This window comes from Asanoa iriomotensis (assembly GCF_016862515.1).
GTDB classification, from domain to species: Bacteria; Actinomycetota; Actinomycetes; order Mycobacteriales; family Micromonosporaceae; genus Asanoa; species Asanoa iriomotensis.
In genome coordinates, this window is record NZ_BONC01000018.1 from 57,365 (window position 1) to 113,519 (window position 56,155).

Genomic DNA, 56,155 nt, shown 5'->3' on the forward strand with positions numbered 1-56,155 from the left:
TTCCGCGGTCGCCGGCTTGCTGTTGATCGTGAAGGCCAGCGGGAAGAGGGCCAGGCCGATCACGGTGATCGCCAGGAAGATGCGGGTGACGCGGCGCTTGAACAGCCGGCGCACCTCGGCCTTGGGCAGGCTCACACGCCCCACCCGCCCTGGCTCGACGCGACCACGGCGGAGTCGTCGACCTGGCGGGCCTGCCCGGCGACCGGAGCGGTCTGGGTCAGCTCCAGGAAGACGCTCTCGAGGTCGACCTTCACCGGCGCCAGCTCGCTGACGTAGTAGCCACGTTCGGCCAGCGTGCGGGTCACCCAGGCCGGCTTCTCCACGTTGGTCACCACCAGTCGGTCGTCGTCGGGTGTGACGCGCGCGCCGGCCGCGATCAGGATCTCGGCCGCGACCGACAGGTCGTCGGCGGACTCCAGCCGGACCGTCACGCCGCCGCCCGCGTGCTGCGCGAGCACGTCGGCGACCGGACCGTAGGCGACCCGGCGGCCGCGCGAGATGATCGTGACCGAGTCGCAGATGAGCTGCACCTCGGCGAGGATGTGGCTGGACAGCACGACGGTCATCCCAGACTCGGCCAGCCCGCGCATCAGCGAGCGCATCTCCCGGATGCCGCCGGGGTCGAGGCCGTTCGCCGGCTCGTCGAGTATCAGCAGGTCGGGCTTCTTGAGCAGGGCCGACGCGACGGCCAGGCGCTGCTTCATGCCCAGCGAGTAGGTGCGGACCCGGTCCTTGGCCCGGTCGCGCAGGCCGACCAGCTCCAGCACCTCGACCACCCGCTGCTTGGTCACCCCGCCGGCGTCGGCGAGCAGCGACAGCGTGTCGTGGGCGGAGAAGTTCGGGAAGAACTGCGGGCTCTCGACGATCGCGCCGACCCGGCCGGCGACCCGCGGCAGGGCGGCCGGGACCGGCTGGCCGAGCAGCGTCATGCGGCCGCCGTTGGGTGTGATCAGGCCGAGCAGCGTGCGCAGCGTGGTGGTCTTTCCGGAGCCGTTGGGCCCGAGGAAGCCGTGCACCTGGCCCGACTCGACGACCATGTCGAAACCGTCGAGCGCCTTGCGCGCCCCGCGGCGTCTGCTGCGGTAGGTCTTCTCCAGACCCGATATCTCCAGTACGGCCGGCACGTGCGCTCCCCGTTCGTCGCAGCTGAGATCGCGCACACAGTACTGGGTATGCAGGTATTCGGATAGACCGCTATGCGGTGATGACGCGTACCCCCGCGACGCGGAACGGCGCGATCGATTCCGCCGTCGCGCCCGAGTCCGTGACCAGCGTCTCGACCCGGTCGATCGGGCAGATCCGGGCGAACGCGTGACCGCCCAGCTTGGACGAGTCCGCGATGATCACCACCCGGCGGGCGCGGGCGACCATCAGCGCGTTCATCGCCGCCTCACCCTCGTGGTGCGCGGCGGCGCCGAGGGTCGCGTCGATCGCGTTGACGCCGAGCAGTGCCACGTCGAGCGTGACCTCGCGGAGCAGCGCGCCGCCTAGCGGACCGACCAGCTCGAACGACTGCGGCCGGACCACACCGCCGGCCACCACGATCTTCATCCGCGACCGGACGAGCAGCTCGTTGGCGATGTTGAGGGCGTTGGTGACGATCGTGAGCTGCGCGCCGTCGGCGCTGGAGTTGAGGTCCGGGCGCACCGCCAGGGCGCGGGCGACCTCGGTGGTCGTGGTGCCGCCGTTGAGCCCGACCACCATGCCCGGCTCCACCAGGGCGGCGGCGGCCGCGCCGATGCGCTGCTTCTCGGCGGAGTGCTTGGCGGTCTTGTAGCGCAGGGGCAGGTCGTAGGAGACGCCGTTGGCGACCGCGCCGCCCCGCGTCCGGGTGATCATCTGCTGCTGGCCGAGCTGGTCGAAGTCGCGCCGGATGGTCGCCTGCGAGACGTTGAGCCGCTGCGCCGCGTCTTCGACGCTCACCCGGCCGCTGTCGGTGAGCAGCTCGAGCAGCGCGTTCCAACGCGCGTACCGGTCCACATCGACCCCCTGGCACGGTCCCTGTAATTGCGTGCACACTAGTGCGCGAAACGACCGGCAAGCAACGCTTTGCCTGCGCACTCGCGCGCGATCCGCGCACGCTTGCCGCACGGTAGCTTCTCCTGCACAATAACGCGCGGAAACAGCGATTATCGAGCTGATTCGCGCAGGCTTCCCTGGGGGTGGATCGGTGACGCACGTCGAGACTGAGATTGCCACCCAGCCGGCGAGCTGGGAGCGCGCCGGCGCTCTCGACCTTTCCCAACTGCCGCGCCGCGGTCAGCGCGTGGCCGTCGTCGGTTGCGGCACGAGCTGGTTCATGGCGATGGCGTACGCCGCCCGGCGCGAGAGCCTCGGGCACGGCGAGACCGATGCGTTCCAGGCGTCGGAGTTCCCGCGCGGCCGCGCGTACGACCTGGTCGTGGCGATCACCCGGTCCGGCACCACCACCGAGGTCGTCGACCTGCTCGGTGAGCTGTCCGGCCCGTCGCTGGCCATCGTCGGCGACCCGGACTCCCCGGCCGTCTCGGTTGCCCGGTCGGCGATCGCGATGCCGTTCGCCGACGAGCGGTCGGTCGTGCAGACCCGCTTCGCGACCAGCGCTCTGGCCCTGCTCCGGGCCGGGTTGGGCGAGGACGTGGCCGCGCTGGCCGGCGACGCGCGGCGCGCGCTCGAAGCGCCGCTGCCACTCGACCCGGCCGCGACCGAACAGGTCACCTTCGTCGGGCAGGGCTGGACCGTGGGGCTGGCGCACGAGGCGGCCCTGAAATGCCGTGAGGCGGCGACGTACTGGGCCGAGGCGCACCAGGCGATGGACTACCGGCACGGGCCGATCGCGATCGCCGCGCCCGGCCGGGCGGTCTGGTCCCTCGGCGCACCGCCGCCCGGTTTGGCCGGCGAGGTCACCGCGACCGGCGCGCGATTCGTCGGCGCCGGTGACAGGCTTGACCCGATGGCCGAGCTGATCCTGGCGCAGCGGTTCGCGGTCGCCCTGGCGGTGCACCGCGGGCTCGATCCGGACGCGCCGCGCAACCTGACCCGCTCCGTCGTGCTGGACCCGCGATGAGCGAGGTGGTCGTCGCCCTCGACGTGGGCGGCACGGGGATGAAGTGCGGCCTGGTCTCGGCGGCCGGGGAGTTGCTGCACGCGGAGCGACACCCGACCAACGCGGCGGCCGGCGGCGAGGCGGTGGTCGAGACCATCCTCGAGGTGGCGACCGCCCTGGCCGGCAAGGCGCGCGCCGACGGGCACACCCCGGTGGCGGCGGGCATCGCGGTGCCGGGCGTGGTCGACGAGGAGCGCGGCATCGCGGTCTGGGCGGCCAACGTGGACTTCCGCGACGTACCCCTGCGTGACCTGGTGTCCGATCGCCTCGGCCTGCCGGCGGCGCTCGGCCACGACGTGCGGGCCGGCGGTGTCGCCGAGGCCCGGATCGGTGCCGGCGCCGGCCACCGACACGTGCTGTTCGTCGCGATCGGCACCGGCATCGCGGCCGCGCACGTGGTCGACGGGCGGGCGTTCGCCGGAGCGCACGGCGCGGCCGGAGAGCTCGGGCACATCGTGGTCCGCCCCGGCGGCCCGGTGTGCGGCTGCGGCGCACACGGCTGTCTGGAAGCCGTGGGCTCGGCGTCCGCGCTGGCCCGCCGCTATTCGGCACTGGCCGGCTCGCCCCGCTCCGCGGCGGAGGCGGCGGCCGCGGCGGCGTCGGGAGACCCGGTCGCCCTCCGCGCCTGGGACGAGGTCGTCGACGCGCTCGCCGACGGCCTGGCCATCGCGCAGTCGCTGTTCGACCCGGCGGTGGTCGTGGTCGGCGGCGGCCTGGCCGAGGCGGGCGAGCAGCTGCTGGCGCCGCTCGCGGCGGGCTTGCGGGCACGGTTGACCTTCCAGCGCGAACCGGCGCTGGTCCGGGCGGCACTCGGCGACGCGGCGGGCTGCCTCGGCGCCGGCCTGCTCGGCAGGGACGCGGTGGAGGCGGCGTGAGGATCGACGGTCGTGTGGTGACGCCGACGGGCGTGGTGACGGGTTCGGTCGAGGTGACCGGCACCCAGATCGGCGCGATCACGCCACGGGACGTCGCCGATCCACAGTGGATCCTGCCGGGCTTCGTCGACATCCACGACCACGGTGGTGGCGGCGACACGTTCACCACGGGCGACCCGGACGCGGCGCTGCGCGCGGCCGCGTTCCACCTGCGGCACGGCACGACGACGCTGTTCGCGAGCCTGGTCAGCTCGCCGTTCGCACTGATGCGCGCGGCGACGGCGGCCTTCACGCCACTGGTCGACGCGGGCGTGCTGGCCGGCATCCACTTCGAGGGCCCTTATCTCTCGGCGGTCCGCTGCGGAGCGCAGAACCCGGAGTTCCTGCGGGACCCGTCGACGTCGGAGCTGTCGGCCCTCATCGAGCTGGGCGGCGGCGCGGTGCGCATGGTCACGCTGGCGCCCGAGCGCCCGGGCGCGCTCGACGCGATCGAGCTGCTGGTGTCGCACGGCGTGATCGCCGCGATCGGCCACACGGACGCGTCTTATGCGGAAACCCAGGCCGCGATCGCGGCGGGCGCGAGCGTCGGCACCCACGTGTTCAACGGCATGCGCCCACCGCACCACCGCGAACCGGGCCCGGTCTTCGCGCTGCTCGGCGCGCCGAGCGTGGTCTGCGAGCTGGTCGCCGACGGTGTCCACCTGCACGACGGCACGCTGTCGTTCGCGGCCGGCGTCACGGGCCCGGACCGGGCGGCGCTGGTCACCGACGCGATGGCGGCGGCGGGCATGCCGGACGGCGCGTACGAGTTGGGTGGTCAGGAGGTCGAGGTCCGCGACCGGGTGGCCCGCCTGACTCGCGACGGCGCGATCGCGGGCAGCACGCTGACGATGGACGCCGCCCTGCGCCAGGCGGTCGGCGCTGGCATCCCGATCGTCGACGCCTGCCGGATGGCCGCGACGACCCCCGCCCGCGCGATCGGCCTGGGCGAGACGGTGGGCGCGCTGCAGCCGGGCTGGCGTGCGGACCTGGCGATCCTGGACAGCGACCTACGCGTGGTCCGGGTGATGCGCGCGGGTTCCTGGGTGAGCTGACCGAAACTCCCGCACACGGGTTGCGCGGTTCCGGGATGATGCCCATGTGACCGCAAGGCGGCGTTTGGTGACCTTCATGGTCAGCAGCGGGCTGGCCGGCGCGCTGCTGGTGACGGCCGCCGTCCTGGGCCTGGGCCACCACCCGGCCGCCGGCTGGCTCACCGGCGCGGCCAGCCTCCTCATCTGGTCCATCGGCCTGCTCATCGTCTGGCCGGTCCTCCGCGCGATCCGCGCAGGCTCAGACCCGACCGGCCCCGACCTCGAAGGCCCCAACCGCCCCGGTAGCACCTAGACCCTCAGCTGCGGTGGGTGAGGAGGTGGCGCGTCGCGTACCAGAGGGTGCCGGCCACCAGGATCGCGGCGCCGGCGAGGAGGCCTCGGGTCGGGACCGTGGCGGCCAGCAGTAGGCAACCCACCAGGCCCAGGGCCGCGACCACGCGGACCGGGACATAGCGGCCGGGCTCTCGCGGCAGGGTGAGCGCTGACGCGTTGGCGACCGCGTAATAGACCAGGACCAGGCAGCTCGAGGCCGCGATCGCCGTTGTCAGGCCGCCGAGCAGGACCAGGACGATGACCGCTGCCGCTACCACCAACTCGGCCACGTGGGGCACCTGGGTCTTCGGGTGCACCGATGCCAGCGGCGACGGCAGGTCGCGGCGGCGGCCCATGGCCAGGGTCGTGCGGCCCACGCCGGCCAGCAGGGCGACCAGCACGCCCAGGACCGCTACCACCGCGCCCGCGCGGACCGCGGTGGCCAAGCCCGGCGAACCCGCGACCGAGGCCACCGACGCCAGCGGCGCCGTCGACGCCGCCAGGCCCGCCGGGCCCAGGACCGCCAGGGCGATCACGGCCAGCACCGCATAGATAGCCAGCACGATGCCCAGCGCCAGTGGGATCGCGCGCGGGATCGTGCGGGCCGGGTCGCGGACCTCCTCGCCCAGCGTCGCGATGCGGGCGTAACCCGCGAAGGCGAAGAACAACAGGCTTGCGGCGGTCAGCACGCCGCGGGCCGACGGCGCCGCGCCCAGCGACAGCGTCGGCGTGCTCACCACCCCGGCCACCGCGACCGCCGCCAGCACGAGCAGGGTCACCGTGACCAGGACGAGGGTGACCCGGGCGGTCTTGGCGATGCCGCGCAGGTTCACGGCGGTCACCGCGACCACCGCCAGCACCGCGACCACCCGCGGGTGCGACGGCCACGCGTACGCGCCGATCGCCAAGGCCATCGCCGCGCAGCTCGCCGTCTTGCCGCAGACGAACGCCCAGCCGGCGACAAAGCCGGGAAAGGCGCCCAGGCGTTCCCGGCCGTAGACATAGGCCCCGCCGGACTCCGGATAGCGGGCCGCCAGCCGGGCCGAGCTGGTCGCGTTGCAGAACGCCACGAAGCCGGCCACGCCCAGGGCCACCAGCAGGCCGACGCCGCCGGCCGCGGCGGCGGCCGGTGCGAAGACCACGAAGACGCCGGCGCCCAGCATCGAGCCGAGGCCGACGACGATCGCGTCGCGCAGGCCGAGGCGGCGGGCTAGGACTGGCGCGTCGGGAGTTGCCACGGCACACGGTCTATCAGCCGGCCGATGAACACACCAAGCAGGAGGCCGGCTACAGAGTCGGTCAGCCAGTGGAAGTTCAGGTAAATCGTGGTCACGAAGACGATCGCCGGTGGGGCGATGCGCAGCCACAGCCGGGCCGTGCGGTTCAGCCAGGGTGCGAGCAGCAGCGCGATCACCCCGTACCAGACCACCGTGTTGACCAGGTGGCCCGACGGGTAGCCGGTGTCGTACGTACCCGGTGGCAACGCGCTGTTGAAGATGTCGACCGCGTTCGGCCCGGTGTATCCCGGTGCCGCCCGCTCGGTCCAGATCTTCAGCGGCATGATCACGATGCCGGTCAGGAAGAACGCGGCCACGACCGGCAGGATCGCCCACAGGTTGCGCCGGCGGACCGACAGGAACACGGCGATGACCAGGCTGATCAGGGTCAGCGGGCCGCCGTTGCCGAGGTAGTTGAAGACCCGGGCCAGCCAATAAGTCGCCTGCGTCGTGTGGCTCACGCACCAGTCGCGCACCGCGGTGTCGAGGCCGAGCAGGCCGCCGGCCGCCAGCACGCCGGTGATGAGCGCGAACAGCCCGATCAGGAGGCCGTCGAACCACCAGCCGGCGGGCCGCACCGGCCGCAGCCGGAACCTGGTCGCCCGGTCGGTGATCGCGTTGTGCACGTGAACACGGTATCCGCGCGGCGCATCACCGGTCCGGCCCGCCTACCGGACCTTCACAGAAGCTTCTTGATCCGGTTGTAAATCAGGTCGATCCGGACACCGCTGTTCGGGCACCCGCCGAAGTGGTGCAGGGCGATGACCCGGTCGGTGGCGCGGGAGATCACCGGCGAACCCGACGAACCGCCCGCGGTGTCGCAGTAGTACGAGACGTCGGTGTCCTCGCCGTACCCGTCGTAGGCCGGGTCGTCGACCGCGCAGATGCCCTTGCCGTCCCGGTCGCTGGCCATGGCGATCTGGCCCGGGTCGCCACCGGGGTGCTGCGGGATGTAGACCTCGCTGCCGCTCCTGGGGCGGGAGGTCTCGATGGTCAGGTAGCCGTACTTCTGCACCTGCGCGAAGTTCTCCACCGTGAACAGCGTGTAGTCGAGGTCCCCGTTGGTGCTCAGCACCTTGTCACCCCACACCTTGGTGGGCTTGAACACGGAGTGCCCGCCGCACTTCGCGCACTGGTAGTCGAACCACACCTCGGTGTCGTATGCGTCACTCGACGTCACCATGCAGTGATTGTTGGTGAGCATCCGGTTGGTCGAGCCGATCCGCCAACCGGTGCACAGCTCGGTGCCGTTGATCAGCAGCCGGGCGACCGCCTTCGACTTCTTGTAGGCGGCCGGGTCGGCCGACTTGTAGCAGACCGCGTCCCGGGCCTCGTTGCTGCCGCAGACGCTCTCCTCGCGCCCGCTGCGGCTCAGCGTCCGCTCGCGCGCGTTCTCGGCGTCCTGCTCGGTGTCGCTGAACCCCCGCGCGACCTTGTCGACCCGCACACCGAGGCCGGCCGCCTCCTGCACGCCCAGCGGGTCCGGGATCGCCCGGTGCAGCGTGACGACCGCGGTGTCGCCGGTCACCGACATCGCCCACCGGCCGTCGCCGGACTCCGCGGGCCGGCTGCCGAGCAGCCCGTCGACCACCTCGAGCGGGTCGCCGTCGATCCGGTGCACCTCGGTGCCGGCCGGGTCGGAGACGGTGACGTAGTCGCCCGGCAGCATCGACAGCTTGTCGAAGTGGACCTTCACGTATTCGGCGCCCGGGTAGCTGAACGTCTGCGCGTCGCTCTCCGCGTGGTAGCCCACCATCCGGTCGACCGACTCCAGCGCCCCGCCCTGCTGGCGGCCCACGGCGTCGATGATGGCGCCGACGCTCTTCGGAAGCGGCGCGACCGGCTGCGCGGCCTCGGCACCGCGCCGAGCCTCCGGGGCGGCGTCGGCCCGCGCGGGCGCCGCCGCCCGGCCGAGCTGCGCGGTGCCCGCCGGCTCCGGCGTCGTCCGGTCGCCGGTCATCGCGTACGCCGTCGCGCCGGCCAGAACCACTGCCGTGCACGCACCGGCGACCAGCGCCAGAGTCCGCCGCATACCTGATCTCCCTCGGCTCCTACGTGGACCGCCATTGCCGGAGAAAAACCCCAGACCAGACAATCCGATCATCTTGCCACTGTGTAACGAGCCACGGTCAGACGCGTAGCGGCGGTGTCACCGTGCAGACTTGAACCCGTGCGGATCACTTCGGCCCTCATCGACCCGGCGTTGCTCGACCTTCCATGGTCGACACCGCTCGAGGAGTGGCCGCCGGACCACCTGGTCGCGCTCCCGCAGGGCATCTCCCGGCACGTCGTGCGGTTCGTCCGGCTGGCCGGCACCGTCTACGCGGTGAAGGAGACGGCCGAGCGGGTCGCGGAGCGGGAGTACGACCTGCTCCGCCAGCTCGAGCGCATCGACTTCCCGGCGGTCGAGGCAGTCGCGATCGTGGCCGACCGGACGGACGCCGACGGCGAGCCGCTCGACCCGGTGCTGGTCACCCGGCATCTGCAGTTCTCGCTGCCGTACCGCGCGGTGTTCTCGCACACGCTGCGGCCCGAGACGATGAACCGGTTGCTCGACGCGCTCGCCGCGCTGCTCGTCCGGATGCACCTGACCGGCTTCTTCTGGGGCGACTGCTCGCTGTCCAACACGCTGTTCCGGCGCGACGCCGGCGCGTTCGCGGCGTACCTGGTCGACGCCGAGACCGGCGCGCTGCGGCCGTCGCTGTCCAACGGGCAGCGCAGCGAGGACGTCGAGATCGCCCGCCTCAACATCTTCGGCGAGGCGCTCGACCTGCAGGCCGCCGAGCTGCTCGACGAGGCGATCGACCCCGAGTGGGTGGCCGACGAGGTGATCGCCCGCTACGAGCGGCTCTGGCACGAGGTGACCTTCGAGCAGGAGGTCGCCCGCGACTCGCGGCACGAGATCGAGAAGCGGATCCGCAAGCTCAACGAGCTCGGGTTCGACATCGCCGAGGTGTCGATGTCGGTGGGCGAGGGCGGCCGGGCCTACGTGCGGCCGAAGGTGGTCGACGCCGGCCACCACACCCGCCGGCTGCTGCGGCTGACCGGGCTGGACGCCGAGGAGAACCAGGCGCGCGCGTTGCTCAACGACCTCGACGCCTATCGGGCCGACAGCGATCTCACCGACGAGCAGCAGGCGGCGCACCGCTGGCTGATCGAGGTGTTCGAGCCGGTCATCAGGGCCGTGCCGGCGCACCTGCGGCGCAAGCTGGAGCCCGCCGAGCTTTACACGCAGGTGTTGGAGCACCGTTGGTTCCGCTCGGAGCAGGCCGGGCGCGACGTGGGTCTGGCCGCCGCGGTGCAGTCCTACCTGAGCGACGTGCTGGTGCACCGCCCCGACGAGCAGGCCGTCCTGGGCGTGGACGTGCCGACGCTGGCCGGGGAATCAATCTGAGCCGGCGACGCTGCCGTCGCCGATCGTCGGATCCTCCGGGCCGGGTTGGGTCGGCACCGCGGGCGGCGGCGTCGCCTGCTTGATCAGCCAGCTCAGCCCCGCCCGCCGGGCCACCACGGTCAGCTCGTCGCCGGGCCCGAGCACGGTCTCGGCCGGCGGCGACCAGCGCGGTCGCAGACCGGACTTGAGCAGAGCGATCACGCGTACGCCGCGGGTCAGGTCGGCGGCACCCACCGGCTGGCCGTCCAAGGCCGAGCCCTTGGCCACGACCACGACCGTGACCAGCAGCGCGTGCCGGCCGATCGGGATCGTCGCGACCACCTGCCGCTTGCGCAGCACGGCCGCGAACTCGGGCGCCGCCAGGTAAGAGACGCTGTGCGAGCGGAAGATGCCGAACGTCGTGCGGATCCGCTGCGCCAGGTCGCCGTCGAACAGCCGCAGCACCACCCGCAGGTCGGGCTGCAGCGCCCGGCCGTTGAGCGCGGCCTGCAGGTTGGTGACGTCGTCGGTGGAGACCACGACCAGCGCGCGGCAGTCGCCCACCGACGCCTCGACCAGCGTCTCCTCCAGCGCGGCGTCGCCGACGATGACCGGGATGCCGAGCTGCTTGGCGACCACGGCACCGCGCGCGTTGGGCACCTTGTCGATCGCCACCACCTCGACGCCGAGGTTGTGCAGCTGGCGGATCACCCGGGTGCCGACGTTGCCGAGCCCGACCACCACGACGTGGCCCGAGCGCGGCACCGCGAGCCGCCCGGCGGACAGCGCCAGCCGCGCCTTGACCATCGCGTCGACGACGGCGGCCGTGATCAGCGGGACAAGGGCGAGCCCGGCCACGGTGAGCACGATCTGCATGAGCTGCACGGCGACGCCCTTGTCGACCTCGACCTCGGCGCCGTTGAGCGCGGTCAGCAGCGTCGTGTAGACGGCCTGCCACGGGTCGAGGTGGGTGCTGCCGCCGGAGCGATAGAGCAGGAAACCGAAGACCAGCGCCACCAGGAGTACGGCGGCCGTCGCGATGCCGATCTTGCGGCTCAGGAACGACCGCAGCGCCTTGCCGGTGCCGTAGAGCGGGCGGCGGAAGCGGCGGGCGCGGGCGATCCGGTTGGCGGCGATCTCGGTGGCCGGCTGCGTGCCGGTGGCCTCCGCGAGCACGAGATCGGCCCGCTCCGGGTCGGGCAGCATCACCATCCGGGCCTGGTCGGTGGTGTCGGCGATGCCACAGACCACCTGCTCCGGTCGTACGTCGGCCCGGCGGGCCACCACCAGGGTGCGGCCGTAGTGGTGGAAGTTGGTCGGCGCCACCTCCCCCAGGGCCGCGGCGACGAACGTGGGCGCGGCCATCGCCGCGTCGGAGAGCACCTCGCAGTCGCCGAGGAGCCGCTTCACGCCGTACCCGAGGCTGGTGTTGAACATCCGCATCACGACGCGCACCCGGGGGGCGAGCTCGTGCGCGGTGAGCGCGGCGTGGATGTTGCCGACGTCGTCCTGCTGCATGAGCGCGAGACCGGCGGCCGTTTCCAGGCCCGCGTCGCGCAGCGCCGCCTCGTCGATCCGGTCGGCGCGGATCACCCGGATGCCGCGGATCTTCGTGATGTCGGGTGCGGTGGGGTGCCGGCGTTGCGGCACCACGACGGTCACCCGCACCGTCACCGGGCCGAGGGCGTTGACGAGGTGGTACGCGAGGGCATCGTTGCCACACACGATGTAGTGCGGCCGGGCGTCGCCGTTGGAGGTGCGCAGCCCGTCGCGCAACCGGGTCTCGACCGCGCGGCGCGCCCGGTTACGCCAGGGAACGACCATGAACCGGATCGTAGGGCGTCGCTGGGCGGCCAGAGCAACGTAACCCGAGCTTGCGTCGTTGGTCCGATTAGTGAGCTAGGCGGTAAATGCCGCTAACGCCCAACGGAATGGACTGACATGACCAAGTGGATCTATCGCGCGGTGGGTACGGTCGGCGTCGCCGCCGGTGGGGTCCTGCTCCTGGCAGGTGGAGCCGCACAGGCCGACGGGATCGACGCGCCGGTGAACGACCTACGCGGTTCGCTCGACGGCTTCTTCACCCCCCTGGGCGACCATGACGTGGTCGGCGCGACCCCGGACCTGACGCCCGGACAGCACCTCGGCTTCCTCGCCGCGGTGCCGGCCAGCCCCACGGCCGGCGTCGACCCGGCGGCACTGGAGGCGGGCCCGGCACCGACGCAGCTCAACTCCGACGACCTCAGCCTGCTGGGGGTCGGCGACAAGAAGGTCACCGCGCGTTCGCTCACCGACGCGCTGAACTCGACCGGGCCGCTGGTCGAGGAGCCGGCGGGTGGGCAGTTGATCAAGGGCAGCGCGCAGCCCGGCACGGCGCTGCCGGTGCTCGGTGGCAGCCCGCTGGGTGACAACCCGCTGGGCGCGCTGGGGCTCGGCGGTGCCCGCGAGGCCCAGCCATTGGCCGACACGCTCAGCGACGACAACCTCAACACGATCGGGAGCGACTCCCAGATGCGGACCCTCGGCAGCACGGTAGGCGTCGACCAACTCACCCGGGGCGGCGGTCTGGGTGGTTTCGGCGACCTCGGTCGCGGTGGCGGGATCGGCGACCTCGGTCGCGGTGGCGGGATCGGCGACCTCGGTCGCGGGCCGCTCGGCGAGCTGACCGAGGACCCGCTTGGTGCGGTCGGCAAGCACGCCGCTCCGGACCAGCGCGACTTCGACATCGCCGACCTGCGGAGCATGGACCTCGACGGCTTCGACGATCTCGACGGCGTCAGCGGGTCGCTGGTGCCGCCGCTGATCGGCGAGGCGCTGGAAGCCGAGATGGTGCCCGGGTTCCTGGCCAGTTCCGGCCTGGAAGGGCTCACCGAGGCCGACGGCGACTCGATGATCGGCCTGCCGCTGATCGGTCAGTTGCCGCTGTCGCCGGTCAACACCAGCGACTCGAGCGGACCGCTCGGCGACCTCTCGTCGATCGACTCGCTGGGCGGGTCCACCGCGCAGCCTGCGGCGCAGACCCCGGCGCCGGCCAAGGCGGGCCAGCCGTCGGTGGCACCGACCTCCACCGACGCGAGCAGCCAGCAGCGCGGTCACCGGCAGTGGTCCCGGTCGTCGTCGGAGCGACCCGTCGCGGGCGAGGACTCCGCCTTCCGCTGACCCTTTTGTCCCACCCCGCCCTCAGGGTTCCCGGGGGCGGGGCGTGCCGGCGGATAATCCGATCATGGCGAGGGCGCGCGGCTGGGATGCGGACGCGTACCACCGCGTGTCGGTGGCGATGGACCGGATGGCACAGGAGGTGCTCGACCGGCTGCCGCTCGACGGCACGGAGACCGTGCTCGACGCCGGTTGCGGCACCGGCCGGATCAGCGCCAAGCTGCTGGCCCGCCTGCCGCACGGCCGGCTGATCGCGGTCGACGCCGACCCGGCGATGGTGGCGATCGCACGGCGGTCGCTGCCCGAGGTGCACCTCGTCGACCTGCTCGACCTGTCGCTGCCGGAGCCCGTCGACGCGGTGTTCTCCACGGCCACGTTCCACTGGGTGCTCGACCACGACCGGCTCTTCGACCGGCTCGCCGCGGTGCTGCGCCCGGGTGGCCGGCTGGTCGCGCAGTGCGGCGGCGCGGGCAACATCGCGGCGCTGAGCGCGGCGGCCGACGAGGTCGCGGCCCTGCCGCGCTGGCGGTCGTCCTTCACGGACTTCACGCCGCCGTTCGACTTCGCCGACGTCGCCCCGACGCGGGAGCGCCTGGCCCGGTCGGGTTTCGTCGACGTCGAGTGCTGGCTGCAGCCGTTCCCGGTGTCGTCGGACGAGATGCTGTCGTACCTGGAGACGGTGCCGCTCGGGCCGTGGGCGCAGCGGGTGCCACAGCCGAGCGAGTTCGTCGCGGAGGTCTGGGACCGGACACCCGGCGACACGGTCGACTACGTCCGTCTCAACATCGTGGCGCGGCGCGGATGAGCTGGGAGCCGGCGCTCGCACACGTGGCCGCGCTGTCCAGCGGCGCGCCGCTGGACCCGGGGCTACGGGTGACCGTGCACTTCCACCCCGACCGGATCTTCGCCGGCGAGCCGATCCTGGCGGCGATGGCCCGCGACGGGATCTACCGGTCGCAGTTCGAGACGGGCACCGGCAACGGCGCTCTCAACGCCTGCCCCGGCGGCGACCGGTGGCGCTGGGAGAGTCGGATGTTCGGCGGCGCGTACGACACGGCGTCGCCGTCGACACGCCCGAAGTACGGCTCGCTCAACCACCGCCGCCGCGCGACGGGCGGCTCACCGCGCTTCGGCTCGGCGCACCTGCGCATGCGTCGGGAGACGCTGGAACGCACGACGTTCTGCTATCCCGACAGCTACCTCGAGCCCACGGACTTCGGCGTGGCGAGCCGCATGGCGCTGATCGACCTGGCCGAGGCGGACGAGCAGGACTACCTGGACGACTACATCGAGGCACACGTACACGGGACGGTCCGGTTCGCCACCGACGTGGAGGCGCTGGTCCTGGACCCGTGCTACGCCGACACCGCCGTGGCGGACCTCGCTGCGGCACTGGCCTGCCCGATCGAGTGGCACCAGGGCTTCGTGCTGAGCGTCGACGAGTTCCGCCGGCAACCCGACTACCGGGGCCCGGAGGTGATCGAGGCGGGCCTGGAGATCGCCCAGGACGGCCGCCTGGACGCCCGCATCGTGGGCGTGGCGGTCAACGCCGGCACCCACGACCCGCAGACCCTGAAACGGGTCTGGCACCATGTCGCCCGCTTCGGCGGCCATCGTGCGGTGTAAATATTGAGCCCCCGGCCGGGATCGAACCGGCGACATCTCGCTTACAAGGCGAGTGCTCTGGCCATCTGAGCTACAGGGGCAGCTAGCACAGCATACCGAGCCTCTGGGCGGTCAGCGCTTGCCAGGGCAAATGGGGCAGCAAGCACCCGCTCCCCTTGGCACGAATGCGAGAAACGTTTACGGTGACGAGCACTGGTGTCGGCTCCTTGGCGTGCCGGCAGCTCTTTTCACTCGGATCGTCCGGCACGTTCCTGCCGGTGAAAGGAAGCGGTGTCCCCTCATGGCTACGGTCACCTACACCCAGGCCACCCGGATCTACCCGGGCACTGAACGGCCTGCGGTCGACCACCTCGACCTGGAGATCGGCGACGGGGAGTTCCTCGTCCTCGTCGGCCCGTCCGGTTGTGGCAAGTCCACCAGCCTGCGCATGCTCGCCGGCCTCGAAGACGTCGACGAAGGCTCGATCCACATCGACAGCCGCGACGTCACGCACCTGCCGCCGAAGGCCCGCGACATCGCGATGGTCTTCCAGAACTACGCCCTCTACCCGCACATGACGGTGTACGAGAACATGGCGTTCGCGCTCAAGCTGCGCAAGACCTCCAAGTCTGAGATCGACCGTCGGGTCAAGGAGGCCGCCGGCCTGCTCCAGCTCGAGGAATACCTCGGCCGCAAGCCGAAGGCGCTCTCCGGTGGCCAGCGCCAGCGTGTCGCCATGGGCCGCGCGATCGTGCGTGAGCCGCAGGTCTTCCTCATGGACGAGCCGCTGTCGAACCTCGACGCCAAGCTGCGTGTGCAGACCCGCACCCAGATCGCCTCGCTGCAGGCCAAGCTCGGCATCACCACCGTCTACGTGACCCACGACCAGATCGAGGCCATGACCATGGGCCACCGGGTGGCGGTCATGCTCGACGGCGTGCTCCAGCAGGTCGACACCCCGCGGGCGCTCTACGACAAGCCGTCCAACGTCTTCGTCGCGGGCTTCATCGGCTCGCCGGCGATGAACATCAAGACCGTGCCGCTGACCGAGGGCGGCGCCAAGTTCATCGACATGGTCGTGCCGCTGACCCGCGAAGAGGTCGCGGCGGCCCGCGCCGACGGCGGTGGCGACAAGGTGACGATCGGCTTCCGGCCGGAAGACTGCGACCTGGTCGGCCCGACCGACGGCGGCCTGCCGGTCGTCGTCGAGCTGGTCGAGGACCTCGGCTCCGACGCCAACGTCTACGGCCACGCGGCCCTCGACGGCGTCTCCGAGCGGTTCGTGGTCCGCACCGACCGCCGGCACATGCCCAACATGGGCGACACCGTGTTCGTCAAGCCGCGCGCCGAGCACAACCACGCGTTCCACGCGACGACCGGCCTGCGCCTCTGACCTGACCAACGCACAACCCCTTGACGGCGGGCCGGGCAACCGGCCCGCCGTTCTATTGGGCGAAGCGCCGCAGCCGCAGGTCCTTGTCGCCGGCGCAGGCGATCACGCTGGTCGTCCAGGTGCAGCTCGCCAGCCGGACCCCGCCCAGCGCGCCCAACTGCACCGGCTGTTTCTCGCCGAGCACCCAGCCGACCACGTTGTAGTCGTCGGTGATGCTGGTGCTGGTCGGCTCCTGCGGGAACACCAGCACGCTCGACCCGTTGACCCGCGAGGCGAAGCCCGCCTGGTCGAGCACCTGCTCGCCGCTCGCGTCATAGCCCGTGACGTGTGGGTCGCTCGAGGCACCGGTCTGCACCAGCACGTGTGAGCCGACCGACAGGATCGCGTCGGCGCCGACCGCCGGGCGCCGCCAGGTCTCGCCCTTGCCGTCCAACGGCACCGAGATCAGCTGGGTGTCCTTCGAGTCGGTCTGGTCCAGGAGGCAGATCCTGTTCTCGCCACAGGCGCTGACGGCGACCGGACGGCGCTTCGGGTCATCGGAGCGGTAGACGAGCCGCGGCTTGCCCAGCGTGTCGATGTCCACGGCGAACAGCTCCGTGGTGTCGTTCCGCTTCGCCGTGTAGAGCTGCCCGTCGTAGGCGGTGGCGAGGTCGTCCGGGTCGGCCACGGCGGTCGCCTGCTTCCGGATCTCGCCGGTGGCGACGTCGACGACCCGGACGGACCGGTCCGCGCCGAGCTGGACGAGCTCAGGGTCGTCTGCCCGGTCGGGGTCGAGCGCGACCCAGGTGAGGTCCGCCGGTCCGGTCAGGTCCCGCGGGCTCTGCACGCCGAGCACGGCCGTGCTGAAGTCGTCGTACTCGTCCTTCGGCGTCTGCTGCTCCCACTTCTGTTTGCCGTCGGCGAGGCCGTAGCCGACCATCCGATGGTTCTTCTTCTCGACCACGACCAGTCGGTCGCCGACCAGGAACGTCTTGTCCTCGTCATAGAAGAGGTCGAAGCTCCACATCACGTCGCCACTGTCCGGGTTCAGGACAAAGGCCTTGTCCGGCACAGTGGTGCTGTAGTTGTCGGCGTAGGCGATGATGGCGCCCGGCGTGGCACGAATCCCCTTCCAGGACTCGGCCGTCTCGGGCATGTCCGCGTCCCACAGCGCCTTGCCGGTCTTGGCGTCGGCGGCGACGACGGTCAGCTTCTTCTCGTCGGTCTGGTAGGCGTAGTAGGCCCGGTCGCCCAGGGCGTGCGTCCACGCGTAGTAGGCCGGTTTCGTCATGGCCACGGGCTCGCCGACGTCGCTGAACGCGGCGAACTTGATCTTGTCGTACCCGCCGCCGTTGCGCAGCAACATGATGGCCGAGACGGCGGCGATGACCGCGACCACCACGAACGCCGCGGCGGAGATCACGAGCTTCCGGGGTACGCGTCGCTTCGGCGCGGCGATGGCGGGGGGCGGCGACCACGGGGCGGCGGGCGGCGGTGAGGTCGGAGCGGGCGACGTGGGAACACCGGACACGGGCCCCGCCGCCACCGGGACGGGCGCGGCGGCCTGTGCCGGGATGTGTGCGACCCGCAGCTCGGCGAGGGCGCCCTCGGCGACCGGCAGCTCGGGCTGCTCCAGCACGGTTGGTGCGACGCCGAGGTCCGCGTGCAGCATCCGGGCCACCAGCGGCACCCGGGACGAGCCGCCGACCAGGAACAACCCGGCGAGTTGGTCAGGGCGCAGATTGGCGGCCGCGATCACGGCCGCGGTCTCCATGACGGCCCGGCGGAGCAACGGGTTCGCGAGCCGTTCGAGCTCGTCGCGGGTGAGGTGCACGGCCTTCTCGACGCCGGGCACCGCGACCGGTGCGACCGCGGCCCGGGACAGCATCTCCTTGGCGCCGCGCACGTCGTCCCAGAAGCGCCGCCGGTCGCGCCACTGCGCGGCGTTGACCGGGTTGCGCAACCGTTCCCAGGCGGCCGGGTCGGTGCCGGCGATCGTGTGGCCGAGGTGTTCGACCAGGGCCGCGTCGAGGTCGAGGCCCCCTAGCTCGGCCACGCCGCCGGCGGCGACCACGCTGAACCGGGCGCGGCCGGTCGGGTCCGGGCCCTCGTTGCGCACGACGGCGATGTCGACGGTGCCGCCGCCGAAGTCGAAGACCGCCAGCGCCGAGCCGACGGGAACGGGTCGGCGCAGCACCTCGGCGAAGTAGCGGGCGGCGGCGACCGGCTCGGGCGCCAGCGTCGTGCCGGCCGGCCAGCCCGCGCGGGCCAACGCCTCGGTCAGGATCTGCCGGCGCTGTGGGCCCCAGGCCGCCGGATAGGTCAGCGTCGCCGGCGGCAGGTAGCCGACCGCCTCGACGGCCGCGTGCGCGACCGCGGCGAGCAGCGCGGCGAGGAGGTCGACGGTGGCCACCTCGTGGTCGCCGAGCAGGACGCCCGGCGTGTCGACGTGCCGCTTGGGGTTGGGCTCGTAGCGGGCCGGATCAGCCTGGGCGAGCCGGCGGGCGTCGTGCCCGACGTGCAGGCGCCCGCCCTCGTCGAGGAGCACACCGGACGGAAGCAGCGGTTGACCGTCGAACAGCAACGGGCGGGTGCGCCCGTCGGGCCAGCGGAGCACGGCGACCGTGTTCGACGTGCCCAGGTCGACTCCGAGGGCGTGCCCTTGCATGTGCCGACTCCTCCGAAATGGGCGAGGGGGTGCCCGGCCTGCATCGTACGGGCCGGGCACCCCGGGGCCGCATCAGAGGAAGCGCTTGTCCGCGTTGAGGCTCTGGGTCAGCTTCAGCGTGATGAACTCGTTGTTGTCCGGCACACCGGCGGTGCGGCCGGCCGAGCCCGGGAAGTTGTTGTCGTTGAGCACGGCGATCGTCTGGTTGTCGAGGATGACGACGTCCTCGATGGTCTGGAACGGGAACGTGAAGGTCTTGCCGAACCCGCCGAGCTGCTTCGGGTTCTTGATGTTCATCAGGTCCGCGACCAGCACCTTGTCCATGGCGCCGTCCTTGTCACGGTCGCTCATGTTGGCCTCGTAGATCTTCTTGACCTTGGCGGTGGCGCCCTGGCCGTTGTCCCGCTCGATGATCAGGAAGCGGTGGCCGTCGATCGCGATCGCGTCGCCGATCGCGTTGCCCGGGTCGTCGAGCTTGTAGACGTAGCGCTTGCCCGTGTAGTCCCCGGCGCGCACGTCGAACTCGTTGAGCCGCAGGGTGCCCGGGGTGTCACCGGCGACGGTGCCCTCCAGCAGCGGGTAGAGCTTGCGGCCGTCGGGCGACTGGGCCATGCCCTCGAAGCCCTTGCTGCTGTTGAGGTTGTTCGGGGTGGTGCCGCGCAGCGGGTTCTCCGGTGCGAAGACGCCCGGCAGCGAGATCGGCGCCTGCATCATCGCGCCGGTCCGGTCGAAGTGGAGCAGGAACGGGCCGAACTCGTCGCCGATCCAGTAGGTGCCGTCGGCGGCCCGCTGGATCGACTCGACGTCGAAGTCGGAGCCGGTGAGCACCCGGTCCTTGCGGGTGAGCGGCCAGGTCACGTACCCCTTGGGGTCGGTCAGGTTGATGCCGCCGAGGACGTCGACCTTGTTCTCGTGGAACACCGGCGCGAGGGTGTGGATGCGCAGCACGAAGTCGCCGCTGTTGGCCTTGTTGCCGAAGCCGTTGTCGGACATGACCTCGTAGGTGCCGTCACCGTTCTTGACGATGCCGGAGAAGCCCTGCACCGGCTGGTCGTCCCACGGCGCGGCGACGCCGTTGACCGGCGCGGTGTCGAGCAGCGAGCCGGACGGCTCGCTGGCGGGCACGAAGGTCAGCGCCGGCAGCGACGCGAACCCGGTCAGGGTGGCGGGACCGAACTCGTCGGCGTCGTGCGCCGACGCCGGGCCCGCGAGGCCGACGGCGAGGGCGGCGACCATGGCCGTGCCCCCGATGATATTGAGACGCTTGGTCATGAGCCGAGAAGCTAGCCACCCAGGGTGAACCGGTCGGGGGCGCGATGTGAACGCCGGCTGTCAGGCCTCCCCGGCGTGACACAGCAAACGCTGTCAGCCCTGTTCGGCGCGGCGGCGGGCGACCTCGGCGAGCGCGACCGCGGCGGCCACGCTCGCGTTGAGCGACTCGACCGCCGACACCATCGGGATGCCGACCCGCATGTCGCAGGTCTCACCGACCAGTCTGGACAGACCGCGCCCCTCGGAGCCGACGACCACGACCAGCGGGCCGACGGCGGCTTCGAGGTTGTAGAGGTCGGTCTCGCCGTCGGCGTCGAGGCCGATCACCACGAAGCCCTCGCGCTGGGCGGCCTTGAGCGACCGGGTCAGGTTGACCACCTGGCTGACCGGCACCCGGGCCGCGGCGCCGGCGCTGGTGCGCCACGCGGTCGCGGTGATGCCGGCGGCCCGGCGTTCCGGGATGAAGACGCCCTGCGCGCCGAACGCGGCCGCCGAACGGATCACCGCGCCCAGGTTGCGCGGGTCGGTCACGCCGTCGAGCGCGACGAGCAGCGGCATCGGGTGCTCGAGGGCCGCAGCGACCAGGTCGTCGAACGACTCGTAGGCGAACGGCGGCACCTGCAGGCCGATGCCCTGGTGCAGCACGCCACCGGTCATCCGGTCGAGCTCGGCGCGGCCGACCTCGAGCAGCGGGATGCCGCGGTCGCCCGCGGTGCGGATGATCTCGTTGACCCGGTCGTCGATGTCGATGCCCTGCGCGACGTAGAGGGCGGTCGCCGGGACCACCGCGCGCAGCGCTTCGAGCACGGGGTTGCGGCCGACCAGCAGCTCGGGAGCGTCCTTGGGGGTGTTGGACCGGCGCCCGGGCGCGACCCGCGGCCCGCCGCCCCTGTTGGGCTGGCGGCCGGTCGCCTTCGTGGGCTTGGCACCCTTGGTGCCCTTGCCCCAGGTGGTGTCCTTGGTGCCCGGCTGCCCGATCTTGGGCGCGCGCCCCTCGGCCGCCGCCGCCCGCTTCTCCTTTTCCTGTTTCCAGGCGGTGCGCTGCGGCAGCTTCTCCGTGCCGGAGTAGCCCTTGTGCCAGGGCCGCTCGTCGGCCGGCAGGGTGCGCCCCTTGCCGGACAGACCCGCGCGGTTCTTGCCGCCGGAGCCGACGGTCGCACCCTTCTTGGGGGTGACCCGCCGGCCGCGTCGCTGTGAGTTGCCAGCCATCAGTCCCTCGTTCCGATCGTCCAACGTGGGCCGTGCGGCGTGTCCTCGACGTTGACTCCGGCCTCGTTGAGCTGGTCGCGCACCGCGTCGGCGGCCGACCAGTCCTTTCGCGCCCGGGCTTGGGCGCGCTGTTCGAGCGCGAGTGCGACGAGCGAGTCGATGACCTCGCGCAGCTCCTCGCCAGGGGTGCCGCCGGTCGACGCGGTAGACCACGCGGGGTCGAGCGGGTCGATGCCGAAGACATCCAGCATCGCCCGCACTGTGCCCAACGCCGCGCGTACACCCTCGTCATCGCCCTTGGCCAGGGCGGTGTTGCCGATCCGGACGTGCTCGTGCACGACGGCGATGGCACCTGAGGTGTTGAGGTCGTCCTCCATCGCCTCGGTGAACTCGGTGGGCAGCTCGCCGGCCGGGATCGCACCGACGGACTCGACCGCGCGCTGCACGAAACCCTCGACGCGGCGGTACGCCGTGGCGGACTCGCGCAGCGACTCGTCGGAGTAGTCGATCCGGGAGCGGTAGTGCACGGAGACGAAGTAGTGCCGCAGCTCCACCATCCGCACGCCGAGCGCGCTGACGTAGTCGAGGTCGAGCACGTTGCCCGTCGACTTGCCCATCTTGGAATCGCCCAGGTTCAGCAGGCCGTTGTGCACCCAGTAGCGGGCGAACGGCAGGCCGGCCGAGCGCGACTGGGCGATCTCGTTCTCGTGGTGCGGGAACGTGAGGTCGAGCCCGCCGCCGTGGATGTCGAACTCGGGGCCGAGGTAGCGCATGCACATGGCGGAGCACTCGATGTGCCAGCCGGGTCGGCCGGGGCCCCACGGGCTGGTCCACTGCGCCTCGACGGGCTCCTCCGACTTGAAGCCCTTCCAGAGGGCGAAGTCGCGCGGGTCGCGCTTGGCGCGCTCGGGGCTGTCGGCGGAGCTGGTCATCTCGTCGACCCGCTGGCCGGAGAGGGAGCCGTAGTCGGCGTAGGACTTCACGTCGAAGTAGACGTCGCCGGAGCCGTCCTCGGCCACGTACGCGTGCCCGAGGTCGATCAAGGTCTTGATCAGCGAATGCATCTCGGTGATGTGGCCGGTGGCGCGCGGCGAGTAGGTCGGCGGCAGCACGTTGAGCGCCCGGTAGGCGGCGTCGAGGACGACCTCGTTGGCGTAGGCGATGGCCCAGAACGGCCGGCCCTGCTCGAGCGACTTCTGCAGCACCTTGTCGTCGATGTCGGTGATGTTGCGGACGAACGTCACCTGGTAGCCGGTGCGCTCGAACCAGCGACGCAGCACGTCGTAGCTCACGCCGGAGCGAAGGTGGCCGATGTGCGGCTCGGATTGCACGGTGAGGCCACACAGGTACATCGCGACCTTGCCGGCCTCACGCGGGACGAAATCCCGCACCGATCGGGTCGCGGTGTCATGCAAACGCAGCGTCACCTGACAAGGGTAGCGTTGATCCGTTTGCGCCTATGCTCGCGGTGTGACGCAGCCGGCCTTCCGCCCGGGCGAGACGGCCCAGACGCTCGATCGCGGGCTGCGGCTGCTCTATCTGGTCGCCGACGCGCCTGAGGGGTTGACGGTCACCGAGGCCGCGGAGCGGCTCGGTGTCGGGCGGGCCGTGGTCTATCGGCTGGTCGGGTCGTTGACCGCGCACGGCCTGGTCCGGCGCGACGGTGCCGGGCGGTTGCGGCTGGGTGCCGGGGTGCTGCACCTGGCGCGGCGGGCCCATCCGCTGGTGGTCTCGGCGGCGCTGCCGGCGTTGCGGCGGTTGGCCGAGGAGGTCGGTGCCACCGCTCATCTGACGATCGCCGAGGGCTCGGAGGCCGTGGCGCTGGCCGTGGTGGAGCCGAGCTGGACGGCGTTCCATGTGGCGTACCGGGCGGGTTCGCGGCATCCGCTGGCGCGGGGTGCGGCCGGGCGGGCGATCCTGGCCGGGCGCACCGGTTCGCCCGATCCGGTGACGACCGTGGGTGAGCTGCAGGCGGGCGCGTTCGGGGTGGCGGCGCCGGTGCTCGGTGTGGAGGGGCTGGACGCCAGCGTGGGGGTGATCGCGTTGGGTGCGCTGTCGTTGACGGAGGTCGGTCCGCTGGTGCTGGCGGCCGCCGCGGCGGTGGGTGCCGCACTGGCCCCTTAGCCCTTTCCACAGCTGCCTGGCGAGTTATCCACAGCCTGTGTACTTCTGTTCTCCGCAGTTATCCACAGGTCTGTCCACGGGTTCGCTGCGCGCGCGACGCTCTTTCCCATGACAAACCGACCTTCGGCACTCGAGTGGCGCGTGTTTCGTGGCAGCGCCGCCGTGGCTTCCGGGCTGCTGTCGGTGCACCAACTGCGCGGGCGTGGGTGGATCCGGCTAAGGCATGACGTCTACGCGGACTCGCGGTTGCCGCAGGACCACGCGCTGCTCTGCCGGGCCTCGCTGGCGCGGCTGCCGCCGGATTCGGTGGTGCTGGCCGGGCCGTCGGCCGCTGTCGCGCACGGTGTCCACTCGGCCGCCTCGCCCGCGGATCCCGTGCACCTGATCGTCGTGGGCGACCGTCGGGTCGGCGACCAGGCCGGGACGCGGTTGCACCGGATCCCGCTCGACCCCTGCGACGTGTCCGCCGTCGCACTGGCGGGCGGCGGCACGTCGGTGGCGGTGACGGTGCCGGCGCGCACGGCATGGGACGCCGCGGTGTGGCTGGCGCTGCCCGACGCGGTGGCGGTGGTCGACGCGCTGCTCTTCCAGGGCGTGGTGACGCCGGCTTCGATGCGCGAGGTGGTGGCCCGGTTGGCCGACCGGCCGGGTGGGCGACGGGCCGGGCACACGTTGGCGCTGGCCGACGGCCACGCGCGGTCCCGGGCGGAGTCGGTGCTGCGGATCCGGCTGTTCCTGGCGGGCCTGCCGATGGCGCTGGCCCATCCGCCGATCTTCGCGGTGCGGCCGCCGCTGGCCTGGCCGGAGTTCCGCTTGGCGCTGTGGTGCGCGCCAGACCCGGCCGCCGAGCGCGTCATGGTTTCGGAGGGCTGGCTGGTCGTGCGCACCTCGCCGCGGCGCGATTTCGGTGAGGTGGTCCGCGAGCTGAGGGAAGCGTTGCACGCACGTGGATGGCGCACAAAGCGAAAACAGGATGTCATGGAGAGCGCTCTCACGCCTAACATGCGGTGATGGAGGCAAAGAGGCCGACCTTGGAAGACGTAGGCCGCGTGGCGGGCGTGTCCCGCGCGACCGCATCCCGGGTGGTCACCGGCGGCAGCCGGGTGTCCGAACGCACCCGGAACCGCGTCTGGCACGCCGTCGAGCAGCTGGGTTACCACCCCGACCTGGCCGCCCGAGCCCTGGCCAAGGGCCGCACCGACGTGATCGACCTGATCATCATCGACGAGGACGCCACGCAGGTTGGCAGCAACCCTTACTACAGCCGCGTGGTCTCCGGCATCCTGTCGGCCCTGGCCGGCACCGAGACGCAGATGCGCACGCACGTGATCGACGAGCCGGACGCACCCACGCGCCTGGACGACGTCGCGCGCATCGTCGAGGTGGGCGCCCTGCTGATCAACGTCCCGCCCACGCTGGGGGCCCGGTTCGCGGCGCGCTGCGGCCGGGTGGTGTCGCTGGGCAGGTCGGCGGTGGGCGTGCCGTCGGTGGAGGCGGAGAACGCGCTGGGTGCCAGGTCCGCGGTGGAGCACCTTTACCGCACCGGCCGGCGAAAGGTGGTCGCGGTCCACGGGAAGCCCAACAACTCGTGCGCGATCGGCCGCCGCCGCGGCTTCCAGTCGGCGTCGGTGGACGCGGGCCACGAACCGATCGGCGCCGAGGGCGGCTTCTGCCTGGAGGCGGGGGTGGCGGGCACGCACCAGTTGCTGGCCGAACACCCGGACCTGGACGCCATCTTCGCGGCCTGCGACCTGACCGCGATGGGGGTGCTGCGGGCATTGAGCGAAAGCGGCCGCCGGGTGCCGGACGACGTGGCGTTGGTCGGCTTCGACGACAGCTTCCTGGCGTCGGTGGCCACGCCGGCGATGACCTCGGTCCGCCAGCCGGTCGAGCATATGGCCGCGATGGCCACGCGGGCGTTGCTGGCCAACGAGACAGGCCCAAGCTGGCAACGCATCGAACCGGCCCCACTACAGATCCGCCGCAGCTCCGCCGCCTGACCCTCGCGGGCTCGCCTCACCCTGCGCGGCGATCCGCCGCCGCCCAGGAACGGCGAGCCCGGCGGCCTCGCGGGGGCGGGTGCCGACCACCAGCCCGTGCCGGGCACGGCAAGACCGGGACCTCCGCGCCACGCGGGCACCGCACGGCCCACCTCGTTGAGGCACGAGGAGAACCCGGACCACCGTCCACCGGCTCTGCGCGACCCTGGACCACCGCACCGCGCGACGCGGGCAGTGCGCACGGCTGAACCCGGGCCACGCAAGCACCGCGAGCCGAAGCACCCCGACCGGCGCCACGGCACGAGCCGGGCCACCGCCGCACGCGCGCACCGCGACCCGCAGCAACCCGCGGCTGGAGGGCACGAACGACCCAGACCACCGCCCCAGCCACGCACCGCACGACCCGGACCACCTAACAACGCGACCCGGACCAGCGGCCGGAGCCGAAGCCCCCTTAGCGCCGGCAGCCGGCGGGCGCGAGCCGGCTCGGCGGGCGATCAGGCCCGCAGCCGGCTCGGGCTGGGTGCGATTGGCTTGGTCAGGGGTGGGTCATGCGGAGGACGTCGAGGAGTTCGTCGAGCTTCTCTTCGCTGATCTTGCCCTTGGCGACGTGGCCCCGGTCGATCACCACCGCGCGGATGGAGCGGCCTGTGGCCAGGGCCTCCTTGGCGATCGAGGCTGCCTCGTCGTAGCCCAGGTGGCGGTTCAGCGGTGTGACGATCGACGGTGAGCCTTCCGCGTACGCCAATGCCACCTCCTCGTTGGCCGCCAACCCGACGACGCAGCGGTCCGCGAGCATCCGGCTTGCCGCCGCCAGGAGGCGGATCGACTCCAGGAGGTTGCGGGCCATCACCGGCAGCATGACGTTGAGCTCGAAGTCACCCTGGGAGCCGGCGAAGGCGATCGCCGCATCGTTGCCGATGATCTGGGCCGAGACCTGGCGGACCGACTCGCATACGACCGGGTTCACCTTGCCCGGCATGATCGACGAGCCTGGCTGGAGGTCGGGGATCCGCAGCTCGCCCAGGCCGGCGCGCGGGCCCGAGCCCATCCAGCGGATGTCGTTCGCGATCTTGTAGAGGCCCACCGCGATCGTGCGTAGCTGGCCCGAGGCCTCGACCAGGCCGTCGCGGGCGCCCTGGGCCTCGAAGTGGTCGCGCGCCTCGGTCAGTGGCAGGCCCGTCTCCGCACGCAGGCGCTCGATCACCTTCGCCGCGAAGCCCGGTGGGGTGTTGACGCCGGTGCCGACCGCGGTGCCGCCCAGTGGCAGCTCCGCCAGGCGCGGCAGCGTCGACTCCAGGCGGGCCATTCCATTGCGGACCTGGGTCGCGTACCCGCCGAACTCCTGGCCGAGGGTGACCGGCGTGGCGTCCATCAGGTGGGTACGCCCGGCCTTGACCACGGTCGCGAACTCGCCGGCCTTCGCCGACAGGGCGCCGGCCAGGTGGTCGAGCGCCGGCACCAACTCGTTGACCACGGCCTCGGTGGCGGCGAGGTGGATCGACGACGGGTAGACGTCGTTGCTGGACTGCGAGGCGTTGACGTGGTCGTTGGGGTGCACGTCGCGGCCGAGTTCGCGGGCCGCGAGCGTCGCGATCACCTCGTTGGCGTTCATGTTGGACGAGGTGCCCGAGCCGGTCTGGAACACGTCGATCGGGAACTGGTCGTCGAACCCGCCACCGGCCACGTGCGCGGCGGCGACCTGGATCGCGGTGGCGAGACCCTCGTCGATCACGCCCAGCTCACCGTTGACGGCGGCCGCGGCTCCCTTGATCTGCGCGAGCGCCCGGATGTTGCCGGGCTCGATGCCGCGCCCGGACACCGGGAAGTTCTCCACCGCCCGCTGCGTCTGCGCCCGCCACAACGCCTCGGCCGGCACGCGTACCTCACCCATGGTGTCCCGCTCGACGCGGAACCCGTTCTCCTCAACCCCAGTCACCACCCCATCCTCCCCCCGTCGCCGAGACCACGCAGAGTGATCCACACCGCTCAAGGAAGATGCGGTCGCCCCGCGAGCAACGCGGGTATCCGGCTCGTCGACTTGATCCACCCCTCGAACGCGGGTGAGAGCCAGCCAGCGACCGACAGCAGACTTCCGTAGTCGGCAGCCAGGTGGCGGGAGTGAATCGGCTCGTGGTGCGCGATCCTGTTGCGCAACAGCCGGAGCGTCTCGAGCCGTTGGTGAACGGGCGGCCGAGGACCCCGGTAGTGCGGGAACGCCCGGTGTATCGCTGGACGCCAGAGCATCGTCTCGTAGTTGCGGCCCCGTCCGGCGCTGACCAGGCCGACCCAGAAACCGAAAGGAAGGGCGGCGACCACGTGGCCCGGCTTTCCGTCGGCGCGACGGGCCACCTCGCCTTTGCTTCCCGCAGCGAAACATCGGATCGAGACGTACGATGACTATGTACGCCCCGGTGTTGCCTCTGCTCGCAAGCAACCCGGGGCATTGCTTTTGCGCCGGGTAAAGCTGGACGCTTAAGGGCGGCGGCCGACGGTCAGGACCGGCTTGGTGACCTCGGCGAAGAAGTCGTTGCCCTTGTCGTCGACCACGATGAAGGCCGGGAAGTCCTCGACCTCGATCTTCCAGATCGCTTCCATGCCCAGCTCCGGGTATTCCAGGACCTCGACGTGCTTGATGCAGTCCTGGGCCAGCCGCGCCGCGGGGCCGCCGATCGAGCCCAGGTAGAAGCCCCCGTGTTCCGCGCACGCACGTGTCACCTGGGAAGAGCGGTTGCCCTTCGCCAGCATCACCTGCGAGCCGCCGGCTTCCTGGAAGCGGGCCACATAAGAGTCCATCCGGCCTGCCGTGGTCGGGCCGAACGAACCCGACGCGTAACCCTCGGGAGTCTTCGCCGGGCCCGCGTAGTAGACCGCGTGGTCACGCATGTACGACGGCATCGGCTCGCCCGCGTCCAAGCGTTCCGCCAGTTTCGCGTGCGCGATGTCCCGCGCCACCACCAGCGGCCCGGTCAGCGACAGGCGCGTCTTCACCGGGTACTTCGAGAGTTCCGCGCGGATCTCCGACATCGGGCGGTTGAGGTCCACCCGGACCACGTCGCTCGCGGACAGGTTGTCGTCCGTGACCTCCGGGAGGAAGCGGGCCGGGTCCGTCTCCAGGCGCTCCAGCCAGACGCCCGACGGCGTGATCTTGGCGACCGCCTGGCGGTCGGCCGAGCAGGAGACCGCGATCGCGACCGGGCACGAGGCGCCGTGCCGCGGCAGGCGGACCACCCGGACGTCGTGACAGAAGTAGCGCCCGCCGAACTGGGCGCCGATGCCGAACTCGCGGGTCAGCTCCAGCACCGACGCCTCCAGCGCGACGTCACGGAAGCCGTGCGCCGACAGCGACCCCGAGGTGGGCAGACCGTCCAGATATTTCGCCGACGCCAGCTTCGCGGTCTTCAGCGCGTGCTCCGCCGAGGTGCCGCCGATGACCACGGCCAGGTGGTACGGCGGGCAGGCCGACGTGCCGATCAGCCGCAGCTTCTCCTCCAGGAACGACATCATCCGCGCCGGGTTGAGCAGCGCCTTCGTCTCCTGGTAGAGGAACGACTTGTTGGCCGAGCCACCGCCCTTGGCCATGAAGAGGAACTTGTAGGCGTCGGGGTGCCCGCCCGGGTCCTCCGCGTACAGCTCGATCTGGGCCGGCAGGTTGGTGCCGGTGTTGCGCTCTTCCCACATCGTGATCGGGGCGAGCTGCGAATAGCGGAGATTCAACCGGGTGTACGCCTGGTAGACGCCCCGGGCGATGGCCTCCTCGTCGGTGCCGTCCGTCAGCACGTGCCGGCCCCGCTTGCCCATCACGATCGCCGTGCCCGTGTCCTGGCACATCGGCAGCACGCCGCCCGCCGCGATGTTGGCGTTGCGCAGCAGATCGAGGGCCACGAAACGGTCGTTCGGCGACGCCGCCGGGTCGTCGATGATCGAGCGCAGCTGGGTCAGGTGCGCCGGGCGCAGGTAGTGCGCGATGTCGTGCATCGCCTCCGCGGTCAGCGCCGTGAGCACCGCCGGGTCGACGGTGAGGAACTGCCGGCCGCCCGGCCCCTTCACCACGTCGACGCCCTCGTCGGTGACCAACCGGTATTCGGTCAGGTCGTCGCCGAGTGGCAACAGCGGTGAGTAGCTGAAGGCGGCGGCGTCGCTCATGAGCGGCAAGCCTAGCCGCCTTTGCAGACCTCTTGTTTGGGCCCGCCACACTCTGGCCAGTCATTGCCCGGGTTGCCCGTATTGCCACCCGCGGGCGGCGGGTTGGTCACACCGCCGGCACCCGAGAACGGCAGGTAGGCCATGTCCCGCCCACTCACGATGATCATGCCGGCGGGGCCGACCGCGAGCACGTCCGCCTCCGAGCGCACGTTGACCAGCTCGGCGCCCGTGCCCGGGTGGAGGGCGATGATCCGGTCGGGTTTCTGGTCGACCACCACGACCGCGGGCTCGGTCAGGGCCACACTGCTTTTCGGCTGGGTCGGCCGCTGCCACTTGCCGCGACCACCGAGCTCGACGCTGCGAAGAGCACCACCATCGGCGGTACGCGCGACCGCGTACCGGTCGTCGACGCCCAGCAACCGCTCGCCGGGCGCGCCGGTGAACAGTATCCGACCGTCGTACGCGTCGATCACCAGCTCCCGGGCGTCGGCGGCGACCCCGACGACGACGTTGCGCCCACCGCCCGGGTCGTCGCGCTGCGCGCAGCCGCCGTCCTTCGCCGTGCGCATGTTGATGCCGGCGTTGCGCCAGACCTGCCCGCCGGTGGCCGCGTCGGACGCGACGACGGAGAAGTAACAGCTGCCGTCCGCCGAGACCGCCTTGATCCGCAGCACCCGGCCGCCGACCACCACGAGCCGTTCGTCGCGTTCCGGGGTCAGCTCCCGGACCACCTGGCCGACGGCGGTGTCCACGACGAACACCTTGTCGTCGATCGGCAGCCCGAGCATCGGCGGCATCAGGTCGGGGCCGCCGGCGTTGTCGTCGATCCGCTTGGCGGTCAACCGCTGGGTGCCGAGGATGTCCGGGTTGTCGGCGAAGAGCACGAACCCGATGCCCGGGATCTGCACGGTCCACAGTGGGCTGCTGCCCTGCGGGTCCCAGGCGCGCAGCGTGCAGTCCTCGGGCCCGTGGCAGAGCACGTCGAGCAGGCCGTTGCGGTAGGTCCAGACCGCCCGGGCCTCGGTGTCCTTGCGGCGGACGGAGCCCGACATCGGGTCGACGACCTCGTACCCCTTGACCAGCAGTTTGCCGGTGACCACGACGGCGCTGTTGCCTTCGCCCGCGACCGCGGCCCAGTCGGCCTTGTGTTCCCAGAGCTGCGCGCCGGAGCCGAGACCGCGCGACTCGACCAGCGTGCGGTGCTCGATGATCACCGCGCCGCCGGCGATGGTGGCGCTGCGCGGCGTCCCGCCGAGGCGTTGCTGCCAGAGGGGTGCGGGGGTGGTCAGCGGGCTGGAGGTGTTGACCATCGCCCAGACCTTGTCGAGCACGGGGGTCAGCACGCCGGTGAAGTAGCCCACGACGAGGAGGACCGCCACGACCACGGCCCAGCACTTCACACAGGGGCCATTACCCCTCGCCACCGGCACACCGTAACGACACGCCGACAGAAGATCCGGGACGGCGATAAACCCGTGTCGATCCGATTTGTGAGATTAATCCGCGTCCCCACTGGCCGGATCTGAGGCCGCCGCCGCGACCAACGGCAGCACCCGGAACGCGATCTGCTCCGTCAGCGAGATGATCGTCGAGGCCCGGGCCACCGCGCCGTGCGCCACGATCCGGTCGATCACCCGCTGCAGGTCGGCGTTGGACCGGGCGACCACCCGGCACATCAGGTCGCCGGAGCCGGTGATCGTGTGCGCCTCCAGCACCTCGGGGATCCGCGACAGGTGCACCGCCACCGGATCATGACCCTGCCGCTGGCTGATCTCCAGCGTCACGAACGCGGTCACCCCGTAGCCGATCGACGCCGGCTGGATCTCCGGGCCGAAGCCGCGGATCACCCCGCGGGCCACCAGCTTGTCGAGCCGGGCCTGCACCGTGCCGCGAGCCACCCGCAGCCGCCGGGAACATTCGAGCACGCCGATCCGGGGCTCCTCGGCCAGCAAATTGATCAAGGCGGCGTCCAGCGCGTCGAGCTGGACAATCTGCGGTGTCATTTCGGCCATCCTCCGGACGGATTGCACAACCTGCGCAGAGAATTCTAGGACAGTTGACCATCAACGCGGATCCAGGTGACGCTCGCCTCAACGGCAGCCCACACGAGGGGGAGTCGACGATGACTCAGGCGCTCAACGACATCGACCAGGCCACCGCCGACCGGCTGATCGGGGCGGTCGAGCACGACATCGCCGGCGACCCGTTCCCGGTCAAGGGCCTCGACCACGTCCTCTTCCTGGTCGGCAACGCCAAGCAGGCCGCCCATTACTACTCGACCGCGTTCGGCATGACCTGCGTCGCCTACCGCGGCCCGGAGCAGGGCTTCCGGGACCACGCCGAGTACGTGCTGACCAGCGGCAGCGCCCGGTTCGTCTTCCGTGGCGCCGTCCGCCCCGACGCCGAGGACGCCGCGCACGTGCACAGGCACTCCGACGGCGTCGTGGACATCGCGCTGGAGGTGCCCGACGTCGACGCCGCGTTCGCCTACGCGGTGAAGCAGGGTGCCAGCGCGCACACCGAGCCGACCGACATCACGGACGAGCACGGCACCATCCGGTACGCCGCGATCGACACCTACGGCGACACCCGCCACTCGCTGATCGACCGGTCCCGTTACAGCGGGCCGTTCCTGCCGGGCTTCGTGGCCCGCAAGCCGATCGTCGACCGGACCGCCGCGATCGCGGCCGGCCTGCAGCCCAAGCGCTACTTCCAGGCCATCGACCACGTGGTCGGCAACGTCGAGCTCGGCAAGATGGACCACTGGGTCGAGTTCTACAAGCGGGTCATGGGCTTCACCAACATGGCCGAGTTCGTCGGCGACGACATCGCCACCGACTACTCGGCGCTGATGTCGAAGGTGGTCGCCAGCGGCACCCGCAAGGTCAAGTTCCCGCTCAACGAGCCGGCGATCGCCCGCAAGAAGTCGCAGATCGACGAGTACCTCGAGTTCTACGACGGCCCGGGCGCCCAGCACATCGCCATCGCCACCAACGACATCGTGGCCAGCGTCGACGCGATGCGGGCGGCGGGCGTGGAGTTCCTGGACACCCCCGACTCGTACTACGACGACCCGGAGCTGCGCGCCCGGATCGGCACCGTGCGCGTGCCGATCGAGCAGCTCAAAGATCGCAAGATCCTGGTCGACCGCGACGAGGACGGCTACCTGCTGCAGATCTTCACCAAGCCGGTGCAGGACCGCCCGACGGTGTTCTTCGAGCTCATCGAGCGCCATGGCTCGCTCGGCTTCGGCAAGGGCAACTTCAAGGCGCTCTTCGAGGCCATCGAGCGGGAGCAGGAAGCGCGGGGCAACCTGTAACACTGTCGGGGTGCACCCCGACCCCCAGCGCCAGCCCGGGCCGCCGGCTGCCCACCCGTCGGCGGCCCCGGGTTACATACCGACCCAGCAGTGGCACGGCGGCCCGCCGCCGAACCCGTGGGCCGTGCCGCCCGCGCCGGTCACCCCCGGCGGCCAGCCGCTGGCCGGCTTCGGGGACCGGCTGATCGCGTACGTGATCGATTCGTTGATCGTCGGTCTGGCCGGGTTCGTCCTCGCCTGCCCAATCATGATCTTCGCGGTCATCCTGCCGTTGACCCGCATCGACGAGGAGGGCCGGCTCGGCGCCGGTACCATCGTGCTTTTCCTGGTGGGCTACGCGGCGCTGTTCGTGCTGCAGTTCGCCCTCAGCTACCTCTATTTCGTGGAGTACCAACTGCGAACCGGACAGACAGCGGGCAAACGGGTGATGTCGCTGCGCGTGCAGCCCATCCGCCCGGATCAGGCGCTCGACCGCCGCATCCTGGGCCGCCGCTACCTCGTGCAGCACGTCGCCGGCGGCTTCGTGCCGTTCTTCGCCTGGCTCGACGGGCTGTGGCAGCTGTGGGACAAGCCGCTCGCACAGACCCTCCACGACAAGGCAGCCGAGACAGTGGTAGCTAAGGTCGTCCAGTGAGCTCAGTGTCCCCGGGCTGGTACAAGGACCCAGCCGAACCCACCACCCAGCGCTACTGGGACGGTGAGGGCTGGATCGGCGCGCCCCTTCCCGCCGACGCGACGCCACCCGACGGCCCGCCCGAGTTGCCGCCGCCCCCGGCGCCGGTCGAGCCCGCCGCGACCGCGCCAGGCGACCCGGCCGCCGTGCCCACCTCGCCCGGCGGACCCGGCAGCCCAGCCGGCTACGGGCCACCGGTCTACCCCAGCTACGGCCCACCACCACCCAACGGCCAGCCCGTCCCCGGGCAACCCGGCCAAGGGCAGCAGGGCTACGGCCAGCCGCCGTACGGGCACCCGTACCCCCCGGTGCAGACCCTCCCGCGCCAGGCGCCGGCCCTGCCGACCGGCGTCCCGCTGGCCGCACCCGGCCTGCGGCTGGTCGCGCGGCTGATCGACATCTTCGCCGTGCTGCTGCTCAACGCGGTGGTCAACGGCTGGTTCATCTACCAGTACTGGCAGGAGCTGGCCCCGTTCTACCGGGAGGCCACCGCGCGCGCCGAGAACGGCGAGTCGTTCAGCCAGCTCATGCAGATGACGCCCAGCGCCGAGGCCAGCCGCCTCCAGCTCGTCATCCTGATCATCGCGTGTGCCCTCTGGTTCGCCTACGAGGTGCCGGCCGTCGCCAACACCGGCCAGACCCTCGGCAAGCGCATCGTCGGCCTGCGCGTGGTCCGCGTCGACGGCGAGCCGAAGATGGGCTTCGGCCGGTCGCTGCGCCGCTGGAACATCCTCGGCCTGCCGACGCTGTTCTGGACCTGCTGCGTGGGCTTCATCTGGCAGATCGTCGACTGCTTCTGGCTGACCGTCGACCGACCGTTGCACCAGGCCCTGCACGACAAGGCCGCGCGGACCGTCGTGGTCGTCGCCAACCCCCGCCCGCCGGCCGGCGCCAGCCCGCCGCAGACTCCCGGAGGCTCGTCATGACGCCGCGACTCACCCGAGCCGACCTCGACGCGCTGCCCAGCTACGTGCCCGGCCGCAACCCCGCCGACCTGGCCCGCGAGCTCGGCCTCCCGCAGGCGATCAAGCTGGCCAGCAACGAGGTGCCCTACGGCCCGCTGCCCGGCGTCGTCGAGGCGGTCGCCGAGGCCGCGGCCAGCTCCCACCGCTACCCGGACATGGGCGTGGTCGAGCTGCGCGAGGCGTTCGCCGACAAGCTGGGCATCGACGCCGACCGCATCGCCACCGGCTGCGGATCGGTCGCGCTGGCCGAGCACCTGGCCCGGGTCACCTGCCTGCCGGGCGACGAGATCCTCTACTCCTGGCGCTCGTTCGAGGCGTACCCGATCATCGCCGCCACCACCGGCGCCACCAGCGTGCGCGTCCCCAACACGGCCGGGCACGAGCACGACCTCCGGGCGATGTCCGCGGCGATCACCGACCGCACCCGCATGATCCTGGTCTGCAGCCCCAACAATCCCACTGGCACGGCGATCTCGGGCACCGAACTGTCCCGCTTCATCGACTCGGTGCCGGACGACGTGCTGATCGTGCTCGACGAGGCGTACCGGGAGTTCGTCACGGACCCCGCCGTGCCCGACGGCCTGGCCGCGCACGGCCACCGCCCCAACGTGGTGGTGCTCCGCACGCTCTCCAAGGCCTGGGGTCTGGCCGGCCTGCGGATCGGCTACCTGGTCGGCCAGCCGGCCGTCGCGGCCACGGTGCGCAAGGTGGTCACGCCGTTCTCGACGAGCGCCGTGGCCCAGGCGGCCGCGCTCGCCGCGCTGAAGCAGGCCGACGAGGTCGCCCGCCGCTGCGCGCTGGTGATCGCCGAGCGCGAGCGCGTCACGACCGCGATCCGCGAGTTGGTCCCGGACGTGCCGACCTCACAGGCCAACTTCGTCTGGCTGCCGCTGGGCGCGGGTGCCGCCGAGTTCGGCGCCGCGTGCGAGAAGCGTGGCGTGATCGTCCGCCCGTTCCAGGGCGACGGCGTCCGCGTCACGATCGGCACGCCGGAGGAGAACGACGCCTTCCTCGCGGCGGCCGCCACCGCGCTCTAAGTGATCGCGAGGATGACCGGCTGCGGGTCGAAGTAGTAGTCAGCGTCGTCCTCGGCCGCGACGTCGGCCAGGCGCTCGGTCAAGAGATAACGACCTGACGCGTACGAGTACCCGGGCACCCAGTCCGTGGCCTCGGCGAAGTAGGTGTACCGGAAGCGGGAAACCTCGGCGCCGGTCGCGGCGTCGATGGTGAGCAGATCCCGGTCGGCCGTGAGCACGTAGACCCGGCCGGCCGCGGCCGCGAGGATCCGCGCGTCGGGCCCGCCCAGGTCGTGCCGCCAGCGCTGCCCGTCGTCGCCGGCGCCGGCCGCCACGACCGCGGTGCCGTCGATCGCCACCGCCAGGCCGTCGACCAGGAAGGCGCCGGGTGCGGCCAGCCGTGCGGCGGTGCTTGCGGCTGCGTCGGCGGCCGCGCCGGCGGGCTTGGTGTCCCGGTTCCCGAACAGCCAGGCGGTCGCCTCGGTCAGCGCGTCGACCCGCACGCCGGCGCACTCCGTGCGGGGTGCGGCGCAGTCCAGCGGGTCGAGGGTCGGCTCCGCGGCCGGGTTCGTCGGCACGTCGATCGTGCCGGCGGGCGATCCGGTGCCGGCGTCGAAGAGCCGCACCGCCGCGTCGCACGGTCGCAGCACGGCCACCCGGCCGTCCGACGTGCTGAACCCGGTCGGGTCCGGCTCGCCCGGGCACGGTTGTGCCGCCTGCCGCCAGCCCGCGGTGCCGTCGGCCACGGCGTAGGCCTGTGTGGCGGTCGGTCCGGCCACCACCACGGTGTCGCCGGAGAGGAACAGGCCCGGGGGCGCGTAGACGGTGCTGGCTCCGGTGCGCCGGCCGGCGTACGCGGTGATGGCGGGTTTCTCGCCCTTGACCCGCCAGACGTCGCGCCCGGTGCGGGCGTCCAGACCGACGAGCTCGCCGTCGGACCAGCGGGTGACGACCGTACCGCCGGCGGCGACGACCCCGACCAGCTCGGCCGGCCAGCGCCGGAACGACCAGTACGGCGTGTTGAGGTAGCGCGAGTCGACCGGGCCGTCCGCGCGGACCTGCCGCTTGTCGGCCACCACCCGGAGCCGGCCGTCGACGACCAGCGGCGCGGCCGGCAGCGTGCCGAGCACGGCCGGCGGGCGCGGGGTGGGTGCCGAGGGATAGCTGGCGGTCGGCTCGGCCAGCACCTCGCCGGGCGCGAAGACCCGGTAGACGACGAGTGCGGCGCCCGCGACCAGGACAAGGCCGGCGAGCACCGCAACCACCCGGCGCCGGGCCGCTACCACCACGCTGGGCACCCTACCGGTGCGGCGCACCGGTCGGGAAAATGGTGCCGCGAACGGTGCCGAGGCCGACGGTGACGCCGTCGGGGCCGGGCGCCGTCGCGGTGATCGTCACCGTGTCGCCGTCCTCGAGGAACGTCCGCTTCGTGCCGTCGTCGAGTGCGACCGCCTCGGCACCGCCCCACGTCAGCTCGAGGAACGAGCCGGTCTGTGCGCGGGCCGGCCCGGAGACGGTGCCGGAGGCGAACAGGTCGCCCGTGCGCACCGAGGCGCCGTTGACCGTCAGGTGCGCGAGCTGCTGCGGCGGGGTCCAGTACATGCCGGCGAACGGTGGGCGGCTGACCACGGTGCCGTTCCAGTCGACCTCGAGCCGCAGGTCGAGGCCGAGGTGCGGGATGTCGCGCAGGTACGGCAGGACCGGCGGGTCCTGCTCCGGCGCGGGCACCCAGGCGTCGGCCAGCGCGTCGAGCGGCACCACCCACGGCGACACCGAGGTGGCGAACGACTTGGCCAGGAACGGGCCGAGCGGCCGGTATTCCCAGGCCTGGAGGTCGCGGGCGGACCAGTCGTTGACCAGCACGACGCCGAAGACGTGATCGGCGAACCGGTCGACCGGCACCGGCGCGCCCTGCTCCGAGGGCACCCCGACGACGAAGCCGACCTCGGCCTCGATGTCGAGCCGGGTCGACGGGCCGAAGACCGGGCCGTCGGGGGTGGCTCGCTGGCCGCTCGGGCGGATCACCGGCGTGCCGGAGACGACCACCGTGCCGCCGCGGCCGTGGTAGCCGATCGGCAGGTGCTTCCAGTTGGGCAGCAGCGGCGCCTCGTCGGGGCGGAAGATCCGGCCGACGTTGCTGGCGTGCTCCTCGGACGAGTAGAAGTCGACGTAGTCGCCGACCTCGAACGGCAGCACCAGCTCGACGTCGGCCAGCGGCAACAGCAGCGGCTCGACGGCCGCGCGGTGCGCCTGGTCGGTGAGCAGCTCGGTCAACCGGGTGCGGACGGCGTTCCACTGCGGGCGGCCGAGCGCGAGGAACGGGTTGAGGGTCGGTGCGCGCAGCGCGCCGCCGGCGAGCACCAGCCCGGCCGCCTCGGCACCGTCGAGGTCGAGCAGGGAGTCGCCGATGCGTACGCCGATCCGCCGTTGGTCGCCGTCGTGCCGGAACACGCCGTAGGGCAGGTTGTGCGCGCCGTACGGCGTGCCCGCCGCACCCGGAACCCAGGTCATCCCTCGTATCCCCCGTTCACCAGGCCGAGCCGGATCAGATCGGTCAGCGGTTCCAGCATGCTGCACGAGCCGAACCCGACCCAGAGCCCGCGGGGCTGGTCACGGCGGGCCCGGGCGGGCTCTATCAGCGGCACCGCGTCGGTCGCGGCGAGCACCTCGGCCACCTCGGCGACCTCGGCACCGTCGGCGGCGAGCGCGGCACCGACCAGGATGTTGAGGAAGCCGTGGTGGGTGAAGCCGGTCTCCGGGTCGGCGTGCCGGATCGCGTGGTGCAGGCCGGCGGTGAGCTTGAACGGCAGCTCACGCTCGCGGCAGGCGCAGATCACCGCGGCCAGCTCGACCGGCGTCGGGAACAGTTCGGCGGCCAGCCCGCCGGTGCGGAACTTGGCCGCCACCCGGGCGCCCGCGCGGCGCGCCTCCGCGATCGTGTCGAGGCCGGCCAGCAGGCCGAAGGTGAGCGGCACCTCGGCGTAGACGTCCTGCTCGGGCAGGCGGGCGGCGAGGTCGAGGATGCGCGCGATGCCGGGCTGCGGGTCCTCGCCGCGCTTGGCCACGGCCGCCTCGACCTGGCGGACCACCACGCGCGGGTCGTCGGGCGGGCCGAGCCGGTCGATCGGCACGTCGCCGATGATCCCGATGGCCAGGCGCTCGGCCGGGTCCAGCAGGCCGGTCAGCGCGTCGACCGAGCTGGCCGGCACCAGCAGCGGGCCGACCAGCTCCGCGTACCAGGCGGCGCGGTGCCCGCGGTGCGCCGTGACCGCGTCGGGCAGCGGTGCGTTACCAGGCGGGAAGACCGCCGCGTCGTCGACGAGTCGATGGAACAGCGGGGCGATCAACGGCTGGTCGGTGGGTGTCCGGCGATCGGTTGACACGGTTACAGAACTTAGTGGACGCTACAAGAAACGGACAATGACGTCCGATTATCGGACGCGGACGGGAGGTCGACATGCCCTACTACCGCAGCGTCGGCGAGGTGCCCCGCAAGCGGCACACGCAGTTCCGGCAGCCCGACGGCAGCCTGTACGCCGAGGAGCTGATGGGGCAGGAGGGCTTCTCGTCCGATTCGTCGCTTCTCTACCACCGTGCGATGCCGACCGCGATCGTGGCCGCCGAAGCGTTCGACCCGCCTGCCTGGAGCCGCACGCCGAACCGCCCGCTCAAGCCGCGCCACCTGCGCACCCACAAGCTCGACACGGCCGGCGCCGACCCCGTGCTGGGCCGGGCGCACCTGCTGGCCAACGACGACGTGCGGATCTCGTACGTGACCGCCGACCGCCCGTCGCCGCTCTACCGCAACGCGGTCGGCGACGAGTGCCTCTACGTCGAGGCCGGGGCGATGCGGGTCGAGTCGACGTTCGGCGTCCTGGAAGCCGCCGCGGGCGACTACGTGATCATCCCGACCTCGGTGATCCACCGGCTGGTGCCCGTCGGCGAGTCGCCGGTGCGGCTGCTGGCGATCGAGGCGACCGGGCACATCGGGCCGCCGAAGCGCTATCTGTCGGTGCGGGGCCAGTTCCTCGAGCACTCGCCGTATTGCGAGCGCGACCTGCGTGGGCCGTCGACGCCGTTGCTGGAGGACGGCGAGGACGTCGAGGTGCTGGTGCAGCACCGCCGTGGTTGGACGAAGCACGTCTACGCGCGGCACCCGTTCGACGTGGTCGGCTGGGACGGCCACCTCTACCCGTGGGCCTTCTCGATCCACGACTTCGAGCCCATCACCGGGCGGGTGCACCAGCCGCCGCCCGTACACCAGACGTTCCAGGGTCCGAACTTCGTGATCTGCTCGTTCGTCCCGCGCAAGGTCGACTATCACCCGCTGTCGATCCCGGTGCCCTACAACCACCACAACGTGGACTCGGACGAGCTGCTGTTCTACACGGGCGGCAACTACGAGGCGCGGCGCGGTTCCGGCATCGAGCAGGGTTCGATGTCGCTGCACCCGTCGGGGTTCACACACGGGCCGCAGCCGGGTGCCGCGGAGCGGTCGATCGGCGTCGACTACTTCGACGAGCTGGCGGTCATGGTCGACACGTTCCGACCTCTTGACCTCTGCGACGCGGCGCTGTCCTGCGAGGACACCGGCTACGCCTGGACCTGGTCGGGCCGCCAGGCTTAGAACTTGATCCGGGAAACGACCGCGACCGCGGCGACGGCGGTCGTGGCGAGGGCGACGGCCACGGCCCACGGTGAGCCGATCACGCCGTACGCGATGACGCTCAGCGGGCCGGCGAGGGTCGCGGCGGCGGCGATCCGTGAGGCACGGTCGCTGGTGAGGGTCTCGCGCGCCGAACCCGGCAAGCGGTTGGCGAACAGCGCGACCAAGCCGACGCCGCACAGCCCCAGCACCACCGCGACCACCCGGGACGTGGCGGGGTGCACGGCGTGCAGCACCGCGGCCAGCATCGCCACCGGCACGGTGAACGCGCCCGCGTAGAGCGCCAGCCAGCCGATGGCGGTGGCCGGCGTGGGCCGCAGGTCGCGGGCCGTGGGCTCCGGGATCGCGAACCGGCCCACGCTGCCCGTCGACGCGAGCTCCGGGTCGAGCCGGAGTGCCTCGTCGCGGGCCTGCTCGGCGAGCTCGGTGAGCTGCAGCCGGCCGGCGATGCCAGAAAGCACGAGATGGGCCCGGGCATCCTGCGGCGCGAGGTTGACGGCCTGCCAGGCGGCGTCGAGGGCCCGCTGGCCGTTGCGCGCCTCACCGAGGATCGCGGCGCCGTTGAGCTGGGCGTACGGGTCGTCGGGACCGGCATCGAGGATGCGCTCGGCGACCACGGCGGCCTCTTTGAAGCGCCGGAGCTGCAGGAGGGCCTCGCCCTCGGTCACCTGCGGCTGGATCGCGGCGGGCGTCGCCGCGACCGCCTTCTCGGCGGCTTCGAGGGCGGGCTCGGGCTTTCCGGCGGCGAGCTGGATGGCGGCGAGCAGCGCGAGGGCGCCGCCGTCGCTCGGGTTGGCGGCGAGCGGCGGGTCGAGCTCGGCCACGGCCTCGTCGAAGTGCCCCAGATCGGCAAGCAGCTCCGCCCGGCGCAGATGGCCCTCGGTGGGATCGGCCTCCATTCCCGTCACACGCCCGAGCGTAGCGGGACGTGATCAGAACGCGTGCAGCGCGATCGCGTCGCGGTGGTGATCAGGAGACGGGGTGCAGCAACACCACCGCGAGGCCCGCGAGGCCCTCGCCGCGGCCCGTCAGGCCGAGGCCGTCGGTGGTGGTGCCCGAGATCGTCACCGGTGCGCCAGCTGCTTCGCCCAGGACCTTCTGGGCCTCGTCGCGACGGGGGCCGATCTTCGGGCGTACGCCGATGACCTGGATCGAGATGTTGCCGATGGCGAAGCCGGCGGCTCGCACCCGGCGGGCGGCCTCGGTCAGCAGGGTCACGCCGGACGCGCCGGCCCACTCCGGGCGGTCGACGCCGAAGTTGCTGCCGAGGTCGCCGAGGCCGGCCGCGGAGAACAGCGCGTCGCAGGCGGCGTGCGCGGCGACGTCGCCGTCCGAGTGTCCGGCCAGGCCATCGACGCCGGGCCAGAGCAGGCCGGCTACCCAGCACTCGCGGCCGGTCGCGAAGGCGTGCACGTCGGTGCCGATGCCCACCCGAGGAAGCTCCACGCGGGCAGCCTATTCGGTGGCCAGCAGGTGCTCGGCGAGCAGCAGGTCGAACGGGCGAGTGATCTTGAGGGCGTGGTCGGAGCCCGGGACACAGGTCACGCGTACGCCCTGCTTCTCGACCAGGCCCGCGTCGTCGGTGAGCGGGTCGACGGCGGCGGCGTGCGCGGCGGCCAGGACCTGCCGGCGGAAGCCCTGGGGTGTCTGCACCGCGCGCAGCGGCGACCGGTCGACGGTGCCGCGGACGGCGTCGTCGGGGCCGACCTCCTTGATCGTGTCGACCACCGGCAGCACCGGGATCACCGCCTCGGCGCCGGCCCGGACCGCGGCGGCCACCGACTCGACCAGGTCGGGCGGTGCGAGCGCGCGGGCGGCGTCGTGAACGAGGATGATCGGCAGCTCGGCGGGGACGGCGGCCAGCGCGGCGGCGACGGACGCCTGCCGGTGTGCGCCGCCCGCGACCACCGTGACGGGTGCGACCGGTGCGAGCATGGCCCGGACGGCAGCGACCTCGTCGGGCGGGGCGGCCACGATGATCGCCGCCACGGAGGGGGCCCGGCCCACCCGGCGCACCGCGTGCACCAGCAGCGGCTCGCCGCCCAGCAACCGGAGCGCCTTGGGGGCTCCGGGACCCAGCCGGGTGCCACTGCCCGCGGCTGGAACGAGGACCGCGACGTCACCGCGCGGGTTGAGCTGCGCGGTCACGTCGCGGTCCTCGCGAGGAGTTGAATTGTGTTGAACGGGCGTCAGGCCTCGGTGAGCACCTTGTCGAGGAGGATCTCCGCCTCGTCCTTGGTGCTCTTCTCGGCGAGGGCCACCTCACCGACCAGGATGTCGCGCGCCTTGGCGAGCATGCGCTTCTCGCCCGCCGACAGACCACGCTCCCGCTCGCGACGCCACAGGTCGCGGACGACCTCGGCGACCTTCAGCGGGTTGCCGGAAGCCAGCTTCTCCAGGTTGGCCTTGTAACGCCGCGACCAGTTGGTCGGCTCTTCGGTGTGCGGAGCACGGAGCACATCGAAGACCTTGCCCAGGCCCTCTTCCCCGACCACCTCACGAACGCCGACGATCTCGGCGTTTTCGGCGGGCACCCGCACCGTCAAGTCACCCTGAGCGACCCTGAGAACGAGGTAGAGCTTTTCCTCGCCCTTGACGACCCGAGTCTCGATTGCCTCGATGAGTGCGGCCCCGTGGTGGGGGTAAACAACGGTCTCGCCGACACTGAAAACCATAGGTTCGAAACCCCTTTCGCTGTGTCTAGGGTAACACGCGGGAGCACCGATGTCCCATCCCGGTCCTGACCGTTAGTGCAGCTCAGAGGGCTTGTGACAGGTCTTTCTTCGGCTTGACACGCTCCGCGTCGGCCGATTCCAACACGCTGAGTAACCTTCGGGTTACCAATCCGCAGGGGCCTCGTCGATATCGGACGCGAATGCTTCCCACCTCTAAGGGTAACCCGCAAGGGTCCTTATGCGCCTGCCTGCGGGCCGAAGCGCCATCTCCCACAAAGATCGAATCAGCGCTCCCACCACGATCGAACCAAGGTGAACTGTGGCGCTCCACGGGCTCGTGCGCCACTCTGGAAGCAGACGCGACTTCGCGCGCGATCAAGGCGCAGGGGGCAGCATGGGCACGCCGCACGAGGGTGACAGCGGGCCCTTCGGCGAGCTTCCGGAGTTGCCTCCAGACGTACGCGTTCCGGACGACGCGTCCGAGCTCGCCGAGGAGGCCGCGGAGGTCCGCCGGGAGCTGCGCGAGGAGCGGGTCGGCGGTTCGCGCACCGGTGCCCGGGTCTTCCCGGGCGGCGGGTTCCGCGGCAGCGTCCCGCCGGCCGACGGCGCCGCCACCACCGAGCCGGCCTCCCTGCGCATCCCGCTGATGATCATGACGGCCGCCCTGCTCGCGGCCGTGATCAGCCTGTTCGCCGCGGCCTGGCCCAACCAGCGGCGCGGCGCCACGCCGGCGGTCAGCACGACCGCGCCGAGGGCCGCCGCGACCACCGCGGCAAGGCCCACGTTCCCGCCCGTGGACCTGCTCGACGACCAGGGCAACGAGGTGCCGCTGGCGACCCTGCTGCCGGCGGTGCTGATCCTGGCCGACGACTGCCCCTGCGCCGCCCAGATCGCTGCCGCGGCGCCGACCGGCGTGACGGTCGTCGCGGTCGGCTCGGCGCGCAGCGGCGGTCCGCCACCCTCGACGGCGACGTTGCCCGGGCCGGCGGCCGCACCGGTGCGCCGGCTGCGCGACCCGGGCGCGCTGGCCGAGTTCGTCGCGGGCGTCTCGGCACCTGGCCCGGCCACCCCGGTCGCCCTGGTCGCCCGCTCGGGCGAGCTGACCCAACTGGTCGACAGCAGCACACCGACCAGCGCGTACGCCGCCGATCTGGCCTTTCTGCCGGTCCGCTAGGTATGCCTAGGCGCGGCTAAGGACCCGGGTAAGTACCCCCGGGCCCGCAAGTTAGGGAATGGCTCCCGATGTCTGGCCGGCCCGCGCGGCCGACCATAGATACATCAGCGAACACCACCAAGGAGACGCGAGATGTATCAGGACCCGGAGTTCATGCTCACCCTGGCCCACGACCACCAGCGCGACCTGATCGCCCAGGCGGACCGCACGCGGTTGTTCAGCCGGATCACCCGCGCCCGGCGGGAGCGGCGCGGATCCCATGCGCGCTCGACCCGAGGGCCGTCCAACTGATCACCGGCCGGCGCGACCATCGCGCCGGCCGGTTTTCGCTGTTTACGGTGTGCGCAGCAGCAGGCTCGCGTAGAGGGTCAGGCCCGGCCCGAAGGCCAGCGTGACGATCCGGTCCGGCGGCCTGGCCTGCCGGCGCAGCCGCTCCAGGATCAGCAGCACGGTCGGCGACGAGCAGTTGCCCTGCTCGGCCAGCGTCGCCCGGGACGCCGCCATCTGCTCGACGGTCAGCTCCAACTCCCGCTCGACGACGTTGAGGATGCGCGGCCCGCCCGGGTGCACCGCCCAGCCGTCCACGTCGGCCCGGCTCAGCCCGTGCCGGGCCAGCAGGTCGTCGACCAGCGTCCGGACGTGCTGCTCGAGCACCTGCGGCACCTTGGGCGACAGACCCATCCGAAAACCCAGGTCGGTCACGTCCCAGGTCATCTGGTCGGCCGTCGCGGTGTCGGTGACCGCGGCGACCTCGGCCAGCACGTACCCCCGGCCGCCGGGTGTGACCACGACGGCGGCCGCGGCGTCGGAGAACAGCGCGTGCGCCACGATCTGCTGCGTGTCGAACCGGGTGACCGACGACTGGACGTGCAGGCTGGTCAGCTCCGCGCAGAGCAGCAGCGCCGCGCGGCCGCGCGCGTTGACGTAGTCGCCGACCGAGCCGAGCCCCGGCAGCGCCGCGTAGCAGCCCATGTGGCCGATGAACAGCCGCTGCGTGTCGGGCGACATGCCCAGGTCGCGGCTGAGCAGGATGTCCAAACCGGGCGTGACGTAGCCGGTGCACGAGCAGACCGCGAACATGCCGATGTCGTTGATCGACAGGTCGGCGTCGGTCAGCGCGCGGCTCACCGCCTCCTTGCCCAGCGGCATCGCTTCGACCAGGTAGCGCCGCATCCGCTTCTCGGTCGACCAGTCGGAGACGTCCTCGATCAGCGGGCTGACGCTGGCCTGCCGGGTGACCACTCCCGAGTTCGCGAAGATCCGCTCGCCCAGCGAGCGCGCCGAGGCCGGGAGGTGCTGCCGGAAGAAGCCGGTCCAGAGGTCCTCCTGCGAGGCGGCCGGCGGCAACGCGAGCCCGACCCCGGCGATGGTGGCCCCTACCACCGAGGCGCCGATCCGTCGTGGTCCGGGTCGCCGCCGAGCGCCGCGACGCCGAGCCAGTCGGCGCAGACGTCGGACGTGGCGGGGTGCAGCGAGCCGCAGCGGGCGTCCCGGTAGAGCCGCTCCAGCGGGTGTCCTCGCCGGGTCGCCGACGTGCCGGCCGCTTCCAGCATCGAGGCGGCCACCTCGGCGGCGGTGGTGCCGGCGAGCAGCTTCGCCCGCCACACCCAGCGGTTGGTCTCCGCTTCGCCGGGCTCCTCGTCGACCCGCCGGGCGGCCTCGGCGACCGCCAGGCGGGCGGCGGCGACCGCGGCGTCGGCCCGGCCCACCCGGGCGCGGACCGCCGGCAGGTGGGTCAGCTTGCGGGCGTTGAGGTGCTCGACGGCGGCGTCGATCGCGGCCTGCGCCACGCCGACGTAGACGGCCGCGTAGCTGGCGATCAGCCAGTGCGGCATCAGCTGGGCCACCACCAGGGCCAGCCCTTCCATGCCGCCGAGCAGCCGGTCGGCCGGCACGGTCACGTCGACGTGCAGGTCGTGCGAGGCGGTGGCGCGCATGCCCAGCGAGTCCCAGGTGGGCTCGACCTGCAGACCGGGGCTGTCGGCGGCCACCAGGAACTGCGAGACCACCGACTGGTCGCCGACGCTGCGGGCGGCGACCAGGTACGCGTCCGCGTGCCCGGCGCCCGAGCAGAACGTCTTCGCGCCCTTGATGTGGTAGCCGCCCTCCACCGGCTCGTAGGTGGTGGTGAGCTGGGACAGTCGGGAGCCGGCACCGCGCTCGCTCATCGCGACGCCGTACCAGGAGCCGGCCGCCGCGTCGGCGAGCAGCCTGTCGCGGGCGGCCAGCGCGCTGTCGGGCAGGCCGAGCGACTCGGCCAGCTCCGCGGTGACCGCGCCGAGGGCGCCGGTAACCGACGCGTGCATGTTGAACACCAGCGCGGCCGCGCCGTTGCCGCGGGCCAGCTCGTACGCCACCGACGTGTACTCGGCGAAGCTGGCGCCCGCGCCGCCGAGCGCCTTCGGCACCATCAGCCCGAACAACCCCGCCGCGCGGAGGTCGGCGAAGTCGTCGACGGGAAAGTCGCCCGCCCGGTCGTAGTCACCCGCGCGGGCCGCCATCCGTGGCGCGACCCGCCGCGCTGATTCGAGCGCGTTCACGCTTGCCCCCTCCGCCTCGCCCATTCTGTCCTAATTGTTCTTTATGCCGCGACCCTGGTAGAGAACCGCGGTGCTGGCGACGGGAACGATCCGCCGCCGGCCCGGGGTCGGCCGGCGGCCGGCGAGCCAGCCGGCGACCGCCGCCACCGACGGCCGGATGCCGCGCACCTCGAGCCGCACGCCGTGCTGGGCGCACAGCCGGGTGAGCCGGACCGGGTCGACGAAGAGGTCGGGGTCGTGGATGCCCCGGGGCGCACGCGGCATGCGCTCGGCGATCTGCACGGCCAGGACCCGGCTGACCGTGGTGTCGTTGAGCGTGTCGAGCACCAGCAGCCCGCCCGGCCGCAGCACCCGGCACAGCTCGGCGACCGTGCCTTCCAGGTCGGGGACGTGCTCGAGAATCTCACCCGCGACCACGACGTGCGCGCTGGCGCCGGCGAGCGGGATGGCCGCCGCGTCGCCGGCGATCGGTGTGACGCCGTGGCTGGCCGCCTGCTCCAGCGCGGAGGGCACGAGGTCGACGCCGACGTGGTGGTAGCCGTGGTCGTGCAGGTGCGGCGCGAGCAGGCCGGCGCCGCAGCCGACGTCGACCAGCAGGGCGCCCGGCTCGGCGGCCCGCGGCACCAGGGCGGCCCGCGCCTCGGCGAGCCAGTGCAGCATCGCGAAGGGCCCGTCGGGTCGCCACCATTCGCCGGCCAGGTCGTGGTACTGGCGCGGATCGTTGCGGGGCCGCGGTAACCGCATTTCCCAAACGGTACAGGCAGGTCATGCCTGGCACGACCGTTGCCGAACCGGCAGACTTCGGGTCATGTCATGGTCGTTCCGGGCCCTCGTGCGCGCCTCCCATCCGGAACCGGCGGTGGCGGTCACCACCGTCACCGCTTTGCTCGCCTGGGGCGTCGGGCACGAGGCCGCCGGGATCGCCCGGACGGCCGCAGCCGTCTTCGCCAGCCAGCTCGCGATCGGGTGGGTGAACGACTGGCTCGACGCCGACCGGGACCGCGCCGTCGGGCGGGCCGACAAGCCGGTCGCCGCGGGCGCGATCGACCGGCGGCTGGTCGGGCGTTGTGGCCTGGTCGCCTCGGTCGCCTGCGTGCTGCTCTCGCTGACCACGGGCTTTCCGGCCGCGCTGCTGATGATCGCCGCGCTGGTCTCCGCGCTGCTCTACGACTGGCCGCTCAAGCTGACCGCGTTCTCGGTGCTGCCGTACGCGGTGTCCTTCGGTCTGCTGCCGGCGTTCGTGGTGGTGGCGCTGCCCGGCGCGCCGGCGCCGCCCGCCTGGCTCGTGCTGGCCGGTGCGCTGCTCGGCGCCGGTGCGCACTTCGCCAACGCGCTGCCGGATCTCGACGAGGACAACCGCACCGGTGTACGGGGGTTGCCGCAACGGCTCGGCCCCGCCGGCTCGCGACTGGCCGCCGCGGTGCTCCTGCTCGCCGCGACCGTCGCGCTCGTCCTGGGCCCGGCCGGACCGCCGTCGTGGTCCGGCGTCGCGGCCGTCGTCGCCGCGGTGGTGGTGCTGCCCCTCGGCTGGTACGCGGGACGCGCCGCGGCCGCCCGCGGTAACCGGCCGGTGGCGATGTTCCGGGCCGTGATGGCGGTGGCCGTGATCGACGTCATCCTCCTGGTCGCGAGTGGTCGCGTGGTGTGACCGACCGGGCGCGCCGCGCGCTGCGTGCGGGTCGATCGTCCACCGCGGATCACGCCCCACTACCCTGGAGCGCGGCCAGCCGGGGTGGTCCGGCCCGCATTGCGAGGAGGAGCGACGTGACGCGCTCGAAGTTCGGGACCCGCCGTCGCGCGGTGCTGCTCGCCGGCGTGGCCGTCGCGGCATCCGCGAGCCTGCTGCTGACGGGTTGCGGCTCCGGCCAGGTCTCCTCGACGGCCGACACCGTGCCGGCGATCGACGGTGTCGACAGCGACGTGAACGCGCCCAACAACTCCGGCACCTACAGCGTGCGCAACCTGACCGTCGACTTCAACGTCGACGGCTACCCGGCCGGCTCCGACGCCCGGCTCGCGGTCGCGCTCTACAACAACACGGGCTCTCCGGTGACCGTGCGGGTCAGCAGCCCGGGCGCCGCCGACGTGCGCCTGGTCAACCCGAACGCGACGCCGAGCCCGACCGCACCCGCCGAGCCGACGCCGACAGCCACGGCCACCGCGACCCCGGGCGGCGAGACGCCGACCCCGACGCCGGCCGCTCCCCCGCCCCCGCCGGCCGCTCCCGGTGGTCCGGCCGAGATCACGATCCCGGCCGCCGGCTTCGTCACGCTCAACCAGCCTGGCGACGCCTTCCTCCTGCTCACCGGGCTGCGCGACGGGGTCAACGACGGCAACTCGGTGCCCGTGGTGTTCGACTTCAACGGCACGCAGATCACCACCGACGCCGGCCTGGCGGTCCCGCTGTCACCGCTGCCCCGCGGCTCGGCGGTGGTCCCCGACGAGGGCCACGAGGCTGACGTCGCGCCGGTCGGCTGACTTGTCGTACGCCCGCGTTAGGTTTCGCGGGTGAGCACACGAGCGGCCGCGCGGCCGGCCTATGTTTGCGACGCTTGCGGGCACCAGCCGCCCAAGTGGCTCGGGCGGTGTCCCGAGTGCGGTGAGTGGGGCTCGGTCGTCGAAAGCACGACCGGTCCCGCGGTGGCCGGCAAGGTGATCGCCACGCGCATGCCGGCCGAGCCGGCCCGGCCGATCGCGACCATCAGCGCCGCACCGGCCCGGGCGCGACCGACCGGGGTCAGCGAGTTGGACCGGGTGCTCGGCGGCGGCTTCGTGCCGGGCGCGGTCGTGCTGCTCGCCGGCGAGCCCGGTGTCGGCAAGTCCACCCTGCTGCTCGACGTAGCACAGCGCTGGGCGGCCGCGGGCGACACGCCGTCGCTGGTGATCAGCGGTGAAGAGTCGGTGAGCCAGGTCCGGCTGCGGGCCGAGCGGATCGGTGCCCTCGACGAACGGCTCTACCTCGCGGCCGAGAGCGACCTGTCCGCGGTGCTCGGCCACCTCGACACGGTCAAGCCCGGCCTGCTGGTGCTCGACTCCGTGCAGACCATCTCCGTGCCCGGCGAGGGCGTCCCCGGCGGCGTCACCCAGGTGCGGGCGGTCACCGCGGCGCTGGTCTCGGTGGCCAAGGAGCGCGGCATCGCGACCGTGCTGGTCGGCCACGTGACCAAGGACGGACAGGTGGCCGGTCCGCGGGTGCTGGAGCACCTGGTCGACGTGGTGCTCCACTTCGAAGGCGACAAGCATTCCGCGCTGCGCCTCGTGCGCGGCATGAAGAACAGGTTCGGCGCGGCCGACGAGGTGGGCTGCTTCGAGATGCACGAGTCCGGCATCGCGAGCCTGGCCGACCCGTCGGGCATGTTCCTGACCCGCTACGCCGAGGCGGTCCCCGGCACCTGCGTGACCGTCGCGATGGAGGGCCGGCGGGCGCTGGTGACCGAGGTGCAGGCGCTGATCGGCGCCGCCGTGCCCGGCTCACCGCGGCGCACGGTCTCCGGCATCGACAGCGCCCGGCTCGCGATGGTGCTGGCCGTGCTGCAGACCCGCACCAAGCAGCTCACCCTGCACGACCGCGAGGTGTTCGCGGCGACCGTCGGCGGCATCCGGGTCACCGAGCCGGCCGCCGACCTGGCGATGGCGCTGGCCGTCGCGTCGGGCGGGCTCAACCTGGCCATCTCACCTCGGCTCGCGGCGATCGGCGAGGTCGGGCTCACCGGTGAGGTGCGCCGGGTGGGTGCCGTGCCGCGGCGGCTGGCCGAGGCGGCCAGGCTCGGCTTCCGCTACGCGCTCGTGCCGCCCGACTGCGGCCCGGCCAAGACCGGCGTCGCCGCGCCCGGGCTGCGCGTCGAGGAAGTCGCCGACCTGTCCTCCGCCCTGCAATGGGCGGCCCGGCTATCGTCCGAGTGATTCGCCCTATTCACACCGTCTTGGCCCTAGGATCCCCCGCTCTGAGCGACCCGGCGCCCAACCGTGACCGCAGCTAGGTCATGACGGTCCGTAGACTGTTGCCCGTGCCGTTCGACCGCGATCCCAACAAGACCGCTGGCGCGAGCCCGTCGGGCCGCGCTGGTGTCGCCGGCGCACCCCAGCAGCGGGTGGTCGGATCCTCCTCCGCGAGCCCACCGGCGGGCACCAGTGCGGTGGGTGACCCGCTGCGGGCCAACCTCGCACTGATGGCGCCCGGCACGGCCCTGCGCGACGGCTTGGAGCGCATCCTGCGCGGCCGCACGGGCGCGCTGATCGTGCTGGGCTACGACAGCATCGTCGAGGAGATCTGCACGGGCGGCTTCCCCCTCGACGTCGAGTTCTCCGCGACCCGGCTGCGCGAGCTGTGCAAGATGGACGGCGCGGTGGTGCTCTCCAGTGACGGCACCCGCATCGTCCGGGCCGCCGTGCACCTCATGCCCGACCCGTCGATCCCGTCGGAGGAGTCCGGCACCCGCCACCGCACGGCCGAGCGGGTGGCCAAGCAGACCGGCTTCCCGGTCATCTCGGTCAGCCAGTCGATGCGGATCATCGGTCTCTACGTGAGCGGCCAGCGCCACGTGCTCGACGACTCGGCCGCCATCCTGTCCCGCGCCAACCAGGCGCTGGCGACGCTCGAGCGCTACAAGATGCGCCTCGACGAGGTCTCCGGCACGCTGTCGGCGCTGGAGATCGAAGACCTGGTCACGGTGCGCGACGCGGTCGCGGTCGTGCAGCGCCTCGAGATGGTCCGCCGGATCGCCGACGAGATCTCGGGCTACGTGGTCGAGCTGGGCACCGACGGCCGCCTGCTGGCGCTGCAACTCGACGAGCTGATGGCCGGCGTCGACGCCGACCGCACGCTCGTCATCCGCGACTACCTGCCGGTGGGCCGGCGCGCCCGCACCCTCGACGAGGCCCTGGTCGAGCTCGACCTGCTCTCGGCGACCGAGCTCATCGACCTGGTGGCGGTGGCGAAGGCGATCGGCTACCCGGGCGCGAGCGACGCCCTGGACGCGGCGGTCAGCCCGCGCGGCTTCCGCCTGCTGGCGAAGGTCCCCCGCCTCCCAGGCCCGGTGGTCGACCGCCTGGTGGACCACTTCGGCAGCCTCCAGCGCCTGCTGGGCGCCACAGTGGAAGACCTGCAAGCGGTGGACGGCGTCGGCGACGCCCGCGCCCGCGGCGTCCGCGAGGGCCTGTCCAGGCTCGCGGAAGCCTCCATCTTGGAGCGCTACGTCTAACCGACCCGGATGACTCGGGTTCGCGGTGGGCACGACCGTCGCTCCCGCCAGCCACCGCTCCGCTGCCAGGTCCGCGGCGGGTCGCTCTCAGCCCGACGAACGTCGGCTAGCTCAGGGTCAGCTTCACCGGGTTGCTGGTCTTGGTGGCCAGGCGCCCGAAAACCTGGTAGTCGCCGGCCGCCGGGATCGGGCCGTCGGCCAGGTTGTTGGCGCACTTGCTGACGTCGTGGCCGTTCCAGTCGACGCGATATTCGCGCTCGAAGTTCGGGGTGAAGGGCTGCACGTCGCTGCCCTTGACGTTGCCGCAGGTGTCCGAGGACCAGACCTTGGCGGCGCCCTTCTTGATGTAGAGCTCCTGCTGGTCAGCGCCCACGTCCCGACTGCAGGTGCGCTTTCCGATGTTCTTGATCCGGAGGCGGATCACGATCGTCGAGCCGCGCTGTGCCGAGGTCGCCTCGGGCACCGGGGTGATCAGCATTTCCGCGTCGGTGCACGAGCCGTCGTCGGCCGGCGGCGCCTCGCCGGTCTGGGGTGCCGGGTTGCTCGCCGGCGGCTCCTCGGTCGGGTCCTCTTCCTGGTCCGGCGGATCGGTCTGCGGGCGCAGCAGGGTTTCCGTCGTCTGCGGCGCGCCGGCCGGTGCGCTGGTGGGGCTGTTCCTGTCGGCGCCGACCGAACTCGCGTCGCCGCCCGAGCACGATTGCACGATGAGGAAGATGACGACCACCGCCGCGCCAAGCACGATCGCCCGACGCCGCCAGTAGACGGCGGGTGGCAGGGGGCCAACCGTCAAGCGCATGATGGGATCACCGTATCGGTGCGCGCCGTTTCAAACATGGCGACGCGCCGCGTGATTTGAGCCCGGCGCGTCGCCTTCTACAGATAGACCTTGCGCTGATACAGCGCGTGCGCACCGGCCACCCGGTCCAGGAACAATAACCCCGCACAGTGGTCGATCTCGTGCTGCAACGCGCGGGCTTCGAAACCGTCCGTGGTCAGCCGCACCGACTCGCCCGTGCCCGGCAGCACGCCTTCCACGACCACCCGGCTCGCCCGCTTCACGTCGCCGGTCAGGTCGGGCACCGACATGCACCCCTCGCGGCCCGGACGCCAGCGGCTCGCCGACACCACCGTCGCGTTGCAGAGCACGAACGTGCCGTGCGAGGTGACCGTCTTGGGATGCCCGGTGACGTCGACCGCGAACACCCGCGCCGAGACGCCGATCTGCGGCGCCGCGAGGCCGACGCAGCCAGGCGACACGCGCATCGTGGCGACCAGGTCGGCGGCCAGGCCGATCACCGCCGGGTCCGTGGGGTCGACCTCCGCGCCTTCGCCGGCCAGCACCGGGTCAGGCGCGCTGACCACGGCGCGGACCAGCCCGGCTTCGGCGAGGTCCGCGAGCCAGGCGTCGAGGCTCACGTCCGCGTCACAGGACATCGGACTCGGCTCGGCGCAGCACGACGTCGACACCGAGCCCGGCCGCGGCCTCCGTGAGCCGCTGCTCGGTGGCCTCGGCGCTGCCCGGCGGCAGCTCCACCTCGGCCACGAGCACGTAGAGCGGCCCGGCCAGCCGGGTGGTCAGGTCGGTGATGTTGCCGCCGGCGTCGGCGACCACCCGGGTCACCGCGGCGACGATGCCGAGCCGGTCGGCGCCGTGCACGCTGAGCACGTACGGCTCGCCCGTCGGCGCGGTGCTCTCCTCGGGCCCCACGGACCGCACGGTGGCCACCAGCCGGCTGCGTGCCGCCAGCTCGTCCAACGCCGCCTCGACGTCGGCCGCCGCCGGACCCGTGCAGACCAGCGTCATCGCGAAATGCCCGCGCAGCCGGGTCATCGTCGAATCCGTCAGGTTGGCACCCAGGCCGGCCAGGACTTCGGCGACATCGGCGACGATGCCGGGCCGGTCCTGGCCGATCACGGTGATCGCGAGCTCCTCCACCCGAGAGAGTCTGCCCGATCGCCCGTGGCAGGATCGACGGGACATGCCCGACGAGACCATCGCCGAAGCCGCGATCCGCTGGTTCAGGGACAACGCCCGGGTTCTGCCCTGGCGGCACCCGGACGCGGGCGCGTGGGCGATCCTGGTCAGCGAGGTCATGCTCCAGCAGACGCCGGTCACCCGGGTGCTGCCCGCGTACGAGGCCTGGCTGGCCCGCTGGCCGACCCCCGCGACCCTGGCCGCCGACGAGCCGGGCGAGGCGATCCGGATGTGGGGCCGCCTGGGCTACCCACGCCGGGCGCTGCGCCTGCACGAGTGCGCGACCGCGATCGCGGAGCGGCACGCCGGCGTGGTCCCCGACGACCTGGACGCCCTGCTGGCCCTGCCCGGGGTCGGCGCCTACACCGCCCGCGCGGTCGCCGCGTTCGCCTACCGCCAGCGACAGCCGGTGGTCGACACCAACGTCCGGCGGTTCGTCGCCCGGGCGGCGACCGGTCTCGCCGACGCGGGGCACACGACCAAGCCCGCCGACCTGACCGCCACCGCGGCCCTGCTGCCCGCCGAGCCGGAGCTCGCGGCCCAGGCCAGCGCGGCGTTCATGGAGCTCGGCGCCGTCGTCTGCGTGGCCCGGGCCCCGCGCTGCGCGATCTGCCCGGTGGTCGACCGCTGCGCCTGGCGGGCCGCCGGCCGGCCGGCGCTCGAGGGGCCCAGCCGCCGTCCACAGACGTACGCCGGAACCGACCGCCAGGTCCGCGGCCTGCTGCTGGCCGTGCTGCGCGAGGCGGTCGAGCCCGTGCCCCGGGTCCGCCTGGACGTGGTCTGGCCCGAGCCGACCCAGCGCGACCGCGCCCTGCGCGGGCTGATCGACGACGGCCTGGTCGACCCGCTCCCCGGCGACCTGTTCACGCTGCCCAGCGGCAGATAGCGAAAGGGCCCGGCAATCGCCGGGCCCTTTCGTCGGTGGTTCTTACTCGGTGGCTTCCGCCGCGCCGAGGTCGGCCGGCACCGCGTCGGGCACCTCGACCGGCTTCTCCGCACCGCGGAACACCAGCTTGGACTTCTCGATGTCCTGCGGGTCGCCCTCGCAGTCGACGACGACGATCTGGCCGGGCTTCAGCTCGTTGAAGAGGATCCGCTCGGACAGGTTGTCCTCGATGTCGCGCTGGATGGTGCGGCGCAGCGGCCGGGCACCCAGCACCGGGTCAAAGCCCTTGTTCGCGAGGTACTTCTTCGCGTTGTCGGTCAGCTCCAGCCCCATGTCCTTGTTGCGCAGCTGGGCCTCGATCCGCTGGATCATGATGTCGACGATCGACAGGATCTCGGTCGGGGTCAGCTGGTGGAAGACGATCGTGTCGTCGATCCGGTTGAGGAACTCGGGCCGGAAGTGCTGCTTGAGCTCGTCGTTGACCTTCTGCTTCATCCGCTCGTAGTTGGAGTCGGAGTCTTCCGAGGCCTGGAAGCCCAGCGACACCGCCTTGGCGACGTCCCGCGTGCCCAGGTTGGTGGTCAGGATGATCACCGTGTTCTTGAAGTCGACGATGCGACCCTGACCGTCGGTCAGGCGACCGTCTTCCAAGATCTGGAGCAGCGTGTTGAAGACGTCGGGGTGGGCCTTCTCGATCTCGTCGAAGAGGACCACCGAGAACGGCCGGCGGCGCACCTTCTCGGTGAGCTGGCCACCCTCGTCGTAGCCCACGTAGCCGGGAGGCGCCCCGACCAGGCGGGAGACCGTGTAGCGGTCGTGGAACTCCGACATGTCGAGCTGGATCAGCGCGTCCTCGCTGCCGAACAGGAACTCGGCCAGCGCCTTGGACAGCTCGGTCTTACCGACGCCGGATGGACCGGCGAAGATGAACGAGCCCGACGGGCGCTTCGGGTCCTTGAGGCCCGCCCGCGTGCGCCGGATGGCCTTGGACACGGCCTTGACCGAGTCTTCCTGGCCGACGACCCGCTTGTGCAGCTCGTCCTCCATGCGCAGCAGCCGGGAGGTCTCCTCCTCGGTCAGCTTGTAGACCGGGATGCCCGTCCAGTTGGCGAGGACCTCGGCGATCTGCTCGTCGTCGACCTCGCTGACGACGTCGAGGTCGCCGGCCTTCCACTCCTTCTCCCGCTGGGCCTTCTGCCCGAGCAGCTGCTTCTCCTTGTCGCGGAGCTGCGCGGCCCGCTCGAAGTCCTGCGCGTCGATCGCGGACTCCTTGTCGCGGCGGACCTGGGCGATCCGCTCGTCGAAGTCACGCAGGTCCGGCGGCGCGGTCATCCGGCGGATGCGCATCCGGGCGCCCGCCTCGTCGATCAGGTCGATCGCCTTGTCGGGTAGGAAGCGGTCGGAGATGTAGCGGTCGGCCAGGGTGGCCGCGGCGACCAGCGCGGCGTCGGTGATCGACACGCGGTGGTGCGCCTCGTAGCGGTCGCGCAGGCCCTT

Annotated in this window: 53 protein-coding genes and 1 tRNA gene (2 of these 54 cut by a window edge); 24 read left to right on the forward strand and 30 right to left on the reverse strand. The window is 72.2% G+C overall.

Annotated elements, in window-relative coordinates; translation table 11 throughout:
• From Air01nite_RS15000 to Air01nite_RS15010, 3 genes are all read right to left on the reverse strand, one after another.
• On the reverse strand, positions 1-135 hold the beginning of the coding sequence (locus Air01nite_RS15000) for an ABC transporter permease subunit (protein WP_203702890.1). Its footprint begins 882 nt before the window's first position; 135 of the gene's 1,017 nt are visible here — the first part of the coding sequence; the start codon lies at positions 133-135; its stop codon lies beyond the left edge, outside the window.
• Positions 132-1,124, reverse strand: a complete 993-nt coding sequence (locus Air01nite_RS15005) for an ABC transporter ATP-binding protein (protein ID WP_203702893.1) — start codon at positions 1,122-1,124, stop codon at positions 132-134. Before Air01nite_RS15005 ends, Air01nite_RS15000 begins: the two co-directional genes overlap by 4 nt.
• Before the next feature lie 70 nt (positions 1,125-1,194).
• Complete coding sequence (locus Air01nite_RS15010; protein ID WP_203702895.1) at positions 1,195-1,980, reverse strand: DeoR/GlpR family DNA-binding transcription regulator; 786 nt, start codon at positions 1,978-1,980, stop codon at positions 1,195-1,197.
• A 190-nt stretch (positions 1,981-2,170) separates the two neighbouring features.
• On the opposite strand from Air01nite_RS15010, the gene Air01nite_RS15015 reads away from it, so the two are divergent.
• From Air01nite_RS15015 to Air01nite_RS15030, 4 genes are all read left to right on the forward strand, one after another.
• On the forward strand, positions 2,171-3,046 hold the full coding sequence (locus Air01nite_RS15015) for an SIS domain-containing protein (RefSeq protein ID WP_203702897.1): 876 nt from the start codon (positions 2,171-2,173) through the stop codon (positions 3,044-3,046).
• Positions 3,043-3,960 carry an ROK family protein gene (locus tag Air01nite_RS15020; RefSeq protein WP_203702899.1) on the forward strand — a complete coding sequence of 306 codons (918 nt, stop codon included), beginning with the start codon at positions 3,043-3,045 and terminating at the stop codon, positions 3,958-3,960. The genes Air01nite_RS15015 and Air01nite_RS15020 overlap by 4 nt, the downstream gene beginning before the upstream one ends.
• A complete protein-coding gene (nagA, locus tag Air01nite_RS15025; protein ID WP_239090722.1) occupies positions 3,957-5,054 on the forward strand; it encodes an N-acetylglucosamine-6-phosphate deacetylase in 1,098 nt (365 codons plus the stop codon). The genes Air01nite_RS15020 and nagA overlap by 4 nt, the downstream gene beginning before the upstream one ends.
• 67 nt (positions 5,055-5,121) lie before the next feature.
• Entirely contained in the window at positions 5,122-5,346 is a 225-nt protein-coding gene (locus Air01nite_RS15030; protein WP_203702900.1) for a hypothetical protein, read from the forward strand.
• Between the two features lie 4 nt (positions 5,347-5,350).
• Here Air01nite_RS15030 and Air01nite_RS15035 read toward each other — a convergent pair whose 3' ends face one another.
• The 3 genes from Air01nite_RS15035 to Air01nite_RS15045 are packed head-to-tail and all read right to left on the reverse strand — an operon-like array spanning position 5,351 to position 8,675.
• Positions 5,351-6,604, reverse strand: a complete 1,254-nt coding sequence (locus Air01nite_RS15035; RefSeq protein ID WP_275408202.1) for an APC family permease — start codon at positions 6,602-6,604, stop codon at positions 5,351-5,353.
• Positions 6,577-7,269: a phosphatase PAP2 family protein gene (locus tag Air01nite_RS15040; protein ID WP_203702901.1), complete on the reverse strand. Its 693-nt coding sequence runs from the start codon at positions 7,267-7,269 to the stop codon at positions 6,577-6,579. The genes Air01nite_RS15035 and Air01nite_RS15040 overlap by 28 nt, the downstream gene beginning before the upstream one ends.
• 53 nt (positions 7,270-7,322) lie before the next feature.
• Entirely contained in the window at positions 7,323-8,675 is a 1,353-nt protein-coding gene (locus tag Air01nite_RS15045; protein ID WP_203702902.1) for a trypsin-like serine peptidase, read from the reverse strand.
• A gap of 138 nt (positions 8,676-8,813) precedes the next feature.
• Here Air01nite_RS15045 and Air01nite_RS15050 point away from each other — a divergent pair, with 138 nt between their 5' ends.
• Positions 8,814-10,037: a DUF4032 domain-containing protein gene (locus tag Air01nite_RS15050; protein ID WP_203702903.1), complete on the forward strand. Its 1,224-nt coding sequence runs from the start codon at positions 8,814-8,816 to the stop codon at positions 10,035-10,037.
• Here the strand turns inward: Air01nite_RS15050 and Air01nite_RS15055 are convergent.
• Entirely contained in the window at positions 10,029-11,840 is a 1,812-nt protein-coding gene (locus tag Air01nite_RS15055; RefSeq protein ID WP_203702904.1) for an NAD-binding protein, read from the reverse strand. The genes Air01nite_RS15050 and Air01nite_RS15055 overlap by 9 nt on opposite strands.
• A 117-nt stretch (positions 11,841-11,957) precedes the next feature.
• Between Air01nite_RS15055 and Air01nite_RS15060 the strand changes: the two genes are divergently transcribed.
• From Air01nite_RS15060 to Air01nite_RS15070, 3 genes are all read left to right on the forward strand, one after another.
• Positions 11,958-13,175 (forward strand): hypothetical protein, encoded by a 1,218-nt coding sequence (locus tag Air01nite_RS15060; protein WP_203702906.1) that lies wholly within the window; start codon positions 11,958-11,960, stop codon positions 13,173-13,175.
• Between the two features lie 64 nt (positions 13,176-13,239).
• A complete protein-coding gene (locus Air01nite_RS15065; RefSeq protein ID WP_203702908.1) occupies positions 13,240-13,977 on the forward strand; it encodes a methyltransferase domain-containing protein in 738 nt (245 codons plus the stop codon).
• Positions 13,974-14,798 carry a DUF3626 domain-containing protein gene (locus tag Air01nite_RS15070; RefSeq protein WP_203702910.1) on the forward strand — a complete coding sequence of 275 codons (825 nt, stop codon included), beginning with the start codon at positions 13,974-13,976 and terminating at the stop codon, positions 14,796-14,798. Before Air01nite_RS15065 ends, Air01nite_RS15070 begins: the two co-directional genes overlap by 4 nt.
• Before the next feature lie 6 nt (positions 14,799-14,804).
• Here the strand turns inward: Air01nite_RS15070 and Air01nite_RS15075 are convergent.
• Positions 14,805-14,878 (reverse strand) — tRNA-Thr (locus Air01nite_RS15075).
• Positions 14,879-15,078: 200 nt separating this feature from the next.
• Here Air01nite_RS15075 and Air01nite_RS15080 point away from each other — a divergent pair.
• Positions 15,079-16,170 carry an ABC transporter ATP-binding protein gene (locus tag Air01nite_RS15080; RefSeq protein ID WP_203702912.1) on the forward strand — a complete coding sequence of 364 codons (1,092 nt, stop codon included), beginning with the start codon at positions 15,079-15,081 and terminating at the stop codon, positions 16,168-16,170.
• Between the two features lie 52 nt (positions 16,171-16,222).
• Here Air01nite_RS15080 and Air01nite_RS15085 read toward each other — a convergent pair whose 3' ends face one another.
• The 4 genes from Air01nite_RS15085 to cysS all read right to left on the reverse strand — a co-directional run bounded on the left by Air01nite_RS15085 (position 16,223) and on the right by cysS (position 22,725).
• On the reverse strand, positions 16,223-18,817 hold the full coding sequence (locus tag Air01nite_RS15085; RefSeq protein WP_203702914.1) for an Hsp70 family protein: 2,595 nt from the start codon (positions 18,815-18,817) through the stop codon (positions 16,223-16,225).
• A 72-nt stretch (positions 18,818-18,889) separates the two neighbouring features.
• The gene (locus Air01nite_RS15090) at positions 18,890-20,089 is read right to left on the reverse strand and encodes an esterase-like activity of phytase family protein (RefSeq protein WP_203702915.1); all 1,200 of its coding nucleotides are present in this window, start codon (positions 20,087-20,089) and stop codon (positions 18,890-18,892) included.
• A gap of 93 nt (positions 20,090-20,182) precedes the next feature.
• Positions 20,183-21,298: a 23S rRNA (guanosine(2251)-2'-O)-methyltransferase RlmB gene (gene rlmB / locus Air01nite_RS15095; protein WP_203702916.1), complete on the reverse strand. Its 1,116-nt coding sequence runs from the start codon at positions 21,296-21,298 to the stop codon at positions 20,183-20,185.
• Positions 21,298-22,725: a cysteine--tRNA ligase gene (cysS, locus tag Air01nite_RS15100; protein WP_203702917.1), complete on the reverse strand. Its 1,428-nt coding sequence runs from the start codon at positions 22,723-22,725 to the stop codon at positions 21,298-21,300. Before cysS ends, rlmB begins: the two co-directional genes overlap by 1 nt.
• A 43-nt stretch (positions 22,726-22,768) precedes the next feature.
• Here cysS and Air01nite_RS15105 point away from each other — a divergent pair, with 43 nt between their 5' ends.
• From Air01nite_RS15105 to Air01nite_RS15115, 3 genes are all read left to right on the forward strand, one after another.
• Positions 22,769-23,422, forward strand: a complete 654-nt coding sequence (locus Air01nite_RS15105) for an IclR family transcriptional regulator (protein WP_203702918.1) — start codon at positions 22,769-22,771, stop codon at positions 23,420-23,422.
• A 108-nt stretch (positions 23,423-23,530) separates the two neighbouring features.
• On the forward strand, positions 23,531-24,433 hold the full coding sequence (locus Air01nite_RS15110; RefSeq protein WP_203702919.1) for a hypothetical protein: 903 nt from the start codon (positions 23,531-23,533) through the stop codon (positions 24,431-24,433).
• On the forward strand, positions 24,433-25,422 hold the full coding sequence (locus Air01nite_RS15115) for a LacI family DNA-binding transcriptional regulator (protein WP_203702920.1): 990 nt from the start codon (positions 24,433-24,435) through the stop codon (positions 25,420-25,422). The genes Air01nite_RS15110 and Air01nite_RS15115 overlap by 1 nt, the downstream gene beginning before the upstream one ends.
• 538 nt (positions 25,423-25,960) lie before the next feature.
• Here Air01nite_RS15115 and Air01nite_RS15120 read toward each other — a convergent pair.
• From Air01nite_RS15120 to Air01nite_RS15135, 4 genes are all read right to left on the reverse strand, one after another.
• Complete coding sequence (locus Air01nite_RS15120; RefSeq protein WP_203702921.1) at positions 25,961-27,361, reverse strand: class II fumarate hydratase; 1,401 nt, start codon at positions 27,359-27,361, stop codon at positions 25,961-25,963.
• A gap of 536 nt (positions 27,362-27,897) precedes the next feature.
• Complete coding sequence (locus Air01nite_RS15125; protein WP_203702922.1) at positions 27,898-29,568, reverse strand: fumarate hydratase; 1,671 nt, start codon at positions 29,566-29,568, stop codon at positions 27,898-27,900.
• Positions 29,569-29,579: 11 nt separating this feature from the next.
• Positions 29,580-30,992, reverse strand: coding sequence for an outer membrane protein assembly factor BamB family protein (locus Air01nite_RS15130; protein WP_239090723.1), 1,413 nt, complete (start codon positions 30,990-30,992; stop codon positions 29,580-29,582).
• A 72-nt stretch (positions 30,993-31,064) separates the two neighbouring features.
• Complete coding sequence (locus Air01nite_RS15135; RefSeq protein ID WP_203702924.1) at positions 31,065-31,571, reverse strand: Lrp/AsnC family transcriptional regulator; 507 nt, start codon at positions 31,569-31,571, stop codon at positions 31,065-31,067.
• 119 nt (positions 31,572-31,690) lie between these two features.
• On the opposite strand from Air01nite_RS15135, the gene hppD reads away from it, so the two are divergent.
• From hppD to hisC, 4 genes are read left to right on the forward strand one after another with little or no spacing between them, the layout of a single operon-like run.
• On the forward strand, positions 31,691-32,887 hold the full coding sequence (gene hppD / locus Air01nite_RS15140; RefSeq protein WP_203702926.1) for a 4-hydroxyphenylpyruvate dioxygenase: 1,197 nt from the start codon (positions 31,691-31,693) through the stop codon (positions 32,885-32,887).
• A 10-nt stretch (positions 32,888-32,897) separates the two neighbouring features.
• Positions 32,898-33,521 carry an RDD family protein gene (locus tag Air01nite_RS15145; RefSeq protein WP_239090724.1) on the forward strand — a complete coding sequence of 208 codons (624 nt, stop codon included), beginning with the start codon at positions 32,898-32,900 and terminating at the stop codon, positions 33,519-33,521.
• A complete protein-coding gene (locus Air01nite_RS15150) occupies positions 33,518-34,486 on the forward strand; it encodes an RDD family protein (RefSeq protein ID WP_239090725.1) in 969 nt (322 codons plus the stop codon). Before Air01nite_RS15145 ends, Air01nite_RS15150 begins: the two co-directional genes overlap by 4 nt.
• Positions 34,483-35,562: a histidinol-phosphate transaminase gene (hisC, locus tag Air01nite_RS15155; RefSeq protein WP_203702930.1), complete on the forward strand. Its 1,080-nt coding sequence runs from the start codon at positions 34,483-34,485 to the stop codon at positions 35,560-35,562. The genes Air01nite_RS15150 and hisC overlap by 4 nt, the downstream gene beginning before the upstream one ends.
• Here hisC and Air01nite_RS15160 read toward each other — a convergent pair.
• The 3 genes from Air01nite_RS15160 to Air01nite_RS15170 are packed head-to-tail and all read right to left on the reverse strand — an operon-like array spanning position 35,559 to position 38,885.
• Positions 35,559-36,830, reverse strand: coding sequence for an outer membrane protein assembly factor BamB family protein (locus tag Air01nite_RS15160; protein WP_203702932.1), 1,272 nt, complete (start codon positions 36,828-36,830; stop codon positions 35,559-35,561). The two genes, hisC and Air01nite_RS15160, sit on opposite strands and share 4 nt — an antisense overlap.
• Before the next feature lie 10 nt (positions 36,831-36,840).
• Positions 36,841-38,052: a fumarylacetoacetase gene (fahA, locus tag Air01nite_RS15165; protein ID WP_203702934.1), complete on the reverse strand. Its 1,212-nt coding sequence runs from the start codon at positions 38,050-38,052 to the stop codon at positions 36,841-36,843.
• Positions 38,049-38,885: a hypothetical protein gene (locus tag Air01nite_RS15170; RefSeq protein ID WP_203702989.1), complete on the reverse strand. Its 837-nt coding sequence runs from the start codon at positions 38,883-38,885 to the stop codon at positions 38,049-38,051. Before Air01nite_RS15170 ends, fahA begins: the two co-directional genes overlap by 4 nt.
• A 113-nt stretch (positions 38,886-38,998) precedes the next feature.
• Here Air01nite_RS15170 and Air01nite_RS15175 point away from each other — a divergent pair, with 113 nt between their 5' ends.
• Positions 38,999-40,168 (forward strand): homogentisate 1,2-dioxygenase, encoded by a 1,170-nt coding sequence (locus Air01nite_RS15175; protein WP_203702936.1) that lies wholly within the window; start codon positions 38,999-39,001, stop codon positions 40,166-40,168.
• On the opposite strand, the gene Air01nite_RS15180 is transcribed toward Air01nite_RS15175, so the two are convergent.
• The 4 genes from Air01nite_RS15180 to Air01nite_RS15195 form a co-directional block, all read right to left on the reverse strand.
• Complete coding sequence (locus Air01nite_RS15180) at positions 40,165-41,115, reverse strand: tetratricopeptide repeat protein (protein WP_203702937.1); 951 nt, start codon at positions 41,113-41,115, stop codon at positions 40,165-40,167. The genes Air01nite_RS15175 and Air01nite_RS15180 overlap by 4 nt on opposite strands.
• 61 nt (positions 41,116-41,176) lie before the next feature.
• Positions 41,177-41,653, reverse strand: a complete 477-nt coding sequence (gene ispF, locus Air01nite_RS15185) for a 2-C-methyl-D-erythritol 2,4-cyclodiphosphate synthase (RefSeq protein WP_203702938.1) — start codon at positions 41,651-41,653, stop codon at positions 41,177-41,179.
• A gap of 9 nt (positions 41,654-41,662) precedes the next feature.
• Positions 41,663-42,355: a 2-C-methyl-D-erythritol 4-phosphate cytidylyltransferase gene (ispD, locus tag Air01nite_RS15190; RefSeq protein ID WP_203702939.1), complete on the reverse strand. Its 693-nt coding sequence runs from the start codon at positions 42,353-42,355 to the stop codon at positions 41,663-41,665.
• 41 nt (positions 42,356-42,396) lie between these two features.
• Complete coding sequence (locus Air01nite_RS15195; protein WP_203702940.1) at positions 42,397-42,882, reverse strand: CarD family transcriptional regulator; 486 nt, start codon at positions 42,880-42,882, stop codon at positions 42,397-42,399.
• 394 nt (positions 42,883-43,276) lie between these two features.
• On the opposite strand from Air01nite_RS15195, the gene Air01nite_RS15200 reads away from it, so the two are divergent.
• Positions 43,277-44,056, forward strand: coding sequence for a hypothetical protein (locus Air01nite_RS15200; RefSeq protein ID WP_203702941.1), 780 nt, complete (start codon positions 43,277-43,279; stop codon positions 44,054-44,056).
• Between the two features lie 132 nt (positions 44,057-44,188).
• Positions 44,189-44,347: a hypothetical protein gene (locus Air01nite_RS15205; RefSeq protein WP_203702942.1), complete on the forward strand. Its 159-nt coding sequence runs from the start codon at positions 44,189-44,191 to the stop codon at positions 44,345-44,347.
• Between the two features lie 42 nt (positions 44,348-44,389).
• On the opposite strand, the gene Air01nite_RS15210 is transcribed toward Air01nite_RS15205, so the two are convergent.
• The 3 genes from Air01nite_RS15210 to Air01nite_RS15220 are packed head-to-tail and all read right to left on the reverse strand — an operon-like array spanning position 44,390 to position 47,340.
• The gene (locus Air01nite_RS15210) at positions 44,390-45,439 is read right to left on the reverse strand and encodes a type III polyketide synthase (RefSeq protein WP_203702943.1); all 1,050 of its coding nucleotides are present in this window, start codon (positions 45,437-45,439) and stop codon (positions 44,390-44,392) included.
• Complete coding sequence (locus Air01nite_RS15215; RefSeq protein WP_203702945.1) at positions 45,433-46,620, reverse strand: acyl-CoA dehydrogenase family protein; 1,188 nt, start codon at positions 46,618-46,620, stop codon at positions 45,433-45,435. The genes Air01nite_RS15210 and Air01nite_RS15215 overlap by 7 nt, the downstream gene beginning before the upstream one ends.
• 6 nt (positions 46,621-46,626) lie before the next feature.
• The gene (locus Air01nite_RS15220) at positions 46,627-47,340 is read right to left on the reverse strand and encodes a methyltransferase domain-containing protein (RefSeq protein ID WP_203702947.1); all 714 of its coding nucleotides are present in this window, start codon (positions 47,338-47,340) and stop codon (positions 46,627-46,629) included.
• Between the two features lie 64 nt (positions 47,341-47,404).
• Between Air01nite_RS15220 and Air01nite_RS15225 the strand changes: the two genes are divergently transcribed.
• The 4 genes from Air01nite_RS15225 (at position 47,405) to disA (ending at position 51,797) form a co-directional block, all read left to right on the forward strand.
• Positions 47,405-48,244 (forward strand): UbiA family prenyltransferase, encoded by an 840-nt coding sequence (locus Air01nite_RS15225; RefSeq protein WP_203702949.1) that lies wholly within the window; start codon positions 47,405-47,407, stop codon positions 48,242-48,244.
• A 116-nt stretch (positions 48,245-48,360) separates the two neighbouring features.
• Positions 48,361-49,074: a hypothetical protein gene (locus tag Air01nite_RS15230; protein ID WP_203702951.1), complete on the forward strand. Its 714-nt coding sequence runs from the start codon at positions 48,361-48,363 to the stop codon at positions 49,072-49,074.
• 30 nt (positions 49,075-49,104) lie between these two features.
• Entirely contained in the window at positions 49,105-50,499 is a 1,395-nt protein-coding gene (radA, locus tag Air01nite_RS15235; protein ID WP_203702953.1) for a DNA repair protein RadA, read from the forward strand.
• A 104-nt stretch (positions 50,500-50,603) separates the two neighbouring features.
• Positions 50,604-51,797 carry a DNA integrity scanning diadenylate cyclase DisA gene (gene disA, locus Air01nite_RS15240; protein ID WP_203702954.1) on the forward strand — a complete coding sequence of 398 codons (1,194 nt, stop codon included), beginning with the start codon at positions 50,604-50,606 and terminating at the stop codon, positions 51,795-51,797.
• 106 nt (positions 51,798-51,903) lie between these two features.
• On the opposite strand, the gene Air01nite_RS15245 is transcribed toward disA, so the two are convergent.
• The 3 genes from Air01nite_RS15245 to Air01nite_RS15255 form a co-directional block, all read right to left on the reverse strand.
• Entirely contained in the window at positions 51,904-52,593 is a 690-nt protein-coding gene (locus Air01nite_RS15245) for a hypothetical protein (protein ID WP_203702955.1), read from the reverse strand.
• 77 nt (positions 52,594-52,670) lie between these two features.
• Positions 52,671-53,231, reverse strand: a complete 561-nt coding sequence (locus tag Air01nite_RS15250; RefSeq protein WP_203702956.1) for a peptide deformylase — start codon at positions 53,229-53,231, stop codon at positions 52,671-52,673.
• Complete coding sequence (locus Air01nite_RS15255) at positions 53,221-53,733, reverse strand: glycine cleavage system transcriptional repressor (RefSeq protein WP_203702957.1); 513 nt, start codon at positions 53,731-53,733, stop codon at positions 53,221-53,223. Before Air01nite_RS15255 ends, Air01nite_RS15250 begins: the two co-directional genes overlap by 11 nt.
• A 43-nt stretch (positions 53,734-53,776) precedes the next feature.
• On the opposite strand from Air01nite_RS15255, the gene Air01nite_RS15260 reads away from it, so the two are divergent.
• Positions 53,777-54,658 carry an HhH-GPD family protein gene (locus Air01nite_RS15260; RefSeq protein ID WP_203702958.1) on the forward strand — a complete coding sequence of 294 codons (882 nt, stop codon included), beginning with the start codon at positions 53,777-53,779 and terminating at the stop codon, positions 54,656-54,658.
• 42 nt (positions 54,659-54,700) lie between these two features.
• On the opposite strand, the gene Air01nite_RS15265 is transcribed toward Air01nite_RS15260, so the two are convergent.
• Positions 54,701-56,155 carry the 3' portion of an ATP-dependent Clp protease ATP-binding subunit gene (locus Air01nite_RS15265; protein WP_203702959.1) on the reverse strand. It continues 1,068 nt past the right edge of the window, so only the last 1,455 of its 2,523 coding nucleotides appear in the window; its start codon lies beyond the right edge, outside the window; the stop codon is at positions 54,701-54,703.

What these genes read in the sequence shown, in the direction of transcription:
- Air01nite_RS15065 (WP_203702908.1), top strand. Translation starts at nt 13,240, where the DNA reads ATGGCGAGGGCGCGCGGCTGGGATGCGGACGCGTACCACCGCGTGTCG.
- Air01nite_RS15060 (WP_203702906.1), top strand. Translation starts at nt 11,958, where the DNA reads ATGACCAAGTGGATCTATCGCGCGGTGGGTACGGTCGGCGTCGCCGCC.
- Air01nite_RS15055 (WP_203702904.1), bottom strand. Translation starts at nt 11,840, where the DNA reads ATGGTCGTTCCCTGGCGTAACCGGGCGCGCCGCGCGGTCGAGACCCGG.
- Air01nite_RS15245 (WP_203702955.1), bottom strand. Translation starts at nt 52,593, where the DNA reads ATGCGCTTGACGGTTGGCCCCCTGCCACCCGCCGTCTACTGGCGGCGT.
- fahA (WP_203702934.1), bottom strand. Translation starts at nt 38,052, where the DNA reads ATGACCTGGGTTCCGGGTGCGGCGGGCACGCCGTACGGCGCGCACAAC.
- Air01nite_RS15205 (WP_203702942.1), top strand. Translation starts at nt 44,189, where the DNA reads ATGTATCAGGACCCGGAGTTCATGCTCACCCTGGCCCACGACCACCAG.
- Air01nite_RS15090 (WP_203702915.1), bottom strand. Translation starts at nt 20,089, where the DNA reads ATGACCAAGCGTCTCAATATCATCGGGGGCACGGCCATGGTCGCCGCC.
- Air01nite_RS15135 (WP_203702924.1), bottom strand. Translation starts at nt 31,571, where the DNA reads ATGACACCGCAGATTGTCCAGCTCGACGCGCTGGACGCCGCCTTGATC.
- Air01nite_RS15020 (WP_203702899.1), top strand. Translation starts at nt 3,043, where the DNA reads ATGAGCGAGGTGGTCGTCGCCCTCGACGTGGGCGGCACGGGGATGAAG.
- Air01nite_RS15260 (WP_203702958.1), top strand. Translation starts at nt 53,777, where the DNA reads ATGCCCGACGAGACCATCGCCGAAGCCGCGATCCGCTGGTTCAGGGAC.
- Air01nite_RS15220 (WP_203702947.1), bottom strand. Translation starts at nt 47,340, where the DNA reads ATGCGGTTACCGCGGCCCCGCAACGATCCGCGCCAGTACCACGACCTG.
- hisC (WP_203702930.1), top strand. Translation starts at nt 34,483, where the DNA reads ATGACGCCGCGACTCACCCGAGCCGACCTCGACGCGCTGCCCAGCTAC.
- Air01nite_RS15080 (WP_203702912.1), top strand. Translation starts at nt 15,079, where the DNA reads ATGGCTACGGTCACCTACACCCAGGCCACCCGGATCTACCCGGGCACT.
- Air01nite_RS15070 (WP_203702910.1), top strand. Translation starts at nt 13,974, where the DNA reads ATGAGCTGGGAGCCGGCGCTCGCACACGTGGCCGCGCTGTCCAGCGGC.
- rlmB (WP_203702916.1), bottom strand. Translation starts at nt 21,298, where the DNA reads ATGGCTGGCAACTCACAGCGACGCGGCCGGCGGGTCACCCCCAAGAAG.
- Air01nite_RS15215 (WP_203702945.1), bottom strand. Translation starts at nt 46,620, where the DNA reads ATGGGCGAGGCGGAGGGGGCAAGCGTGAACGCGCTCGAATCAGCGCGG.
- Air01nite_RS15200 (WP_203702941.1), top strand. Translation starts at nt 43,277, where the DNA reads ATGGGCACGCCGCACGAGGGTGACAGCGGGCCCTTCGGCGAGCTTCCG.
- Air01nite_RS15125 (WP_203702922.1), bottom strand. Translation starts at nt 29,568, where the DNA reads ATGAGCGACGCCGCCGCCTTCAGCTACTCACCGCTGTTGCCACTCGGC.
- Air01nite_RS15195 (WP_203702940.1), bottom strand. Translation starts at nt 42,882, where the DNA reads ATGGTTTTCAGTGTCGGCGAGACCGTTGTTTACCCCCACCACGGGGCC.
- Air01nite_RS15115 (WP_203702920.1), top strand. Translation starts at nt 24,433, where the DNA reads ATGGAGGCAAAGAGGCCGACCTTGGAAGACGTAGGCCGCGTGGCGGGC.
- Air01nite_RS15085 (WP_203702914.1), bottom strand. Translation starts at nt 18,817, where the DNA reads ATGCAAGGGCACGCCCTCGGAGTCGACCTGGGCACGTCGAACACGGTC.
- Air01nite_RS15110 (WP_203702919.1), top strand. Translation starts at nt 23,531, where the DNA reads ATGACAAACCGACCTTCGGCACTCGAGTGGCGCGTGTTTCGTGGCAGC.
- hppD (WP_203702926.1), top strand. Translation starts at nt 31,691, where the DNA reads ATGACTCAGGCGCTCAACGACATCGACCAGGCCACCGCCGACCGGCTG.
- Air01nite_RS15250 (WP_203702956.1), bottom strand. Translation starts at nt 53,231, where the DNA reads ATGTCCTGTGACGCGGACGTGAGCCTCGACGCCTGGCTCGCGGACCTC.
- Air01nite_RS15175 (WP_203702936.1), top strand. Translation starts at nt 38,999, where the DNA reads ATGCCCTACTACCGCAGCGTCGGCGAGGTGCCCCGCAAGCGGCACACG.
- Air01nite_RS15225 (WP_203702949.1), top strand. Translation starts at nt 47,405, where the DNA reads ATGTCATGGTCGTTCCGGGCCCTCGTGCGCGCCTCCCATCCGGAACCG.
- Air01nite_RS15045 (WP_203702902.1), bottom strand. Translation starts at nt 8,675, where the DNA reads ATGCGGCGGACTCTGGCGCTGGTCGCCGGTGCGTGCACGGCAGTGGTT.